At 34.6% G+C, this 57671-nt stretch carries 36 protein-coding genes, 1 tRNA gene, 1 other RNA gene and 6 pseudogenes; 19 read left to right on the top strand and 25 right to left on the bottom strand.

Annotated elements, in window-relative coordinates:
• Positions 1–97 precede the first annotated feature (97 nt).
• From BU804_RS04160 to BU804_RS04135, 6 genes are all read left to right on the top strand, one after another.
• Positions 98–751: a MazG family protein gene (locus BU804_RS04160; protein ID WP_075883103.1), complete on the top strand. Its 654-nt coding sequence runs from the start codon at positions 98–100 to the stop codon at positions 749–751.
• 61 nt (positions 752–812) lie between these two features.
• Positions 813–912, top strand: an RNA gene (ffs, locus tag BU804_RS04155) — signal recognition particle sRNA small type.
• Between the two features lie 1016 nt (positions 913–1928).
• Entirely contained in the window at positions 1929–2804 is an 876-nt protein-coding gene (locus tag BU804_RS04150) for a CPBP family intramembrane glutamic endopeptidase (RefSeq protein ID WP_075883102.1), read from the top strand.
• Positions 2805–2816: 12 nt separating this feature from the next.
• Complete coding sequence (locus BU804_RS04145) at positions 2817–4049, top strand: serpin family protein (protein ID WP_075883101.1); 1233 nt, start codon at positions 2817–2819, stop codon at positions 4047–4049.
• Between the two features lie 250 nt (positions 4050–4299).
• Positions 4300–5079 carry a Stp1/IreP family PP2C-type Ser/Thr phosphatase gene (locus BU804_RS04140; RefSeq protein WP_079988597.1) on the top strand — a complete coding sequence of 260 codons (780 nt, stop codon included), beginning with the start codon at positions 4300–4302 and terminating at the stop codon, positions 5077–5079.
• Positions 5057–6199, top strand: coding sequence for a cysteine desulfurase family protein (locus BU804_RS04135; RefSeq protein WP_075883100.1), 1143 nt, complete (start codon positions 5057–5059; stop codon positions 6197–6199). Before BU804_RS04140 ends, BU804_RS04135 begins: the two co-directional genes overlap by 23 nt.
• 26 nt (positions 6200–6225) lie before the next feature.
• Here the strand turns inward: BU804_RS04135 and BU804_RS04130 are convergent, their stop codons facing one another.
• Positions 6226–6537 carry a hypothetical protein gene (locus BU804_RS04130; protein WP_075883099.1) on the bottom strand — a complete coding sequence of 104 codons (312 nt, stop codon included), beginning with the start codon at positions 6535–6537 and terminating at the stop codon, positions 6226–6228.
• An 87-nt stretch (positions 6538–6624) separates the two neighbouring features.
• Entirely contained in the window at positions 6625–7125 is a 501-nt protein-coding gene (locus BU804_RS04125) for an NUDIX hydrolase (RefSeq protein ID WP_075883098.1), read from the bottom strand.
• 211 nt (positions 7126–7336) lie between these two features.
• On the opposite strand from BU804_RS04125, the gene BU804_RS04120 reads away from it, so the two are divergent.
• The 6 genes from BU804_RS04120 (at position 7337) to BU804_RS04095 (ending at position 13180) form a co-directional block, all read left to right on the top strand.
• Positions 7337–7418 (top strand) — tRNA-Leu (locus tag BU804_RS04120).
• 514 nt (positions 7419–7932) lie between these two features.
• Complete coding sequence (locus BU804_RS04115) at positions 7933–8121, top strand: hypothetical protein (protein ID WP_075883097.1); 189 nt, start codon at positions 7933–7935, stop codon at positions 8119–8121.
• Complete coding sequence (locus tag BU804_RS04110; protein ID WP_075883096.1) at positions 8103–9488, top strand: hypothetical protein; 1386 nt, start codon at positions 8103–8105, stop codon at positions 9486–9488. The genes BU804_RS04115 and BU804_RS04110 overlap by 19 nt, the downstream gene beginning before the upstream one ends.
• 143 nt (positions 9489–9631) lie before the next feature.
• Positions 9632–11029, top strand: a complete 1398-nt coding sequence (sthA, locus tag BU804_RS04105; RefSeq protein WP_075883095.1) for a Si-specific NAD(P)(+) transhydrogenase — start codon at positions 9632–9634, stop codon at positions 11027–11029.
• 164 nt (positions 11030–11193) lie between these two features.
• Entirely contained in the window at positions 11194–11688 is a 495-nt protein-coding gene (locus tag BU804_RS04100) for a hypothetical protein (RefSeq protein ID WP_075883094.1), read from the top strand.
• Positions 11689–11971: 283 nt separating this feature from the next.
• Entirely contained in the window at positions 11972–13180 is a 1209-nt protein-coding gene (locus tag BU804_RS04095) for a hypothetical protein (RefSeq protein WP_075883093.1), read from the top strand.
• Positions 13181–13234: 54 nt separating this feature from the next.
• On the opposite strand, the gene BU804_RS04090 is transcribed toward BU804_RS04095, so the two are convergent.
• Positions 13235–15841, bottom strand: a complete 2607-nt coding sequence (locus tag BU804_RS04090) for an ATP-dependent Clp protease ATP-binding subunit (protein WP_075883092.1) — start codon at positions 15839–15841, stop codon at positions 13235–13237.
• Between the two features lie 372 nt (positions 15842–16213).
• On the opposite strand from BU804_RS04090, the pseudogene BU804_RS11195 reads away from it, so the two are divergent.
• Positions 16214–17041 (top strand): annotated as a pseudogene (locus BU804_RS11195) (IS982 family transposase).
• A gap of 31 nt (positions 17042–17072) precedes the next feature.
• Here the strand turns inward: BU804_RS11195 and BU804_RS11190 are convergent.
• From BU804_RS11190 to BU804_RS04065, 5 genes and pseudogenes are all read right to left on the bottom strand, one after another.
• Positions 17073–17532 (bottom strand): annotated as a pseudogene (locus BU804_RS11190) (IS1/IS1595 family N-terminal zinc-binding domain-containing protein); the annotation flags it as partial.
• Between the two features lie 99 nt (positions 17533–17631).
• Positions 17632–19959 carry a pentapeptide repeat-containing protein gene (locus tag BU804_RS04075; RefSeq protein ID WP_255371569.1) on the bottom strand — a complete coding sequence of 776 codons (2328 nt, stop codon included), beginning with the start codon at positions 19957–19959 and terminating at the stop codon, positions 17632–17634.
• Positions 19890–20372: an F-box protein gene (locus tag BU804_RS14590; RefSeq protein ID WP_226996127.1), complete on the bottom strand. Its 483-nt coding sequence runs from the start codon at positions 20370–20372 to the stop codon at positions 19890–19892. Before BU804_RS14590 ends, BU804_RS04075 begins: the two co-directional genes overlap by 70 nt.
• A gap of 415 nt (positions 20373–20787) precedes the next feature.
• A complete protein-coding gene (locus BU804_RS04070; RefSeq protein WP_075883089.1) occupies positions 20788–23526 on the bottom strand; it encodes a pentapeptide repeat-containing protein in 2739 nt (912 codons plus the stop codon).
• Positions 23527–23876: 350 nt separating this feature from the next.
• Positions 23877–26723, bottom strand: a complete 2847-nt coding sequence (locus BU804_RS04065) for a pentapeptide repeat-containing protein (RefSeq protein ID WP_075883088.1) — start codon at positions 26721–26723, stop codon at positions 23877–23879.
• A 290-nt stretch (positions 26724–27013) separates the two neighbouring features.
• On the opposite strand from BU804_RS04065, the pseudogene BU804_RS11185 reads away from it, so the two are divergent.
• Both BU804_RS11185 and BU804_RS04050 read left to right on the top strand, forming a co-directional pair.
• A pseudogene (locus tag BU804_RS11185) lies at positions 27014–27790 on the top strand (IS5 family transposase).
• A gap of 233 nt (positions 27791–28023) precedes the next feature.
• The gene (locus BU804_RS04050; protein WP_075883086.1) at positions 28024–31254 is read left to right on the top strand and encodes an NACHT domain-containing protein; all 3231 of its coding nucleotides are present in this window, start codon (positions 28024–28026) and stop codon (positions 31252–31254) included.
• Positions 31255–31462: 208 nt separating this feature from the next.
• Here BU804_RS04050 and BU804_RS14585 read toward each other — a convergent pair whose 3' ends face one another.
• The 8 genes and pseudogenes from BU804_RS14585 to BU804_RS04035 all read right to left on the bottom strand — a co-directional run bounded on the left by BU804_RS14585 (position 31463) and on the right by BU804_RS04035 (position 40770).
• On the bottom strand, positions 31463–32152 hold the full coding sequence (locus tag BU804_RS14585; protein ID WP_226996126.1) for a WD40 repeat domain-containing protein: 690 nt from the start codon (positions 32150–32152) through the stop codon (positions 31463–31465).
• 171 nt (positions 32153–32323) lie between these two features.
• Complete coding sequence (locus BU804_RS14580) at positions 32324–32641, bottom strand: hypothetical protein (protein ID WP_226996125.1); 318 nt, start codon at positions 32639–32641, stop codon at positions 32324–32326.
• A gap of 263 nt (positions 32642–32904) precedes the next feature.
• Positions 32905–33429, bottom strand: coding sequence for a hypothetical protein (locus tag BU804_RS14575; protein ID WP_226996124.1), 525 nt, complete (start codon positions 33427–33429; stop codon positions 32905–32907).
• Between the two features lie 2 nt (positions 33430–33431).
• Positions 33432–33809 (bottom strand): pentapeptide repeat-containing protein, encoded by a 378-nt coding sequence (locus BU804_RS14570; protein WP_255371568.1) that lies wholly within the window; start codon positions 33807–33809, stop codon positions 33432–33434.
• Positions 33810–33932 (bottom strand): annotated as a pseudogene (locus BU804_RS15215) (hypothetical protein); the annotation flags it as partial. It lies immediately after the preceding gene.
• Entirely contained in the window at positions 33887–34258 is a 372-nt protein-coding gene (locus tag BU804_RS14565; protein WP_226996122.1) for an F-box protein, read from the bottom strand. The pseudogene BU804_RS15215 and the gene BU804_RS14565, both read right to left, overlap by 46 nt.
• 481 nt (positions 34259–34739) lie before the next feature.
• Positions 34740–35210, bottom strand: a complete 471-nt coding sequence (locus BU804_RS04040) for a hypothetical protein (RefSeq protein WP_158025014.1) — start codon at positions 35208–35210, stop codon at positions 34740–34742.
• Between the two features lie 52 nt (positions 35211–35262).
• The gene (locus BU804_RS04035) at positions 35263–40770 is read right to left on the bottom strand and encodes an RHS repeat-associated core domain-containing protein (protein WP_075883084.1); all 5508 of its coding nucleotides are present in this window, start codon (positions 40768–40770) and stop codon (positions 35263–35265) included.
• A 363-nt stretch (positions 40771–41133) separates the two neighbouring features.
• On the opposite strand from BU804_RS04035, the gene ispG reads away from it, so the two are divergent.
• Complete coding sequence (ispG, locus tag BU804_RS04030; RefSeq protein WP_075883083.1) at positions 41134–43098, top strand: (E)-4-hydroxy-3-methylbut-2-enyl-diphosphate synthase; 1965 nt, start codon at positions 41134–41136, stop codon at positions 43096–43098.
• A gap of 15 nt (positions 43099–43113) precedes the next feature.
• Here the strand turns inward: ispG and BU804_RS04025 are convergent, their stop codons facing one another.
• From BU804_RS04025 to BU804_RS11915, 3 genes and pseudogenes are all read right to left on the bottom strand, one after another.
• Positions 43114–43698 carry a cob(I)yrinic acid a,c-diamide adenosyltransferase gene (locus tag BU804_RS04025; RefSeq protein ID WP_075883082.1) on the bottom strand — a complete coding sequence of 195 codons (585 nt, stop codon included), beginning with the start codon at positions 43696–43698 and terminating at the stop codon, positions 43114–43116.
• Positions 43699–43739: 41 nt separating this feature from the next.
• Positions 43740–45275, bottom strand: a complete 1536-nt coding sequence (locus BU804_RS04020; protein WP_079988595.1) for a transglutaminase family protein — start codon at positions 45273–45275, stop codon at positions 43740–43742.
• Positions 45276–45450: 175 nt separating this feature from the next.
• Positions 45451–45575, bottom strand: a pseudogene (locus BU804_RS11915) (IS1 family transposase); the annotation flags it as partial.
• A gap of 721 nt (positions 45576–46296) precedes the next feature.
• Here BU804_RS11915 and BU804_RS04015 point away from each other — a divergent pair.
• The 3 genes and pseudogenes from BU804_RS04015 to BU804_RS14560 all read left to right on the top strand — a co-directional run bounded on the left by BU804_RS04015 (position 46297) and on the right by BU804_RS14560 (position 49377).
• Positions 46297–48597 carry a BTB/POZ domain-containing protein gene (locus BU804_RS04015; RefSeq protein ID WP_075883081.1) on the top strand — a complete coding sequence of 767 codons (2301 nt, stop codon included), beginning with the start codon at positions 46297–46299 and terminating at the stop codon, positions 48595–48597.
• Between the two features lie 338 nt (positions 48598–48935).
• Positions 48936–49022 (top strand): annotated as a pseudogene (locus BU804_RS17385) (IS1 family transposase); the annotation flags it as partial.
• 175 nt (positions 49023–49197) lie between these two features.
• A complete protein-coding gene (locus BU804_RS14560; RefSeq protein WP_226996121.1) occupies positions 49198–49377 on the top strand; it encodes an IS630 transposase-related protein in 180 nt (59 codons plus the stop codon).
• Positions 49378–49683: 306 nt separating this feature from the next.
• Here the strand turns inward: BU804_RS14560 and BU804_RS04005 are convergent, their stop codons facing one another.
• The 6 genes from BU804_RS04005 to sctU all read right to left on the bottom strand — a co-directional run bounded on the left by BU804_RS04005 (position 49684) and on the right by sctU (position 56641).
• A complete protein-coding gene (locus tag BU804_RS04005; protein ID WP_075883080.1) occupies positions 49684–51267 on the bottom strand; it encodes a 4-alpha-glucanotransferase in 1584 nt (527 codons plus the stop codon).
• Positions 51264–51722, bottom strand: a complete 459-nt coding sequence (locus tag BU804_RS04000; protein ID WP_039357671.1) for a CesT family type III secretion system chaperone — start codon at positions 51720–51722, stop codon at positions 51264–51266. Before BU804_RS04000 ends, BU804_RS04005 begins: the two co-directional genes overlap by 4 nt.
• Positions 51723–51736: 14 nt before the next feature.
• A complete protein-coding gene (locus BU804_RS03995) occupies positions 51737–52087 on the bottom strand; it encodes a hypothetical protein (protein WP_011175297.1) in 351 nt (116 codons plus the stop codon).
• A gap of 150 nt (positions 52088–52237) precedes the next feature.
• Positions 52238–53323: a hypothetical protein gene (locus tag BU804_RS03990; protein WP_075883079.1), complete on the bottom strand. Its 1086-nt coding sequence runs from the start codon at positions 53321–53323 to the stop codon at positions 52238–52240.
• Between the two features lie 32 nt (positions 53324–53355).
• On the bottom strand, positions 53356–55527 hold the full coding sequence (sctV, locus tag BU804_RS03985) for a type III secretion system export apparatus subunit SctV (protein WP_039357725.1): 2172 nt from the start codon (positions 55525–55527) through the stop codon (positions 53356–53358).
• Between the two features lie 40 nt (positions 55528–55567).
• Positions 55568–56641, bottom strand: coding sequence for a type III secretion system export apparatus subunit SctU (sctU, locus tag BU804_RS03980; protein ID WP_075883078.1), 1074 nt, complete (start codon positions 56639–56641; stop codon positions 55568–55570).
• Between the last annotated feature and the right edge of the window lie 1030 nt (positions 56642–57671).

The raw sequence follows: 57671 nt of genomic DNA, 5'->3' as shown, positions 1-57671 counted from the left end.
CAAATTCAAATGACTCTAATTTTAAAAAAAAATATTTCTGCAATTGATGTTAACGAATTGTTGATTTTTTCGTCCCATTATTTAAAGGAGAAACCAAATGGATGATTTTAAAGCTCTTATTATCACCATTGAACGTTTGTTAGCCCCAAATGGTTGCCCATGGGATCGAGAGCAAACGCTTCAATCGATGCGAAGTTCAGTTATTGAAGAAGTCTATGAACTAGTAGAAGCCATCGATCTTGAAAACAATGAAAAAATTAAAGAGGAGCTTGGCGATCTTTGTTTCAATGTGATTTTTTTAGGAAAACTGGCTGAACGAGACAAAAAATTTTCTTTGCATGATATGTTGAAAGAGATTAATGAAAAACTGATTAGGCGGCATCCTCATATTTTTGAAGAAGTTCAGCTTGATTCAGTTGCACAAGTGAAGCATCAATGGGAAATAATTAAGAAAAATGAAAAAGGTAATCGGTGGAGACAGAGTGTATTGGACGGGATTCCTAAAGATTTCCCTTCACTGGCGCGGGCAGAGAAAATGATTAAAGAATTTGAAAAAACCGATTTTGCATGGCAAAATCGAGGACATTTTTCTTCCCAAGAGAACCTATTTGCGCAAGACTTATTAAATTTAATCAAAAAGGCCTCTCAAAATGGAATAGAGGTAGAAACAACACTTCGTAAAATGCTATCTCAATTAGAACAACAATTTCGTCAGTGGGAAAGTGCTCAAAAACGTGCAGAATCTGCTTGATAGAAAACCCAATTCGTTATAAAATAAAGTTTTCTTAGAGTTTACCGATAAATAAAGTTTAACCGGGGACCTCATGGAATAAATTAGTTCGAACCAGGTCAGGACAGGAATGTAGCAGCCTTAAGAATCATACTTTATGCCTTGAGATAATCTCCGGTTTTTTTATTTTAATCTCAAACTTCCTTTCTTCTGATTTCTTCAACCAGGTTTTCCTTTTCAGCTATCGCTACGAATGCTTTTCGCTTAGGAAGAAAATTGTAATGACTAGTTCTTTGTTACTCCAAATAAATTCGCATATAGATTCCTCTGTATGTAAAAAAGAAAGGTTATTTTGGGATGATTTAAGAAGTAATTGGCTAAATAGTTTGAGAATAGACTAGAAATAGATCACTGGAAATTTTGTTTGAAGAGCAAACTAAGTTTTTTAAGCCGGGTTCATTTTTGAATTTAGTTTGTTTAAAGTGAGGGATCTTGCGATGCTTAGGCGCATTTTAGGGGATATTGTAAAGCTTTTCGAGTTTAAGAAAAAAAGCATGGTAGCTTATTTTTTTGAGTCAACGATCTCAAATTCTGTATAAATTTCATAGGAAAAAAGAAGGGTAGTGCCCATAAGGATTAAGCAATCCTAGCTAACTTATGCAAAGAATAATCGTTAATCTTTTTTATTTGGTTCCGCAATCAATTCTGCACAAATAACAAAATCATAAGCATAGTCGCCCAGATGTGTTTTAGGCATAATCCTTACTTAGATTAATGTGATGCATAGAATATGTTTGAAGTCTTTTTAGATAGTTTTCTGTGATAGTTCAAGCAATTGATTTTTAAACCTCATCTCAGCCAATTTCGCAATTTTCCACCATTTAATTCGACATAATTAGTGAGTCATGTCCAAATTATCTTTAAGCACTCTTTTTGCGTTCGGTTTCTAAGAGAAGTAAATTGTTCAAGATTAATTAACCAAATTCTTTCAAAGATTGCTCGCATTCTTTTTCGTGAGATAGATGTAGAAGGGAATGGTTAGGAGCTACTAATATGGAATTAGTTTTAATGATTTTTAAAATACATGTAAAACTAGTCAACATTCACAGAATAATTTATATAAAAGAGTTTTTTGATAAAGGTCAACCCGCACTATAATTAAATGCGATGAACCCATAACTACAAACGAGTTTGACAGATGTTAGGTGATGTAGAACTTCAAGAACATATTCAACAACACGTGAATACATTAGCTTTTGGATTAATTTTAGCTATTATCACAGGATATTTTGCATGGCATAAAGGGTTTTTTCGCCCTTTTCCCTTTACTTGTGTTCCTGTGATTAGCGGGAAAAGTGTTTTAAAAGGTTTCATGGCTTTTATTTTAGCAGAATTGATTGTATTTCCAGCCTTGCTTGAGGTGATAACTCAAATTTTTTTTGATATTAGCTTACAACATTTATCTAGTATAGCGAAAGGATGGGTTAATGTTCTGATTATATTCGGAGGTTTTTTAGCTGTCTTAATGGTTTATTTTGACTTGAATCTTAATGTAAGATTGCAGATTTTTAAACAAACTCCCCTTGTTTGGTACAAGCAATTGAGTATTGGGATACAGGCTTGGCTAATTAGTTATCCTTTTGTGATGGTGTTAAGCCAACTGCTTGCAATTTTGATGTTAGTGATTTTTAAACAACCGGCTACAGAACAAATTGTTGTAGAAAATTTTAAACGCATTCTCTCAAGTCCTCTTTTAGTTTCAGTAACAGCTCTGGAAATTATTGTCCTTGTGCCTATTACAGAGGAATTTCTTTTTAGGGGACTTTTACAAAATTGGTTGAAAAGTCAATTCAAACATACTTCTTTAGCAATTGGAGTAACCTCTTTGATTTTCGCCCTATTTCATTTTTCTACTAAACAAGGAATTACAAATATTGAATTGTTATTTTCTCTGTTTATTCTTTCTAGTTTTTTGGGATTCATCTACGAAAAACAAGGTTCGTTATGGGCATCTATTGGACTTCACGGATTTTTTAATATGATGAGCGTCATTTTTATTTTAATGTCGAAATAAAAAGGTAAACAAATGAAATATATGCGAGCGAGTGTGTTTTTGTTGATTTCTATGATGAGTCATCTTTTTTCTCAAGAACAAGAGACTTTAACAAATGCAAAAGTTTCTACGGAAGACCAACATTTTAATATTGTCGTCGATGGCAATAATCGTTTTGCTTTTGCGTTATTACAACATTTAAACAAGCAATATAAAGGAAATATTGTTTGCTCTTCTTATAGTATTGCGTCTGGTTTATCTCGATTAGCTCTTGGGGCAAAAGGGACAACCTTAAATCAAATTCGGCAGATTTTAAATTATCCTATGAGTTTCAATCCTCTTATTGGTAGCTTAGATCAATTTTTTGTTACCATCCCTAAAGAAAAAAATGGATCTCAAGTCTTTTTAGCAAATTCGGTTTGGTTACAAAAAGATGTATCAGTCATCCCTGCTTATCAATATGCCTATAAAAAAAATTTTTTTTCAGAACTTCAAAAAATTAATTTTAAAGAAAACTTTGTTAATAGTTTAAAAGAGATTAATGATTGGACTCTAAAACAGACAGATAATCGTATTCATAATATCGTCAACCCCCAAGCATTTTCAGAAAATAACCAATTTATTTTGACGACAAGTTTTTATTTAAAAGGGACCTGGAGAAAAATGTTTCCGGTAGGACAAACAACACATAAACCTTTTTATATTAACTCCAGCCAAGTCAGACAAGTAGATATGATGCATACGCTGGGTCAGTATCTAATTTTGATAACGGAAAAATTAACGATGATTGAAATTCCTTATTTAACGCAAGAAGGTACTACCCCTGATTTTTCCCTTGTTATTTTACTTCCTAAAGAGAAGATGGGATGGCAAACAATTCTTGAAGAATTAAACTTAGAAAACTGGAAAAATTGGACTAAAAATTTGGCTTCTCAGTGTATCAAGCTTAGTTTGCCTCGTTTTAGAATAGAGCAAAAATTGCAATTAAACTCTGTTTTACAAGCGATGGGAGCCAAAGAATTATTTACTCCACAAGCTGATTTAACGGGAATCACTAGAGAAAAATTGCAACTTAATCACGCCATCCACAAAACGTTAATTCATATTGCAGAAGAAGGAAGTGATTCAAAAGCTTGGGGGGTAAATATGGAAGAACCAGAAGATTCTTCACTGCAAGAATTACTGATTGATCATCCTTTCTTTTTTTTGATTATCGAACGATCGACGCATTCTGTTTTGAGCATAGGACGTGTTTTGCAGCCATAATTTTTTTAAAAAAGGTATCACTATCCTTAAAAAGTTTTATTTATTATGATGAAAGAGATTTACGGTTGGTATAGGTAAGTCAACGATTGCATCCAATGATAATAAAAAGTTGTAAAGCTCATTGACTTTTTTGAAAATGAGAAGAAATTTGATTAATTTCGAATCACTCTTAAAAGTATCTCAACGGTATTTTTTTGTTAATAGAGATATTAATGATTTTACGACCCCATTTTAGGTTTTACCTTTTATTATGGCTCTTCAAGGAATGTTCTATAAAACCTTAGTTTATGGCATCTCAGATGTTGGTCTTGTTAGGCAAAATAATGAAGATTCTTGGGGACAAATTCTAGAAGATCATTTTTTTGTTTTAGCAGATGGAATGGGCGGACACCGTGCCGGCGAAGTTGCTTCAAAGGAAGCTGTCAGCCAACTTTGCGCAAAGTTTAAAGAAAAATTCAGTCTTTGCTCAAAAGATATCAGATCTTCTTTCGAAATGATCAAAGAATCCATTCAGGAAGTCAACTACAACATTTATAAAATGGGCCGCGAACAAGAGATACTTCGTGGAATGGGGACAACATTGTGCTGTGTTTGCCTACATTCAGAAGGGGTGATTTTTGGACACGTAGGAGATAGTCGAATTTATCGATTGAGAGATAACAATTTAAAGCAAATTACTCAAGATCATTCTCTGCTTCGAGAACTTATTGAATTAGGTCAGTTAAGCGAACATCAAGCGTGCGAATTTGCTTATAAAAATATCATTACTAAAGCAATTGGTACAGGACCTTTTGTCGAACCTTCCCTCAAAATAGATTCCATTGAAGTAGGTGATGTTATTTTGATGTGTACAGATGGATTAAGTGATTTATTAAGTATTCAAGACATTCAACAAATTTTATCAGATACTCCTGATGATGAAGTTACCAAAAAATTGGTAAAAGTGGCGAAATCGAGAGGAGGACACGATAACATCACAGTTGTGGTTATTAAAGTTCAGGGAAAATATGAATCGGCGAGTCTATCTTGATTGCAATTCTAGCACCGCGATCGATCCTCGCGTTTTGAAAGTTTTGATCCAAGAACTTCAAGAAGAAGAGGGAAATCCTTCAAGCGTTCATTATCACGGGCAGTTCTGTCGTAAAAAATTAGAAGAAAGTCGCCAAATAATTGCTCGCTTTCTAAAAGTCAAACCACAAGAAATTATTTTCACTTCAGGCGGAACAGAAGGAGCTAATCTTCTTATTAAGGGGGTTCTTCAACGTTTTTCTTTGGGACAGATCATTTCATCAAATGTCGAACATGCCTGCGTTGATGAAGTTTTGAAAGAAATGGAAAAACAAGGATATTCTGTCACGTTTCTTAAAACAGGTTCATGGGGCGCTGTAGATCCACAAAAACTAAAAGAAGCTATTGGATCTCAAACGCGACTCATTACTTTAATGGCTGCTAATAACGAAACAGGCGTAAAAACAGATATAGAAGCTTGTGCCGCGATTGCTCAAGAGGCTCAAATCCCTTTTATTGTGGATGGGGTTGCCTTACTCGGAAAAGAAATGTTTAATATTCCTAAAGGGGTATCAGCTATGTTTTTTAGTGGCCACAAAGTGCATGTCCCTAAAGGAATTGGTTTTTGTTTTGTTCGACAAGGGTTAAAATTAATGCCTCAGATAATAGGAGGGGGTCAAGAGCAAAATCGTCGATCAGGAACAGAGAATTTAGCAGGCATTGTTGCTTTAGCAGAAGGCATTTCTATTTTATCGGAAAGTCAAGAAAAGATTACTAATCAATTACGCTTAAGACGAGATCAATTAGAAAAGGGATTGATCAATCAATTAGATCACGTGACCATTAATGGCGATGCTCCCCGTATCGCCAACACTTCTAACTTATCATTTGTTGGTATCGATGGAGAAACACTCTTGATGCAGTTAGACATGCAAGGGATTTCTGTGAGTCATGGATCTGCCTGCTCATCAGGAGCTCTTGAACCTTCCCGTGTCTTGTTGAATATGGGTTTTTCTAATAAACGTGCGGGATCTGCGATTCGCTTTTCTGTGGGTCGTATGACAACAGAGGAGGATATTAAACAAACGATTCAAGTTCTTGTTAAAACTATCACGAAATTTAAATCCAAATCTTTTACTTAGACATGCTGAGGCATGGAAACAGGAACTTAGTGTGTTTGATTATCGGGAGGATAAAAAAAAACTTTTTTCTTTCCTTCAGGAACAAGACCTAACCCCTTCATTAGAGTAAGCTCTATCCAAGCTAGGTCGCTCTGACTATTAATTTGCCATTTTAAATCTTGTTGTTTTTGAAGAGCGTTCTGTTTTTCGTTTTGCAAATTGATTAGTTGTTTATTTAGAAGTAAAAAATCATGATTTTTCTTTTTCAAGCCACTTTCGTACAAAATTGCGCACAAAAGCAAAAAAGCGATGACCCACCAAGAACGAATAAAAATTTCTCTATAAAAGAAAGATCGCATCAATGCCTTCAAGAATGATAGTTAATGAACAGAGTTTATTTCTTTTGGAAGGGGTTTGTCAAATGATAAAACTCGCGTTGAGTCATTTTAGTTTCGCTCATGTCTATTTTTAACCCATCTAGTCCAAGCATATTTAAGTAAAAAAAACGGGTGTTGAAAAAAATACTTAAAGGTTGCCCAATACGTAATTTGAGTGAGAGGTTTTTTAACTAAAGATTTTGTTTTTAAACCCTCGTCTATCCAATCTCGATGAGGATTAAATAAGCTAGAAGGAAGTGCATCAATGGAGAAAAAGGCAATATCACTCGTTTCATTTGATAGCTGAGGGGTTCCTTCTCTCAATTTGCAAAGGAAAACAAAAGTCAAGGTTGCTAAACGATTAATTGGTGTATATTCAGCAACCTGCCTCATGACTTTGACTTTCAGATTGGTTTCTTCCCAAATTTCTCTCAAGACAGCATCAAAAGGCTTTTCTCCTATTTCAATTCCGCCACCTGGAAGCACCCAAACTGGCACATCTTTTCTTTTAACCAATAAAATCTTTTTTTCAGTTTGATCTAAAACTATTCCTATTGCAGCAGGGAGCATGGGCATACCCTTATTTTAGGTAAATAAAAAATGTATATTTTATACTTTTGTTGAAAATATTACTAATTTGAATTGTTGTATTGACAATTTTCCTCGTGGAATCAGGGAGAAAAGATAGCAAGTAAATTTTCCTCTAGCAATATTGCGGGAAGGAGAACTAACGATAGTATTGACAAAAAGTATTGTTTTTTATAGTCTTTATCATTCATCTGCCCAGATGGTGAAATTGGTAGACACGCCAGATTTAGGTTCTGGTGCCGTAAGGTGTGTAGGTTCGAGTCCTATTCTGGGCATATTCCAGGACACTTTTTTAATTAGAAAGTGTCCTTTTTTATTTTAAGCTACTTAAGTAGAATTAAAAATAGCTTTTTGCCTTTAAATTCTCAGTTTTAAAATATAAGATTTAGAAACTGACGTTTTCTACCCACTTTAGAACTATTAAAGTTTTCCTTTATCTGACGAGCAAGCCTAACCCCATGAAAAAATCTTAGTATAATTTGTATAAACAAAAAATTTTACATGGCTGAAGCGACAATTTTAGCTTTAGTGTTAAAACTCTATGTCTTGCAAGCATAAAATTTTTATCGTCAACATTTCTTTAAATTTTTCTTTGCCAATAAAATTTTTTTGTATATGTGTATGTTTTATACACCTCTAAAATTTAGTTTGATTCTAGGCTGAAAAATCATTTGGGCTAAGAATTTTAATCCTTCTAAAAGTTCTAAATCAATTACTCAACCTTTTGTTATTTTCAATTGCGCCATTTTAATAAATTTGTTCCAAAATTCGTTGAATTTAGGAGATAGTATGCCAGATTTATTTCCATTAGACTCTTACACTCCGTATCCCTTGATATTTTCTCCTCAAAATCATGCCAAATCGATGAAATTGCATTCGTTTCCACGCGTCAAACGTAGTGCGGCACAAAAATGTGTGACGGGGCAGAATGGTTACAAAAGGGGAGTCGCTGCTCATTTTTGCACAATGGGGAAATAGGGGAAGTTTTAAATAGAAAAGAGGCGCTTTCTGTTAAAGAAAAAAACTTATATTCAACAGGTCCCGGAATTGTACAGCTGAACAAAAAGGGAATTTCGCTTGCGATTGATCGCAGAGCAGCTCTCTTTTTTCAACAAATTATTTCTTGTTACAAGATGTCAGATTTCATTTTTTCGGCAAGAGGGGCGGATGATCAAATAGGAAGTTCTCCTAAATTGAAATTCTCTAGCAAAAAAGGGAAAAGCATTATTCACAAACGAGAAGCTGCACACTCGAGCACGATTCCTACTTTAATTGCGCATGCTAAGGATGGATCGACTCCTAGTGGCTTTGTGTATTTAAAAGGCGGATCTTGTTATGACCAACATAATGCGACAGTGGGTATGCATGAATGTGTCAATGGCGCCGATGAGCTCATTGATGGGAATGGTCAGGATAAAAAACTTCGTGAAACTGCTGTTAAAATACTTAATTTAGTTGCTGGTGGTTTAGACCCTATGTTAGCAATGAGGCAATTCTTTGAAGCTTTTGAAAGCCAAATTGCAGAAACAATGAAAACTTTAGACGCCGATGATTTTAGAAAACACGTTTTGGAAAAATACCAGCAAAAAATTGTTAAAATTAAGACAGCCGCTAAGCATAAAGAATTTTATGATCGATTATTAGGTGTGATCATTGATTCTAATGATAATAGAGAAAGAAAAATACGTGAAGTAACATATAAAAAAAGGTGTGAAGTAATTTTATTACAAGATGTTGTTGAAAGCCGCATTGGAAAAAGAATTGATGAGGTACGTAAAAATTTCGAAGTAAGAGAAAGGAAATTTTTGGAGTATGCTTTACTAAAAGAATTTTCTAATACCGACCAGCGTCAAATATTGGAAAAATTGTTTGGTAAAACAGCAGCGATTTTTGAAGAAGAATTTAAAAAAAACAATGATGGGACACAACGGATTCAGGGTAAAAACCTTAGTGATTTGAAACGTTTTCACATAAGTGTAGATAAGTTAAAAGTAAAATATAAAGTTCAAATTCAATCTCTTACAAGGAGCTTGCGAGCAGATTTCCGGGAATTATCCTGTGCTGAAATGAGCTATCGATCTAGTTTATTTAAAGATTTGCGTAAAAGAGTTAACAATTGGACGCAAGTTAAATTTTGTGAGGAATATCACAAAAAGATAGGTCACACAATTAGCCAAGCTTGGGTTTCACGTAGAGAGCAACTTTCTCGGCTTAATTTAAAAATTCAATATAAAACGAGTTTATCACAACGTAGGCATTTGATTACACTAGGTGAAGCGATAAATTGTGCCAAAACTTTCAATGTCGAGGCCGGCCTATTTCTTCCTGGCTTAATTACATCTTAAAGGTAAATTTATTTTTTGTTCCCTTCTATCGATGTTGAAGAGAGGTTTTTCAACATCGATAGTTATATTAATTATTTGATGGATTTTTTCATTTGAACGCGTTATATCAAAGTTTTTTAGAGATTAATTGCTTATAAGGGATTATGGAAGAAATTAAAACAGACGTCGTTATTATAGGATCAGGGCCTGCAGGACAAAAAGCTGCGATTCAAGCCGCTAAGTTAGGAAAAAATGTCATTGTAATTGAAAAAGAGCCTGAATTAGGGGGTGCTTGTTTATACTCGGGAACTATTCCCTCTAAAACTTTTAGAGAAGCTGTTGTCGATTTAACCCGGTTCCATGATCGTCATTTTGCAGGAAAAGACTATATTCTTCCGAATGTCACGATCGATGAACTCAACGTTCGCCTTCATACTGTCATTAATGAAGAACGGAACATTATCACGAGGCAATTTAAAAAAAATAGTATTCGTGTTATTCAAGGATCAGCAAGATTTGAAAATCAACACACCTTAATTGTTGTCGATAATGATTTTCGGCTTAAATATCAAATCAAAGCAACAAGTTTTATTATCGCAACAGGCTCTAATCCTCGCAATCCTCCTGATGTTCCATTTGATCAACAAGTAATTTTAGATTCTACTACCTTGCTTGGCATCGGCCGAGTTCCTAAAAGCATGATTGTCTTGGGAGGAGGGATTATTGGATCAGAGTATGCAAGCTTTTTTGCAGCCCTTGGAACAGAAGTCACAGTAATCGATCGAAAAGACCATATGCTTCCTTTGTTAGACGCAGAAATCGGCATTCATTTACAAACAGCTTTGACAGATATCGGATTAAAATTCTTAGGAAAAAAAGAACCTGTAGAAATTTCAAGAGTAGAAGATCACGCCTATGTCAAATTCAAAGATGGTTCTTCTCTAGAAGCAGATGTTTTACTTTATGCATTGGGGCGACTTGCCAACATTGAAGCTTTACACGTCGAAAATACAGGAATTATCGTTGATGCGAAAGGCTATATTCCTGTGAATGCCTTATTCCAAACGGTAATTCCCCATATTTATGCGGTAGGAGATGTCATTGGAGGCCCATGTTTAGCCTCGACAAGTATGGAACAAGGACGTTTGGCTGCTCGCCACGCTTGTGGCGTTCAAACTCATCATTTTCCGACTTTTTATCCTGTGGGAATTTATACTATCCCTGAGATTTCGAGCTGCGGTTATACAGAAGAAGAATTAAAAGCGTGGGGATTTCATTATGAAGTGGGAAGAGCTCATTATTATGAAATTGCCCGCAGTCATATCGCTGGTAGCAATACAGGACTTTTTAAAATTCTTTTTCATGCCGAAACCTTAGAAATTCTAGGGGTTCATGTCATTGGTCGAAATGCCACAGAGGTGATTCACATTGGTCAGATGGGAATCAGTTTTCGAGCCCATATCGATTATTTTATTGACCATGTTTTTAACTATCCGACTTATGCTGAAGGGTATAGAGTAGCTGCGTTAAACGGATTAAATAAAATTAAATTTAAAAAATAATTGAATTTAACTCTTTGATAAACTCATTTGGTTTTTTTATATTTGTTTTTTCCCCTTGAAATTCCTCCTATTTACTGGCATCTTAAAACCTTAACGAAAATTAAACTGAACTTCGAATAAAAACTTCAGATTTTGAAGATTAACGTCTATGAAGGTAGGCCTAAATGAACGATGCAGATAAAACTTCTCAAGAATCCAATCAAAACGATTCAAAAGAAAACATTGTTTATAAAAAGCCAGAATTTATCCTTATTGATGATAGAAAAGGTGGACAAAGTCAAACTCATTATGATTCTGAAGGTAATCCTACCAATGATACAGAATCTTTAACATCGCAACGCCCTTTTCCATTACGATTCCTTTGCTTTTTAGGTGTTGTTTTTTGCCTTGTATTTGGTTTAGGGCTATTAGTAATTGCCAGTTTGGCTACTTTAGGCGCATTGGTTTTTCTTTTACAAAATCAAGAATTGAACCAAAGCGTAGCGACGCTATGGAAATTGTATGTCAATGTTGTCATAGCTGGATTAGGCTGTGTCATTGGCGTGTTTAATCCAGCGATAGGAATTGGATTAATGGCTGTTTATTTCTCTCTTTCTGGCGAGCATTCAAGTAGTGATTTCTTAAAGAATATCCTTAAACGTTTTTTTAAATTAAATTAATATTATCTTAAAAAATTAATTTTTGGGCTTTCCTTTCCCTTTTACATTTAAACCAACTTCCTCTCCAAGCTTGCTGACTCATTTGGTTTGCCAGATCTTTTTTAGCCTGTTTGGCATTCTATTTGCAATCCCAGGTTAAAAAACATTTATCTGCTACAACAAACTGTATGAAAAATTATTAGTTTAAATTTAAAAATTATTAATTAATAATTTAAATATAATAAATAATTATTACTTAATATTAATTATAGTAAATTTTATAATTAATTTGTTAAGGGGGATTATGTTAACAGGAGATTATAATCATAGGCCAATTTCTATTCGTTTGCCTGAACTTTCTTCTAATTCAGCAAATCCTAACGCATTTCAAGAATCACAGAACGTTGAAAAAGATGCTGAGCAGTTGGGAAAAGAAGAGGATAAAGAAAAAAAACTAGGAGAAGTGTCGCAGTTTGTTGACACGCATAAAATGCGGCAAAATATTATCAATTTTCAAACAACTTTAGGTGAAATTCTTGTCACTGATATGGAAAATGCTCCTTTATTACCAAAAGAAATGGCTTTAAATCCCACACAATTTAACACTTTTATCAACACAGCAATTGTTGATATTCCTCTTAGTGAGGCTGCCGCTAAATCTCCCATTAATTATAAAAGTATGCTCAATTCAATCGATTCCTATAAAGAAAAATTGGGAGCGAAAAGCGATGAAGCAAGGCCTGATTTAAAATTAAATGAAACGTTCTTGTTTTTTTCTATGAACATTATTCGCAATTTTGTTAGCAAAGCTCTAAGAAACAACTGGGCTCCTCCTACTTTATGGAATTTGGTGGGAAAAAAAATTGGTTTAAAGGCCGAAGGGATGAGCAAATACGAGTATATTTCACTAATGGTACAAGGATGTGCAAAAGTAAAAGATAATTTGGATGAAATTAAGCGTCGTTTAATCGATGATGATAATCCTCATGAATTTGTGCAAGAAATCAGCGGTTTATATATCCATACCGGATTGAACTCTGCTCAAACTTTGATAGAAAGCATAGAAGGGACTTTGAAAATCTTAGAAGAGCAGTTTGCTTACCATGAATCACAAGGGACTCTAGAAAAATTTTTTAATGAAGCTTTTGATGATGGTAATATTTGTTTTGAAGCGCGTGCTAGGCATCTGCAAGAATATGTCAGTATACAACCCACAGAAAAAGGGGGTGAAATTGCAGATGTTAAGTTGATTTTAGATTATACAAAAGAAAGTTCATTCGAAAAAATTTTTGAAGAAGAGATAAAGGTCTTTAGAGAAAAGAAAATCCGTGAGGGGAGTTTAAGCAGCATAGACACTCCAAAAGCAGATGAATTTGAAGTTTATTTGATAGAGGAAAGAAAGATTTATGAAATCGAAGGAAAAGCTAGTATGGAAGAAATCCGTCCATTTAGACAAGCAGATGTAGAACGATTAATCGCTTACTTTAGAGACGAAATCATGATTTTAGAATAAAAAAAGATTGTCTACAAACTTCTTAATCGAGGCTTGTAGACAATAGGGAAATATTTAATTTTTTCCTCCAGCAAATGATTTAAATCGAATTGTGTTTCCTTCCAATTCAAGTTTGATATGGCTATGAGGAGGAATTTTACCTTCTAAGATTGCAGTTGATAACTGATTAATAACTTCTTGCTGAATATACCTTTTTAATGGGCGTGCTCCAAAATGAGGATCATATCCTTCTTTGGCTAAGTGTGCTAATACTTGAGGTGTCCACGTTAATTCGACATCTCGATCTTTTAAACGCTTAGCAAGTAAATTCAGTTGAATAACGACAATTTTTTCCATATCATGTTCACGTAGAGGAACAAAAGGAAGAATATCGTCTAAGCGGTTAATAAATTCTGGGCGGAAATGTTTTTTGATTACAGGATCTAAGACCAACATAATTTCGTCTTTAGCAAGGCCTTGTTTGTTTTGCTCCATCTTTTCTAACAAGAGGTCAGATCCAATATTTGATGTCATGATAAAGAGGGCATTTTTACAATTGACTACACGCCCTTTACTATCTGTTAAGCGTCCATCATCGAACACCTGAAGTAAAATATTAAATACATCAGGGTGAGCTTTTTCAATCTCATCAAATAGAACAACGGCATAAGGCCTTCTTCGCAGCGCCTCTGTTAATTGCCCTCCTTCCTCATACCCAATATATCCGGGAGGGGAGCCAATTAATTTAGAAACGGTGTGTTTTTCCATGTATTCGGACATGTCTAGCCGGATCAACGCTTCATCTTGGTTAAACAATTGAAAAGCTAACGCTTTAGCAAGCTCTGTTTTGCCAACGCCTGTCGGACCCAGGAAAAGAAAAACACCCATTGGCCGATTAGGATCACTTAGTCCAGATCTTGAACGACGAATCGCTTCACTCACAGCTGAGACAGCTATCTCTTGACCAACAACTCTTTTTTCAAGTTCGTTTTCAAGATGCAAGAGACGCTCAGCTTCACCCTCTAACATTTTATGAACGGGGATACCCGTCCATTTAGAAACGATTTGAGCGATGAGGGACTCGTCTACTTCTTCCTGCAAAAGTCTATTAGGTTTGTTATTAAGCTGAGTCTGTGCCTCTTCAATCTCTTTTTGTAGCTGAGGGATCAAATTATAGCGCAGCTCTGCTACACGGTTATAGTCGGCTTTGCGTTCTGCAGCTTCTTCTTCAAAACGCAATTTCTCAAGTTTGTCTTTTTTCTCTTTTAAAGATTCGATAATTTTTTTCTCTTGATCCCATTGCTCACGTAAAATTTTCAGTTCTTCCTTGATTTGAGCAATGCGCCCTTCTAATTTTTCTACTTCATTTTTAGCAAGGGGAGTGCTTTCTCGTTTCATCGCTTCTTGTTCCACAATTAGGCCCGCCAGCTCTCGTTCTTTATTGTCGATGGGAAGAGGGCGGCTTCCGAGTTGCATGCGAATTAAGCTAGCTGATTCGTCGATCAAATCGATTGCTTTGTCGGGCAGACGACGATCTGTAATGTAGCGAGAAGACAATAACACGGCAGCATGGATCGCAGACTCTGTGATATGCACCCCATGGTAAATTTCATATCTTTCTCTTAAACCTCTCAAAATTGCAATTGAGTCTTCTATGGTTGGTTCATTAACTAAGACAAGTTGAAAGCGTCTTTCAAGGGCAGCATCCTTTTCAATGTATTTTTGATATTCATTAAGAGTAGTCGCTCCGATGCAATGTAAAATACCTCTCGCAAGTGCGGGTTTCAATAAATTGGCGGCATCCATTGCTCCATCGGTCGCGCCAGCTCCAATTAAAGTATGCACTTCATCAATAAAAAGAATGATCTGTCCTTCGCTTTTCTCAATGTCTTGTAAAATACCTTTCAGCCTCTCTTCAAATTCTCCTCGGTATTTTGTACCGGCAATTAAACTTCCCATATCTAGCGCAAGTAGCTGTTTATTTTTTAAAGAATCGGGGATATCTTGCTGGACTATGCGTTGAGCTAATCCTTCAGCAATCGCTGTTTTACCAACTCCCGGATCTCCAATAAGCATAGGATTATTTTTGGTTCGTCTACACAAAATTTGCATCGTTCGTCTAATTTCTTCATCTCGTCCAATCACAGGATCGAGCTTTCCTTGACGAGCCAGATCTGTGAGATTTTTGCAATATTTTTCTAGAGCTTGTAAATTTGATTCGGAGCTAGGAGAGTCCATATGACGATCACCTCGAATTTTTTTTATTTGTTCTTCAAGCTTTTCTAAAGAGATAGTAGTTTTCTTTTTCCAAGAAGCAAAAGGATCTCCTCCATTTTTCCAATAGGAGATTAAAAAATGATCGCTGCTCGTATAAGTATCTTTCCAGCTTTGAGCGATATTTTGAGCATCGACAATGCGACTTTGTAGGTTTCTGGAAGGATTTGGAGCTTGTCCTCCACCCGAGTAAGTTGGTAAATGGTGAATATTGTCTTCTGTCTCTTGAAATAATTTTTGCGGATTTGTCCCCAGCCCATTTAAAACCGAGTAAAAATATCCCTCTTTATCTTTGAGAAAAGCCCATAGTAGGTGATTTTCAGTAACTTCTGTGTGATTTAAACGTTGTGCTTCTGCAAAAGCGGCTTGAATAGCTTCCGCAACATGATCTGTGAAATTTTGATTCATCTTTCACTCCAATGATAATGTTAATTTGAGAAGATAAGAAAAAAGTTTGATCGCAATCTCCTTGTCCAAAAATTAAAGTAAGCAAACAATCACTTGTTCATCTATCTTCGACTATTAAGTAAATAACTTTACTTAAAAAAAATCCACTCAAAATCGCAAAGCCAGTTTTTTTGTTTATGAGCTTCCTTTTCTTTAAAAACTTGTATCATAAAACAAGCTTAAGCAAGTTCATGTTACTAAGGATTGTTTTATTTTAGAATTTAAAGATAATGTAAGTTGCAAATAACTAAGTTAAAATAAAATTTAGATGTAAATAAAAAGGCCTCAGATCCTTAAATTGTTTTTGTGGAACAAATAACAAGGATTGAAGCCATGGAAGAACAAATTATAGCACTTTATTGCCTTTTAGACGACTACATCCTTTCGATTGGATATAAAGATTGGCCAAATACAAAACTGTCTACTGCGGAAGTTATGTTGATAAATTTAGTCGGAATGAGATTTTTTTACGGAAATATTGAAACGTCCCGAAAATTTCTTATTGAGCATAGATATATCATGAATAAACTGAGTAAGAGCGCATTAAATAGAAGAATTCATCAAATACCCATGAAATAGTGGGAGGAAATTCTTGAGTTTATTCAAAAGTTAAAAAACTTTGGAAAATTACCTTTTGAATATATTGTTGATGCATTTCCTGTTTCTGTTTGTAGAAATATAAGAATTCAAAATTGTAGAATTTATCGAGGAGAGGAGTTTAGAGGGTATAATGTTAGTAAACGAGAATATTTTTATGGATTGAAAGTAACAGTCTTAGCTTCTCAAGATGGGTGCCCTTTTAGAGTTATCCTTTGTCCAGGCAGAGAGCATGATGCAGTTCCTTTTAAATATATGGAACGAAACTTACCCGCAGGCAGTAAGATTTATGGAGATTCTGCCTATGTAGATTATAAGCATCAAGAGATGCTTGAAAAGATAGAAAACATCAAACTCATAGTGAAGCCAAAATCTAATTCTCTTCGCTCAATCGATTTACATGATTTTGTAAATTTGAAGCACATTAGAAAATTTATTGAGGGGGTATTTGGCGTGATATCAAGACTGATGCCTAGAAAAATTCATGCAACGACGTCTAATGGATTTGAAATAAAAGTTTTAGGATTTTTAGTAGCAGTTGCAACAAATTTTTTAATAAATTAGTTATTTGCAACTTACATTAAAGATATTAGATAAAATAGACATTAAATTTATCGTTGAAATAGAGAGCTTTATTTAGAGATTCAGGTAATTTTACAAAAAAAAGCTCAGCAGTTTTTATCTGGAGGACCACTTACCTAGCAAGTACTCGGTGACTTTTTATGGAAGACGAGCCATAACCACTGGTTATTTTCCAACTCATCGTTCTCATAGTAAGTAACTTGTGTATTTAAATACTCTGGTAAAACTTTGTTAATGAAATCTATAAACGCAGCAGCTATGGCATCCTTACATCAAAGATTCTACAAATTCTATTGAGGCACCTTTTCTCAAAAAGCTTTTTTAACAAATTTCTTTGTTTGTTCATTAATGATTTTAGCTTCATTGTTTTCGCTCCATTGTTTGCCACACTTTAAACAGCAAAAATTTTGCTTTTCCTTTCCTGTATCGCCCTTCTTCTTTACCAAATCGGATCCGCAGTGTGTACATTTCACTGCTCTTCTTCGCTTGAATTAGGACGATTAATCTATTCAATTAAATTAGTTTATTAAAATAGCCTTACTTATTTAGCACTACCTATTTTCATCAAATACTTATTCATTTTGTAATTGAGAAAGCAATAAAGCGTTTATTTTATCCAAGTTTTGTGTATTCTCTAAACTCAATTTTTTTACGTTTAAATAATGGGGAGTTTTCCATAAAAGATGAAACTTTCCTTTCTTTACTTTCCGTACACTTAATTCTGCAAAATCAATCATATGATTAACAATCAAAAACTTACCGTCTGGTGAAAGTTGGATCATTGAATGACCAAAAGGAAGAATGAACTGATCAAGCTTTTTCTTCTGATCTAAATTCCATAAGCAAAACTTGGATTTATTTTTGGAAAAAACGCTTTCGTTCATCGAACTTACTAGTTTTTCAATAGTCACCATCCAAAGGCCATTCTGGGATATAACAAAATCAATTAACTTATTTTTAAACTTAATGGTTTGCTTTCTACGCGTTTTTTTGTTCCATATACCAAGGGTTTTTTTATTCTTTTTAAAATAGAAGTTCGATTGTTGAAAATAAAACTTCGATTGACCTAACCAGTTAAAATTAGTGGAGGGTAATTCCGTTGACCACTGAATTAGCTCTTGTATTTGTTGAGTTTCCCAATTAATCTCCCATAAGCTAATTTGTCCTGTTTCAACACTTCTTAAGGCAAGAGTTGTGATGGGAAATAAAGGATCAGAAAAAGTATGTTCAATTTTTTCTTTGCTCAAAAGAAAGGGACAAAAAACAGTAGGTTTTTGTTCTGTGGAATCGACGTCTACTAATTGATCGTGTTTTTTGAAATCTATTTCAATTAATTTAAGTTGGTTTTGATAAATAAAGACGAGGTAACGATTATTTTTTGATAAAAAATAACTTAAAAAAGATCCTGTATATGAAGCCTGTATTTCTTCATTTTCAACTTGGGAAATAGTAATTTTGTTTTCGCCATTGCTATTAGAAGGATACGTTCGAATACAGTATTGAGCATCAGAAGAAAGCTGACAATTCCAATTCAAAATTGGTTTAGAAAAATGTATAGGTAAGTTTTTATACCCAAGATTTTTTCCATTAAAAATTTGGTAACTATATAGTTTATTTTCAATAATTTTAAAAAAGAAGTCTTCTGAAGAATAATGTAAATCATAAGCAGAATGCCAAACAGAGATTGTTTGTTCATTTGTAAAAAAACACATATCGTGAATAGACAGAGGTAATTCTTTTTTACCCACAAAAGTTTTTAAGGGGGTAATGGAAATTTGTTTGATTTTAGGTCGGAAGATAAATTGACTATTGGAAATAAAACCTAAAATTTTACTTCCAAGTACATCATTTGAGTTAAATCGTTCTCTAAACTTTAGTTTAAAATTTTTGTCGCGAATGTGAAAAAAGGTTGCATTATGGTTGTAAACTGTAAAGTAGGCAATTTGTAAGCTATCTGGCAAAAAATGGAGATTTTTTATAGGATGTTCTTCAAAAAACAAAAAATTTTTTTGCTTATTTTTTATATTCCAAAAATATACTTTGCTTTTAACTTTACTATCAATTTTATCAATTCCAGTAAGGATATTTATAATAAGCTGGTTCTCTTGGGGAGTAAATATCATATTGCTTATGAATTCTCCCTTTTCCCCTAATAGCCGCCTTAATGTCTTTTTCTGCTTAATTTCTAAGTTAGAAAGGGAATAAAATTTGATGCATTCTCTTACATATATAGCAATAATAGAGGTTTTGGGGGCATAGCTACACTCCTGTGCTAAACCTTTTGTTATTTTTTTTCTAACTAGTGTAAGTTGAGGAAGATTTTGTTCACTAAAGTCTATTTGCCAAAGGCAAATTTCTGTTTTCCCATTAGAAAATTCTTCATCATCTTTTACGGCTACACTAATAAGTGTTCTTTCATCTTGAGTAAGGGCCAATAACAAAAAAGAGTCATTATCTCCAATAATCGATTGGCTAATCATTTCTAAGGGTGTTATTTTCCATATTTCAATTCTTGCTTTGTGTGGTGTTTTCCCTCCTTTCCTACTAGTTGCTTTAAAGAGAAATTGACCATTTTGAAAAAACTGGAGGAAATTTTGCTGAGGACTTTCTATTTTCAATAGTTGCTTTTCAACTTCAAAAGTTTCCAGGTTCCAGACATAGAAATTATTTTGATCAACGGAAGCCAAATGTTTGCCATTAGGAGACACAGCCATAGCGAGTACATTTTTTTGATGGTTTAAATAAGGGAGTTGCCCAAACTGGACGTCTTTAAGCTCCGCGCCATCAAGTATAGCGTCCTCCAAGGAGCAAGCGGTAAAATCCGCTCCTTCTAGATTCGCTCCTGAGAAATTAGCTTTATCCAAAATTGCCCGGGTAAGCCTAACACCAGGGGCTTGAATCCCTCTAAAATCAGAGCCAATAAAAAAAAATTGGTTTTTTTTAAAATCATCAAGGCATTTGCAGCTGCGACCTTTATTTTTATGCAATCCTTCGAAAGTTTGACAATTGTTAAAAGAAAGCGCTGCTCGGCTTTTAATTTTTCAGAGTTTCGCAAATAATGAGTAGCTTCTTGTCTCACCTCGGCCGCATTCATGAGCCTTATATTATACCTTTCAATAATATGTATTTTATCGATCAGCTGTTTCCATTTTCTGCACACTAGCTTAGCTTGCCCTCGATCTAGCGATTCCAAATATTTAAATATTTCTAACCCAATTTTTATAGCTAAAGGAGAAGGGAATAAGGGATTTTGTTCGTTATCTCCAAAAATCGCAGAATTTATGTCAGAATCTATGTTAAAGGGAAGCAGCATCGTATAATTCTCCTAAAAAGAGGTGAGCAAGGATCTATTCAACTGTTTGTGCGGTATGTAAACTATACTAAAATAGAATAATGAATTTTTTCATTGCTTATTCGTATGACTTAAAAAATTTCTTGTCAAATCCTAATAAGATTTATTTAGGGAAACGAAATCCCTAAAAGTCTTAATTAAAATTAATTTTTCATATTCGAAAGGGCAAAGCTCTAATTTCTTTTTTTAGTGATGCTTATAACTTTTAAGTTACTTTCAAAAAAAATTTAATGTTTTTAAATTTAATGCAATTTGAATAACTGTCTTAAAAAAAGTAAAAATCATAATAGATGGAAAGTCTCTTATTAGATTTGTGTTTAAGAAAAATAACGATTCAAAATCTTTAGCATTGCCTTAAAAATAATTTTATATGTTTTCATGAAAAAGCCTTTTCATTTTGTAATTGTGAAAGCAATAATGTATTTATCTTATCCAAGTTTTGTGTATTCTTTAAACTTAATCTATTTACGTTTAAAGAATGGGGAAGTTTCCATAAAAGTTGAAATTTTCCTTTCTTTACTTTCCGTATACTTAATTCTGCAAAATCACTAGTACTGTGATTAACAATCAAAAACTTACCGTGTGTTGACAGTCGGAACTTTGAATCATCAAAAGGAAGAGTAAAGTGATCGAGCTCTTTCATCTGATCTAAATTCCATAAGCAAAACTTGGATTTAACGCTTTCGCTCATTGAATTTAATGGTTTTTCAATAGTCACCATCCAAGAGCCATCGTCGGAAATATCAAAGTCGGTTAACTCATTTTCCAAGTGGATGATTTCCTCACTAAATATCTCTTTATTCCATATAGCAAAGGTTTGCTTATTCTTTTGAAAACAGAACTTTGATTCTTGAAAACAGAACTTCGATTGATCTAACAAGCAAAAATTAGTGGAGGGTAATTTCGTTGACCATAAAACCATCTCTTGTACTTGTTGGATTTCCCAATTAATCTCCCATAAGCTAATATCTCCTGTTTCAACATTCCTTAAGGCTAGAGTTGCAATAGGAAATAAAGTATCAGAGAAATCATATTGAATTTTTTTTTTGCCCAAAAGACAGGAATGAAAAACAGTAGGTTTTTGTTTTGTGGAATCGACGTTTACTAATTGATCGTGTTTTTTTAAATCTATTTCAATTAATTTAAGTTGGTTTTGATAAATAAAGACGAAGTACCGATTGTCTTTTGATAAAAAATAACTTAAAAAAGATCCTGCATATGAAACCTGTATTTTTTCATTTTCAACTTGGGAAATAGTAATTTTGTTTTTGCCATTGCTTTCAGGAAAATACTTTCGAATACAGTATTGAGCATCAAAAGAGAGCTGACAATCCTGCCCCCATTTTTCTTCCAAAAAAAATGTCGGTAATTCTTTATACCCAAGATTTTTCCCATTAAAAGTTTGATAGGTATAGAGCATATTTTCAATATTGGTAAAAAAGCTGTTAGTTAAAGTAAAAGAAAAGTTACTACCATAACTCCAAAAAATGATTGTTTTCTCATCCGGGGAGAAATGCATATCACGAATAGATAGAGGGAATACTTTTTTGCCTACAAAAGTTTTTAAAGGAGTAATAAAAATTTGTTTGATTTTAGGTCGGAAGATAAATTGGCCATTGGAAATAAAATTTTGAGTTATAATTCCATATTTATAATTGGATTTAGAAAATCGTTCGCTGAAAATTAATTTAAAATCTTTGTCACGTATGCGAAAAAAATTTTCATTACGTTTGTCTGCAAAGTAAGCTATTTGTGAGCTATCTGGCAAAAAATGGAGATAGGTTATAAAAAATTCTTCAGAAAACAAGCTCTTTATTTGTTTATTTTTTATATTCCAACTATATATTTTATTTTTACCTGTTGTTTTAAAGAGACTTATAATAAGTTGGTTCCCTTGGGGAGTAAATATCATACTGTTTAGAAATTTTCCCTTTTTTAATGTCAACTTCTGTTTAATTTCTAAGTTAGGAAGGGTATAAAGTTTAACAGATTTTGTAAAAAGAGGATTAAAAAGTTTAGCAATAGCGATAATAGAGGTTTTGGGAGCATAGCTACACTTACAGATATCATTAGATAATGTACCTGTTAAAGTTTTTGTCTTAACAGGGGTTATTTGAGGAAGATTTTGGTCATTAAAGTCTATTTGCCAAAGGCAAATTTCTATTTTTCCATTTTTTCCATTAAAAAATTTTTCGGCTACACTAATAAGCATGTTTCCATCTTGAGTAAGGGCTAATAATGAAAAAAGTTCAATATCATCAATAACTAATGAATTGGTCATTTCTAGGGGCGCGGTTTTCCATATTTCAATTCTTGCTTTCTGGGGCGTCTTTCCTTTTTTCTTACTAGTTGCTTTAAAAAGAAACTGGCCATTTTGAAAAAACTGTATAAAAGTGCGTTCAGTATTTTCTATTTCCAATGGTTGCATTTGAACTTCAAAAGTTTCTAAATTCCAAATATAGAAATTTCCCCAATCAACGGAAGCCAAATACTTGCCATCAGGAGACATAGTCATAGCGATTACATCGTCTTGATGGTTTAAATAAGGGAGCTGGCCAAACTGGACGTCTCTAAGCTCCGAGCCATCGAGAATAACGTCCTCCAAGGAGCAACTAGTAAAATTCGCTCCTTCTAGATTTGCTTCTGAGAAATTAACCTTGTCCAAAATTGTCCGGGCAAGCCTAACACCAGGAGCTTGAATCCCTCTAAAATCAGAGCCAACAAAAGAAAAATTGGTTTTTTTTAAAATCATCAACGCATTTGCAGCTGCGGCCTTTATTTTTATGCAATCTTTCGAAAGCCTGACAATTGTTAAAAGAAAGCGCTGCTCTGCTTTTAATTTTTCAGGGTTTCGCAAATAATGAGTAGCTTCCTGTCTTATCTCGGTCGCATTCATGAGTCTTATATTATACCTTTCAATAATATGTATTTTATCGATCAGCTGTTTCCATTTTCTGCACACTAGCTTAGCTTGCCCTCGATCTAGCGATTCTAAATATTTAAATATTTCTAACCCAATTTTTATAGCTAAAGAAGAAGGGAATGAGTGAATTTGTTCGTTATCTATAAAAATCGTAGAATCTATGTTAGAAACTATGTTAGAGGGGAGCAGCATCGTATAATTCTCCTAAAAAGAGGATGAGAAAAAGATCTATTTAACTGTTGTGGTGTATGTAAACTATACTAAAATAGAACGATTAATTTTTTCATTTGTTTATCCGTATGATTTAAAGAATTCTTTTTCAAATCTTAATAAGAGTTTTCTGGGTAAAGGGAATCTAAAAATTTTATTTAAAATTAATTTTTTGTATTTGAAAGAATAAAGCACTAATTCCTTTATTTTTTTAGAGATGCTTATAATTTTTAACTTATTTTCAAAAAATTTAATGTTTTTAAATTTAATGTTAATCACAGAAAAAAACAGGTCTCTAAGAGGAATTAACTGATGATGTGCTTTATTAGAGTTCAGCTGAAAACAGATTTTTTAAGCTCATAAAGCAATAAAGCATTTTTTACATCCAAATTTTGTGTATTCTTTAAACTCAATCCCTTTACGTTTAAATAATGAGGAAATTTCCATAAAAGTTGAAATTTTCCTTCCTTTATTTTCCATATACTTAATTCTTCAAAATCACTTTTGTGATTAACAATCAAAAATTTATTGTTTGGTGACAATCGCATTATTGAATCACCAAAAGGAAGGGTGAAGTGATCAAGTCTTTTCCTTTGATCTAAATCTACTAAGCAAAACCTGGATTTATATATAGGAAATTTCTCCTTATCCATTGAAATTACTATTTTTTCAATAGTGACTATCCAATCTCCATTCTGGGATGGAATAAAATCAATGAATTGATTTTTTGTCTTGATGGTTTGCTTAACGTGCGTTTTTTTGTCCCATACAATAAGAGCTTGTTCATTTTCTTGAAAATAGAACTTGGATTGTTGAAAATAAAAATTGGATTGTTGAGAATAAAAGCCGGATTGACTATATAAGCAAAATTCAGTGGAAAACAATTTCGTTAAATACTGAAACACCTCTTGCACTTGTTTGGCTTCCCAATTAATCTCCCATATGCTGATTTGCCCTGTTTCAATATTGCTTAAAGCAAGAGTTGTGACGGGAAAAACATGATCAGAAAGAGTATACTTAATTTTTTCTTTGCCCAAAAGACAAGGAAGAGAAACAGTAAGTTTTTGTTTCGTGGAATCCATGTCCACTAATTGATTATGTTTTTCGAAATCTATTTCAATTAGCTTGAATTGATTTTGATAAATAAAGACAAGATAACGATTATCTTTTGATAATGAATAAGATAAAAAAGATCCTGTATATGAAGCTTGTACTTTTTCATTTTCAACTTGAGAAATAGTAATTTTGTTTTTGCCATTGCTTTCGGAGGGGCATGTTCGAATATAATATTGGGCATTAGAAGAGAGACGGCAACCCCAATCCTCGAACCATCTCGGTGCAGAAAAAGGCTTCGGTAATTTTTTGTTTCTAAATTTCTTCCCATTAAAAGTTTGATAGGTATAAAGTTTATTTTCAACGTTATGAAGAATATAGGTGTTTTCTGGGTTAGACAAGTAAGTTTCTTGGTGTTCATAACTCCAAAGAAAGACTTTTTGCTCATCTGGGGAAAAATACATATCACGAAGAGATAGAGGAAATTCTTTTTTGCCCACAAAAGCTTTTAAAGAAGCAATAGAAATTTGTTTTATTTTAGACTGGAAGACAAACTGATCATTAGAAATAAAGTTTAGTGTATCTTTGAAACTTTCGCGATCATCAGAATTCTTTAAGCTTAACCGTTCGCTGAACTTTAATTTGCAATCTTTGTCACGTATGCGAAAAAAGACTATACCATGACGCCCGCTAGTAAAGTAAGCCATTTGTGAGTTATCTGACAAAAAATGGAGGTGGGTTATAGTCCCTTCTTCAAAAAATAAAATTTTTTTTTGCTTGTTTTTTATATTCCAACTATGTACTTCACTTTTGTTTTCCCCAGCTATAGCCCTATTTATTATGACAAAATGGCTTTCTTGGGGGGTAAATATCATATCATAAAACATTATATTGCCTGGCGATATTTTCTTCTTTTCAGATAGCTGAAATACCAAACCTTGTTTTACTTCTTCTAAATCAGGGAGGGTATAAAATTTGACACATTCTCCTCTTAAGCATTCGCTCGCATGTTCTAGTACAAGAATAGCGATAATAGAATTTTTAGGGGCATAGCGGCTAGCAATTACCGAGAAACCCATTATTATTTTTTTTTTGACTGGATTTGGTTGAAGTTGAGGAGTATGGAGGGTATTAAAATTTATTTGCCAAAGGCAAATTTCTATTTTTGGCATAGGAGAAAATAGGTCTTTTATGCCTAAAGTAATAAGCATTTTTTCATCTTGAGTAAGAGCCAATAAGGAAAAAAATTCAATATTTTCAATAAGCAGTGAATTGATCATTTTTAGAGGATTAGTTTTCCATATTTCAATTTTCCCATCCCTTTTACGAAGCAATTTATCTTTTTCCATGCACGATGCTCTGAAAAGAAATTGGCCATTCTGAAAAAACTGGAGAAAATTGTACTTAGGGAACGTCGACTTTGGATTAACTCTTGTCGCCAATATTTGCGTTTGAGCTTCAAAAGTTTCCAAATTCCAAATATAGAAACTGTCCCAATCAACGGAAGCCAAATGCTTGCCATCAGGAGACACAGCCATAGCGAGTATATTACTTTGATGGTTTAAATAAGGGAGCTGGCCAAACTGGACATCTCTAAGCTCCGCGCCATCAAGAATAGCGTTTTCTAAGGAGCAGCCAGTAAAATCCGCCCCTTCTAGATTCGCTCCCGAGAAATTAGCTTTATTCAAAATTGCCCGGGCAAGCCTAACACCGGGAGCTTGAATTCCTTTCAAATCACATCCAATAAAAGAAAAATTGGTTTTTTTTAAAATCATCAAGGCATTTGCAGCTGCGACCTTTATTTTTATGCAATCTTTCGAAAGTCTGACAATTGTTAAAAGAAAGCGTTGCTCGGCTTTTAATTTTTCAGGGTTTCGCAAATAATGAGTAGCTTCCTGTCTCACATCGGCCGGACTTTTAAGACTTATATTATAGTTTTCAATAATATCTATTTTATCAATCAGCTGCTTCCATTTTCTGCACACTAGCCTAGCTTGCTTTCGATCTAGCAATTCCAAATTTTTAAATATTTCTAACCCAATTTTTATAGCTAAAGAAGAAGGGAATGAGGGATTTTGTTTGTTATCTAAAAAAATCTTAGAATTTATGTCAGAGGAAATTAGCACCTTATAATTCTCCTAAAAAGAGGGTGAGGAAAGATCTATTTAAACTTTGCAAACAATAATAAAATAAAGCAATTCATTTTTATTTGATTATTTGTATAATTTAAATAATTTCTTGTCAAATATTAACAAGGGCTGCACAGGCAGGGACAATATGAAAAGAGCTACTTTTAAAATGAGTTCTTATGTTTTGAGGATATTAAAGTATATTCGTTTACTAGATAGTCTAGTCACGAGAAATAAAATAAATGCTTGAATGTGCTACTCTTCTATGCTCATCAATGGAGCATCTTATGGAAGCACACAGAAGACATGATAGATCCAACAGAGTTTGGAATTTACTAGAACCTCATTTGCCAGGAAGAAGAGGGGCTTGGGGTGGGATAGCAAGAGATAATAGGACTTTTATCAATGCAGTATTTTGGATATTAAAGAACGGGAGCTCCATGGAGGGATTTGCCTCCAGATTACGGTTGTTGGAGCAATACTCATCGGCAATTTATCCGATGGCGCAATCAGAGAGTCTGGGAAAGGTTGCTTGAGGTGCTGATTGACGATCCAGATGATGAATGGCTTGTGATAGATGCTTCACATTGTCAAGTGCATCCTCATGCAGTGGGAGCTAAAGGCGGTAATCAGAGCATGAGTCGTACAAAAGGGGGCTCAATACAAAATTGCAACTTGCCGTGGATGCGCGTGGTCTGCCGATCAGAGTCATGATTACAGAAGATACAACAGCAGATTGTACTCAAGCAAGGAATTTGATCGCTGGTCTTACAGCTGAGTGGTTACTGGCAGGCAAAGGATCTGATAGCGACGCAATCGTTGAGCAAGCTATAAGGCAGGGGATGCTAGTGGTGATTCCTCCACGAAAGAATCGCATAACTGGTCGAGAATACGATAAAGATCTCTATAAGTTAAGACATTTGGTGGAAAATGCATTTTTACATTTGAAGCGCTGGAGAGGAATAGCGACCCGTTATGCAAAGAACACAGCCTCATTCTTGGCTGCAGTCCATATTAGATGTATTGCTCTATATGGGCAGAAGTCTCGTGACTACACTATCTAACCCTCTCTGTCAAATTTAAAAGGTTATTTTATGCTAAAGTTTTTAAAATTATTTTACCTTGACCCTAACTTATGCCGTGCCCTTTCTCTTCATAAAATTCAAAAAAAAGATTGACAATTATTAGAAAAAGAGAAGAAGATGAAATTTAAAAATTTTTATCTATAAATCAAGCGTAAAAAATCCTTGTTCAAAGGCTTATACGTACGTATTATTCTAACCTAAGGAAAAGCACGATGGAACCTAGCATACCTTTTACATCTTCTATTACAACACCATTGATTACTTTTCATCTAGATGGCAAGGTATCCAGCCATTCCGACAAATACAAATATCGATTACATCTACTTTTAAAACAAACAATCACGGCAAAAGTAGAGGTGAGTAAAGTTAAGAAAGAAGAATGGAAGGAGTGGGAAGTGACTTTTCAAACTCATTCGACTGACTGGCTTTTAGCAAACATTTCTCGTTTAATGCTGCAACAACATCCTCAACTCAACCTAACAAAACAAAAGAGTGTTAAGCAGTTAAATCTAGAGTTTGAACAAGTTAACTCAAAAGAACCTGTTCACATAATGGTAGAGATCAAGGGTAAGACTTCGCGAGGGGAAAATTATATTTTACACTTATGCCCAAGCAAACTTAAAGAAAGCCGGGCAACTCTCCAAGATAAAAAAGGAAAAACAAAGCCTATTGCTCTTGATTTGGGTTTTTTGGAAGCATTTTCTTTAGAAGATCTTCGGCATCTTTTTTTAGCAGACTTTGAAGCATTTGTTCGAATTAAGATAAAACAAAAAGACGGAGAAAAATGTTTATGTTTGTCTGCTTTAAACTCATCGTCTCTTTCTTTGTCATCACTTAAGCATACGAAAGACTTAGTAAAATATCTCAAGCAGGGGAATTCCCAAGATCCAATTATAGCTATATTGCTTAAGAAGATGGTAGACGCCTTTGTTAACATGCTACAGCCTCGCTCAGAGGCAGTCGAGGAGATGATTGAAATCTTTGATAAATTGCAGCAAAACGACCAAATGCGCGTTTTTAGGAGCGTTACCAAACATTTTGTAGAAAATCCTTTAACCGATCAAAATATTTTAAAAATTTTAAAGAAGATTCTGGTCTATTTTCAAAAAACAATTTACCAGCAGCAGGTGGATGCAGAAGAAGATAATGTTTTTCTTTCCTCAAAAATTTTAGACGAATTTGATGCGAACGATTTAGTAAAACTACTAGTGATTTTGACAGAAAATTTGGTTCCACAGGCTGGTTCTAAAAACATCCCTTCCATCCAAAATCGCCTAAGAGCGCTCGTTGCTTTGCTAGAAACCATGATCATACAAAAAGTGCAAGGAGTTAACAAAGATGTTTATCTCAGTGCTTATAAAGCCATTAATGAAATAGCAAAGAGCAAAGACTTAAAAAATAACTTAGAGATGGACTATCTTGCTCATTACGGCAAAAATTCCTTTCTTCAAATTTCCGATGACACCACAGTTGGAGATACAGCTAAATCTACTTTGTCCCGTACTTTTTATCTTCTGCGCGGTTTTGCCAAAATTGCCGATAGCGTCAGCATCTTTGAGCCTTGGCACATAGTTTCTTTATTTGATTCGGTAGAGGATTTTAAAAAAGTTTTATCCTACCGAGATTATCGCTTTAAAAAGTGGTTTTCCAAAAAACAATGGTTTACTAGTTTACTTGCCTTGCGTTTTACCCTTTTTAAAAAACCGGAAAAGTTTTTTAGTGAATTAGATAAATTAAATACACAGGAAGTAAGTTTTAGCAAAAAAGCAATAAGGGTCTTTCACCACCCCTTATTTCTTATCGGATTTGTTAATTTACTCAAAGAAGTGCTTCACATTCCTACACATGTTCCAAAAGACCTTGCTTTAAAAAAAGTCATTATCCAGCTCTTGCAGCGCATTTACCAAGATAATGTGAGTAAAGAAAAACCTAATTCTCCCATTTCTTTTAAGTTAGAGTCAGATGAACATCGAAATCAAATTTTAGAAATTGTCAGAAATTGTTTATTAGCTTGTAAGACCCATGACGACCCAGCAGTGAGCCGCGTGACTGAAGAATCCCTCAAAGAGTTGAACCTGCAAGATGTGGTCTTTTCCCCAGTTTCTAGACCACAAAATGAACTTTTTGATCAAGCAGTGAAACAGATACCTATCCTCGATGCCTTAAAGCAAATCTCAAAGCAATTAGAAAAAGATGATCAACTTAAAAAAGAAAGTGTGTATTACATTTCTCCAAATGTCCAGGAAGACGAAGGCTTTTCTGCTGACTCATTTCCTTTAAAAAAGGCCTTAAAAAACTTTTTCGAAACTGAAAATACACCCGTTCTTTATCTAGAAGGAGACGGGGGAGCGGGGAAAACGCTTACCATGAAAGTTCTAACCAACGAGCTATTAAGAAATTATTCTAGCACCAGTTATTTTCCCTTTTATACCTATTTAGGAAGTTTAAACAATCCTCTTGAAAAAATTATAGAAGAGACATTTGCTTTGCGTGGAATGACTCCAGATCAGTTAAATGAATTAAAAGAGCGTAAAGTAGTTTTTATTTGCGATGCTGTGGATGAAATCAATCCTCTTAAGCTTCCTAGTGAAACCAAAAACATGAACATGTATGAAGCTAATAACTTTGCAGAGAAAGACATAGCCAAAGTTATCTTTGTCAGTAAGAAAGGACTGAATGATGCAAAACGCTTTGAACCTGTGGGAAAAACGATTCAAAAATTAATTTTAACACCTTTTAACGAACAACAAATTTTTGACTATCTAGAAAAATTTGCACAAGAGCGTCAAAAAGAAGAAAATAATCTTTTTCCTACGTGGACTGCAGAAAAATACCGGGAAACTTTCAAAAAGCTGCAAGATAGCGAACTATGGAAACTTATTACCAACCCTTTTAGATTGCATGTCATCGTCGAAGTTTTGCCTTTGATTGTGGAAAGTAGATCAGATATAAAAATAGAAGAGATTTTTCGACAACAAACAAAGGGGGAGATCGAGCAACATTTCTTTGACATTTTTGCCTGTGTTCAAGCTTATCGATCTAGCCTTAAAGAAAAACTCCTCCCTATTGGGCCTGAAAAATTTTTAATGTATTCTGCTCAGTTAGCTGCAGCTATGCAAACGCATGAAATTTTCTCCATTCCACTTCAAGCTATTGCTGAGCAACAAGAAGATGTCAAAGATCTTTCAAACTCTTCAACAAGCACGAAAGAGGATATCGCTTTACAAGGAATTATTCAAAAATTCTTTAAGAAATCTCATGAAAAATTTTATAAAGAATGTTTAATTTTAAAAAACCAAGGAGAATGGGCTTTTATGCACGGAGATTACCAGCTCTACTTTTCTCAGTTTGGTAATTATTTCGGTCGCGCTAAAAGATTTGATGAAATTTATAACAAGTATAACTTAACTAAGTGGATTAGACGGGATAACGACAGAAGTTAGCGTAATTAAGCAAATTTAAAAAATTACTTCAACTTTGTGTCAAAAAATTAGGGGTAATTTTTTAAATTTTAGTTATCTGCTTTTAATACTTAACTATTCATCTATTCTTAGATTTCACTTCATTAATAATGTTTTCCAAGTAATTTTGCTCCTAAAAAATTTGCTTATTAAAAAAATACTTTTAAATTAGCAAATAAGTTTAGATTTTTTATTGAAATCTTTTTTCATTTTGTAATTGAGTAAGCAATAAAGTATTTTTTGCATCCAAATTTTGTGTATTCTTTAAACTCAACCTAGTTACATTTAAATAAATTGGAATTTTCCATAAAAAATTAAATTTCCCCTTCTTTATTTTCCATACTCTCAATTTTACAAAACTATAAATGTCTTGAACAATCAAAAATTTACCTCTGGGTGAAAGTTTAATTATCGAATGATGAAAAGGAAGCGTAAAACGATCGAGCTTTTTCATTTGATCTAAATTCCATAAGCAAAACTTGGATTTATCTTCGGAAAAAACGCTTTCGCTCATTGAGTTTACTAGTTTTTCAACAGTCACCATCAAAGAGCCATCTTTGAACAGATCAAAACAGTCTAATTCATTTTTAAACTTGATGGTTTTTTCATTACGCGTCTCTTTATCCCATACAGCAAGGGTTTGTTTATTTTTTTGAAAACAGAACTTTGATTGACCTAATAAGCAAAAATTAGTGGGGGGTAATGCGAAGTGTAATGTGAAGGGTAATTCCGTTGACCACTGAATCAGCTTTTGTATTTGTTGGGTTTTCCAATTAATCTCCCATATATGGATTTGCCCTGTTGTAATATTGCTTAAAGCAAAAGTTGTGATGGGAAAAACATGATCAGAAAGAGTAGGTTCAATTTTTTCTTTGTCCAAAAGACAGGAATGAGGAACAGTAAGTTTTTGTTCCTTGGAATTGATGTCAATTAATTGATTTTGTTGTTTGAAATCTATTTCTACTAATTTAAATTGGTTTTGATAAACAAAAAAGAGATAACGATTGTCTTTTGACAGAGCCCAATTTAAAAAAGATCCTACATATGAAATCTACACTTCTTCATTTTCAATTTGAGAAATAATAATCTGGTTTTTGTCAGGGCTTTCATGAAAAATTGTTTTGATGCAATATTGAACATCAAAAGAGAGACGATAATCCAACATTTGTTCAAAAAAAGTTTTCCTTAAATTTTTATGACCAAGTTTTTTCCCCTTGAAAATTTGATAGGTATAAAGCTTATTTTCAACATTTTGAAAATAATATGTTTGCTTATTTAAAGAAAAAAAAGGGAAATCATTTTCAAAAGAATGGAGCTCATTTTCAAAACTCCAAAGACAAATTGTTTGCTCATCCAGAGAAAAATACATATTATGAGGTAAAGGGAAGTCTTTTTTTCCTACAAAAGCTTTTAATGGAGCAATAGAAATTTGTTTTATTTTAGAGCGAAAAACAAACTGATCATTGGAAATAAAATTTTTAGCTTTACTACTATTACCACTGAATTTAGCGGAAAATTGTTCGCTGAACTTTAATTTAAAATCTTTGCCACGGATGCGAAAAAAGCTTTCATCACATTTGTAATATATAAAATAGGCTATCTGTAAGCTACCCGGTAAAAATTGGAGTTTTCTTATAAGGTGCTCTTCAAAAAATAAGATTTTTTTTGCTTATTTTTTATATCCCAACTATATACTTTACTTTTAAATTCGATTGGGATTTTACCAGAAAAAAGTCTGCTAATTTTTTCGGGAAGGATATTTACAATAAGTTGGCTTTCTTGAGGAGTAAACACCATATTGCTAACTTTATATTCCTTTTTCCCTTTCAATAGCTGTAATGTCCAATTTTGTTTAAGTTCCAAGTCGGGAAGAAGATAAAATTCAACGCAGCTTCTCTCTAAAACATATAGGGCGATAATAGAGGTTTGGGGAGCATAGCTAGCCTTTTTCGCTAAACCTGTTATTATTTTTTTCTTTTCTAATGTAATTTGAAGAAGGATTTGATCCTTAAAGTCTATTTGCCAAAGGCAAATATTTGTTGTTTTGCTAGAAAGCATTTCTTTTTTTAAGGATACACTAATAAGTGTTTTTTCATCTTGAGTAAGGGCCAATAACGAAAAAGAGTTAATATCGTCAATAGCCAATGAGCTAATCATTTTTAGGGGCACAGCTTTCCATATTTCAATTCTTGCTTTTTGAGGCGTTTTCCCTTCTTATTAGATGCTCTAAAAAGAAATTGACCATTTTGAAAAAACTGGAGAAAAGATTGCTGAAGACTTCTTATCTCCAAGGGTTGCTTTTCAGCTTCAAAAGTTTCTAGATTCCAGATATAAAAATTTTCGCAATCAACGGAAGCTAAATATTTGCTATTAGGAGACAAAGCCATAGTGAGTACTTTATCTTGATGGTTTAAATAGGGGAGCTGGCCAAACTGAACATCTCTAAGCTCCGCGTTATCAAGAATAGCGTCCTCCAAGGAGCAGCCAGTAAAATCCGCCCCTTCTAGATTTGCTCTTGAGAAATTGGCTTTATCCAAAATTGTCCGGGCAAGCCTAACACCAGGCGCTTGAACCCCTCTAAAATCAGAGCCTATAAAAGAAAAATTGGTTTTTTTTAAATCATCAAGGCATTTGCAGTTGCGAACTTTATTTTTATGCAATCTTTCGAAAGTCTGACAATTGTTAAAAGAAAGCGCTGCTCGGCTTTTAATTTTTCAGGGTTTCGCAAATAATGAGTAGCTTTCTGTCTCACCTCGGCCGGACTTTTAAGACTTATATTATAGTTTTCAATAATATCTATTTTATCAATCAACTGCTTCCATTTTCTACACACTAGCCTAGCTTGCCCTCGGTCTAGCGATTCCAAATATTTAAATATTTCTAACCCAATTTTTATAGTTAAAGGAGAAGGAAATAAGGGATTTTGTTCGTTAACCACAAAAATCTTAGAATTTATGTTAGAATCTATGTTAGAGGGAAGCTGCATCTTATAATTCTCCTAAAAAGAGGATGAGAAAAAGATCTATTTAACTGTTGCGGTGTATATAAACTATTTTTGGTAATTTTGCGAAGTCTATCTTTTGCATCATAAACTCAGAGATATATCAGACGGCATTGACAAAGTAACATGAATGGAGGGATGATAAGTTTGATTTTCATTAAATCAATTGGTATATAAATAGATTTCTAAATACGAAATAAGGCCCTTTTTGTTGAAATCTTGCTGAGGTTGCAGCGATTACATAGGAAAAGTAGCGCTTCTGTTAACTCTATTGCTGGATAGATAACATAACTACTTTATCTCTGTCGGCTGCGACAAGATTTATAAAAAGAGGATGAATAAATTTACCATTAAACGCATAATTATATATGAACATATTAACATCAGCTATTGGGAATAAACTAATTTTTCAGATACGATGAAGTATTTCATTTTTATTCACTTCATAGAAAATACTTCTATAATATTACTGATTAATTTTTTTTAATGCTTCTTCGTAACTTTCGCGCTCATCTTTATAATCATAGATGCCTTTAGGTCCTTTATAAAAATAAACAATTTTATCTTTGTGAGTACAAACGGTCGCTACATTTGGCGTTTCAATTACGTTACCTTCAAAATCGTAATTACCTATACTTAGCTCTACGTTCGTATTAGATATAGGATAATCTCTGAGATAAGGACGAATCATTTCATTATTATTTACTTCTGAGATAAATTCTTCTGTAATCAAAATGATCAGTGCTTCTGATTCTTTTTTATTTAGAGATCCCTCTCTTCTGAATCCTAAGCTAAAATTATATATGCCGTTTTCAACGCCTCCTCCAATAGTTTCTAGTTGCAAATGTTTCTCATGTTTCATGCGTTTTGCAAAATCTTTGATAACTGCATACATCAAATTACCTTCTTGGGACATTTTAGAGTGATGTGATGGCATAGCAACCACTTCGAAGATAATTAAACAAATTAACAATAGGGAAAAAGGTAGTTTATTCATTTAAAAAATTATTTGTAATTGTTGCTATTTCACGAGCATAAGTTGGGCTTTGGAATGAATGATCCATAATGAAATATTCTGGATGAGCTTTCAAATTCACTACTGTGTCTCCACATCTCGAAATTTTATGATAATCTAACCAAGGAATAAGATCTTTATCACTCGTTAGATGCTTTACTTTGCCACATAAGCCATCCGCTATGTATCCTCCTGGAGCAACAGCAAGGACTTGAATCTGTTTTCTCAATTCTGGCGGATAGTCCATTAAAGCATTTCGAACATAAACAGCAGCTCGGCTATGGCAAACCATTAAAATCTTTCCTTCAGGAGTATCTTTGAAAAATTCATTCCAAGATCTATGTAGTATTCGCACAGATTCATAAGCAACGTTGTTTATTAAAGCTTGTTTATAGTGGTAAAAATCACTAAACATCCCTTGGGAAGCAGAGTATACCCCAAGTACATTATGGTTAGCAAGTAAACCAAGATGGCCAAGGCTACTAAGGTGATCTTGACGGCTATTATTCACACCATTCATAAACATTAAGAGTTTCCCTTGAGTCGTCTTTAAGTTATAGGGCATATTGGTTAAAGGATTTTTAAAGTCATTTAAATTATATACTGCGGATCGATTATAATAAATAGCATCAGGAATTTCAGAGTCTGAATGGAAAAATTCATAATCTTCTTCAGATTCACAAAATTTATGATTCACAACACTGTTTAATGGCTCGTTAGTCAGGTACTGATACACATTACTTGCAACAAAGCCAGGAATCCCAAATGCACCATAGTCGCACAAAGCCATTGTATAATCAAACGTGGTATCTAATAAACCTGAAAAAGTGAATAGCCCAAATTGATCAAAGTAGATAAGAGGGCTATGATGCACATAGGCGTAGAGGTTAGGACCGTCTTCAAAGCCGGAAGGATCAGCTGTAATCCAGCGACCGAGGTTAGGATCATAATACCGAAGACCAAATGCGACAAATCCTGTCTCGGGATCAAATCGTTTGTTAGCATAACGCCAAGGATTTCCAACCTGAGATTCTTTAATTTCTTTTCCTTTCGCATTAAGGATTTGAATTTCTCCAAAAGCAGAATAGCGATAAGTTTCAATCAGTTGCCCTTGTAAAGTCTGTAACCCGCTAATTTGACCGAATAGATCACGAATGGGGACATAGACTTGATCATTTAGTTCAATGGCAACAGGAGGATACTTTTCACCTTTCCCAAGAACTTTTAATTCAGTGATTTTTCCTTTAACGATAGCTCCAATTTCTTCCTGTCCCTGATGAAAGTACATTTCTTCTTTAAGGCCTTTTTTACTCAGGCGTCGATTAAAAGGATCATAAGAGTAAGAAATCGTTTGCCGTTTGGATGTCACTGATCGGAGACGGTCAAGGGCATCGTAGGTATAAATGGTTTTTTCTGAACCTCTTTGTTTCTCAATTAAATTTCCATTGGGATCATAGAGATAGGTTTCATCTCCTCTTTTTAAAAGTTGATTGAGAGAATTGTATGTGTGTTCTTGATCATCTTTAAGTAAGCGATTCGAGAGGGAATCACATTGGTATTTATGATTAGCATGTCCTTTTTCACTTTGTAATTGATAGAAATCATCATAAGTATAAGAAGAAACTTTGCCATCCGTTTCATAGCTGAGCAGATTGCCGACCTCATCATACCCCTCGCTTGAAATTGTTTGTTTGAAAAAAGGGGAGGCAACACCGACACATCGATCTAAAGAATCATATTGATAATGAACAAGACCATTTTCTCCTGGCGGTTGGGATTTAATTGGTGCACCTTGTAGATTGTGTTCTAAATCTTTATGCGTATAAGAGTACTTTTCGTTCACTAAACGATGAACAGCTTTTAAATCGACTGCGCTGAACTGATATTCAATTGCTGTTTGATCGGGTAGTGTGATAAGAATAGCTCTGCCAAGGCGATCGTATTGATAAGAAAGAATTAATCCATTTCCGAGTTTTTCTTGGATCATTCGTCCCATTTGATCATACAAACGCTCAGTAGAGCTTTCTGTAACATGGTCGACGACTTTTTTTATCAGTCCATTTAATGTATATTCATAATCGTAATCAATAGATCCATCAGAAGATTTTAACGTTTTTAAATAGCCAAATGAATCGTAGGTGTGAGATAAAATGGCTCCATCGGGTTTTGTGGTAGAAATTTTTTGACCTCGTTGATTATAGAGGTAATGAGTGATTTTTTGTTCGGGTGTATAAGCCGCTTCCGCAAGCGTTATTAATTGATTATTTTCGTTGTAGCTGAAAATTGTTTCAATGGAATGCGTTGTTTTTCCATCCACCATCACATGGTCAATGCGTTTTGCTTGATTGCCATTCAAATCGTAATAAAATTGTTGATGAGAAATCTCTATTCCAAAAGGAGTTTTTCGCTTCTCACTAACTAATCGATTCGCGTTGTCATAGGTAAGAATTGTCTGATAACCTAGGGCATCTGTTGTGGTAGCTTGCAAGACGCGTTGATTATAATGATTTAAGAAATAAGGATTATAAGCTGTGTGCGTCGTTTGACCAAGTGCATTGGTAATTTCTATCACATTTTGATGAGCATCATAAGTTGTTTTTGTGACTTGTTCACCCGCCTTAACAACAGTTTTATTCCCTTTCGCATTGTAAGTATATTGATTGCATTGATAGAGCTGATTTTGAGCATCTTCTAACCTATCTTCAATAATACGATTGAGCCAATCATAGACTTTAATAGTACGTCGATAATTTGATTCATCAATCCATTCTTTAGTTTCAATTTCTCGTCCCAAATTATCGTAAAAGTACTCTGTCATTTGATCTTCTTTAATTTGAGAGACCAAGCGACCCGCAAAATTATAATGATAATGGGTGACGATTCCTTCTTTATCTATGTAAGTTAAGGGGTGGAAAGCATTATACGACCAATGCTGTGTACAAAGAAGATTTCCTTCTGCAGCATAAGTGGATTCTGTTAGAATTCTTCCTTGATAATCTTTTTTATAGTGAGTGCGTATGCCATTTCGCTCAGTTTTTTGAATGAGAGTTCCATCTAGCAAATAAAGATATTGTTCGAAAGATCCATCGGGATAGTGGGCAAGAAGAGGTTGGCCACGAATGTTATATTGAATTTTGGTTTGCAACCCTTTAGCATCTGTTACACAAGTTGGAAGACCGATAAGATTATATTCTCTATGAATAACAAGAGAAACAATTTCTCCAGCTTCATTTTCTATCTCGGGTAAATGTGTGGCAATTTGACGACCAAGATCGTCAAATTCAAATGTGGTTTCTTGTCCATAAGGATCGGTTGTGGCGATACATTGGTTTAAATAGTTATAGCGGTGCTTAGTCGCAAAATAGTTACCATCCGTATGCTTCTCTTCTTGCAAAACGAGACGATTGGAATAGTCGTAAGTATTATGTAAAGAAAATTGGGAACCCGGCTCTTCTTGAAAGATAAGATTATTATAGTCATCATATTTTTTAGAAGTGACTTCCCCCAAAGGATTAATCTCTTTGGTACAGTTTCCATGGCCGTCATATTCCCAACTTTTTGAATAACAAAAATCGCCTTGGTTATCATAAGTGTCTTCTTTTGCAAGATAACCTTCCAGGGTATAATGATAAATAACTCTGTTAAGCAACACTTCTTGTTTGGATTGCAAATCCAAATACATATGATCCACTCGTTCTGGCAAATGTACAAGCGTATGCTGCCTTGGGTAAAGGTGGGTAATAAAGCGTTTTGTTAAACCTGTTAAATCGTATTCTAATAATCCTTTCCCATCATCGATAACTTTTTTAATGATGACATGATTTTGATCATAAGTATAAAACTCTCTTTTTTGTACGATTTGATCAACGACAATGAGCTTAGCGGCTAAAAGATCACTTTTTGGATAATAATGATAGACGGTAACAACGCCATTACTATCTGTTTCTGTCAAAAGATGATTTAACCCGTCTTCTGAATACGTACAAACTTTTTTTTCTTTTTCACAACCATTATTAATAGGAATATGATGCCCATCAAGCTGAAGTTGAGGGGATGGCATTCCTGTCAAACATCCCCACAATTCCTTTTTTTTAATGTTTCCGCGTTCATCGTATTTAAAATATCTCGCTTGATGCATATTCCCTTGGCCATCTTTTAGATATTTACAAATGAGATTTCCTTCATTCGAGGAACCTTCTTTACCCCATACAAAACCTTCTTTACTAAATAAGTGATAATCAGAAGTACCTTGATATTTTCGAATTTGTTCTAAGCGGTGTTCTTTTGTGAAGCAATAAGTTGTTTTATGCGAGTAGGCATCATAAACATCTGTTTTCCCACTTTGAAGCTCTTTATTATCCTCTTTGATATCGTAAACAAAGCGGTGAGTTGTAATAGCTTTATCATCTGGCCCAACGGGTGCTTTTAATTGTCGCACACGGTCAATGCGATAATCGTTTTTATCTTCAATATAAATGGTGGGAAGACCGTTATTAAATTGATAGAGATACTTGTTTTTGTAATAACTAATATCTAAAAACTGCTTATCAGCAATTTTCTTTTTTGACATTAGAAGAAAATCAGATGAATCTCTTTTGACATATTCATAGCTTTCGAGAGGAAATCTAGGTTTTTCAACGTCCTTTACATACAAAACAGTGTTATCAGAATAATTTTTAATTGTTTGTCGAGTAAAACTATATTTGACCACTTGGTTGTCGCTGGTTTGAAGATGAAGACGCTTACCAACTTGGTCAAATCGAATCGTACTAAATATTCGTTGTGTTTTAGCGTTTAAACACTTAATGATATGGAGTCTTCCGAATACATCTTTGGAATGGACATATTCTAAACGAATGCCATTCGGTTTGGTTTCACTCGACTGAAGGTAATTAATGTCTCCTAACGGAGACTTATAGTGCTGAATATGTTTAACAACTCCCGCTCCTGTTTTGATTGAAAATTGTTCATCAGCAGGATAAGTTGTCACTTGGTAATTATTAACATTTGTTCGTCCACTAATTTCATTCCCTGCTCCGTTAGTCAGCCCTTTAGGACGAATCATTTTAAATTGGCATTTCTTTTTGTCGCCTTCTAGGATGGGAGAATGATGATAAGTTAAAGCGGACCCACTCGTTGAAAAAAGTTGGCAATAACTTACCTCTTTTTGCTGGTATACTCCATGCGAATAATGAAGCATATCACGATGATTGGACCACCAACTTATGCCAAATCTTTCTTGGGTACTTAAACTACAGTAAGAACGACTGAAAATTAAGGGTTCAGGTCCTGGAACCACAACATCCACACTTTGGTCGACCAACTGTCCACTAATGGCGCAAACCATTCCACCTACAAGACTTGAAGGGAGCCCTTCTGTCGTTGCAACTGATTCAATGGCTGGAATAGGATCATTGTTGTTTGCTGTCAGCGTTTGCAGGCAAAGAATAAAGTTCAACAGTATATATATTATCCAACACATAAAGATGCCTTAAAAAAATTTCTGATTTGAATTTAAAAATAGGCACCTACATTAAAGAGATTAGTGAAGATTTGTCAAATTATTTTTTTATTAAACTCATTTTAGACGATGCATTAAGTTCTGCTATTTCAAAATGAATTAGTAGCTTTCATAAAATTTTTTCACTAGCAGCAACAAAATTTTGAAAGTTTTTTGGATAGTTAAAGTGGCAAAAAAATTTCAGGTATTTTTTAAATCTCATTAAGCTTGCTTAGCTTATGCTGTAAGTTTCCCTTGGGATAAAGTCATTGGCATTTTGGTTAACTTCTGTTATATTTTTTTTCTTAGAGAACCAAAAGTTTTAATCTTGAAAGGTTGTTCGTCATGGTCCAAAAAAAATATTGCGAGGCGATTCATCAAACAGAGAGGCGCCCGACGCGCGTTGTTAATGTGGGGAATGTTGGCATTGGAGGCAACCATCCTATTCGTATCCAATCCATGACAACATCCAGTACACGAGATGTGGAAGCGACAATTGAACAAGTCATCCGTTTGGCTGATCAGGGATGCGAAATTGTTCGCGTGACAGTTCAGGGAATTAAAGAAGCGGATGCGTGTGAACATATCAAAAAGGGGTTGATTAAACGTGGTTATCAAACTCCACTTGTTGCAGATATCCATTTTTATCCTCCTGCAGCCATGCGTGTTGTGGATTTCGTGGACAAAGTACGCATTAATCCAGGAAATTTTGTCGATAAACGTGCAAGCTTTAAGCAAATTGATTATGATGATAAGTCTTATGCCAGAGAAATTGAGAGGATTGAAGAAAAATTTACTCCCTTAGTGGAAAAGTGTAAACGGTTAAACCGTGCTATGAGAATTGGAACTAATCATGGCTCATTATCCGATCGAATCATGAACCGCTATGGAGACACACCTTTTGGAATGGTCGAGTCAGCTCTGGAATTTGCTCGCATTTGTCGAAAAAATGATTATCATAACTTTCTTTTTTCTATGAAAGCTTCGAATCCACAAGTCATGATTCAAGCTTATCGTTTATTGACGCAAGCCATGTATGCATTAGAATGGGATTATCCCTTACACTTAGGTGTGACAGAAGCGGGGGAGGGGGAAGATGGGCGAATCAAATCTGCGATGGGGATTGGATCTCTTTTAATTGATGGAATTGGGGATACCATTCGCGTTTCGTTAACAGAAGATCCTTGGCACGAGATAAATCCTTGCCAACGATTGATTAAACTGGCTTCTGCTTATCAACGTCAAGGTGTGGCTCCTTTTATAGAAAATTATCGTCAGATAGAAGCAATCGAACGACGTCAAGTGCACTTATCTTCAAACGTTCCCATGCATCGTGACGGAACAGTTTTTATTTCGTTACCGATTAACATGCTTAAAGAGGCTTCTCTCTATCAGCAAATTGGTTGTGAAGGTCCTTTTGGGAAACCTAAATTAAAGACTGCCACAGCAGATAATTTAGTTTTAAAAAATCCAAGTTCTGGCTCTGAAGAAAAACGGCAGCTTCAAATTTTAAAAGATTTAGGAATAGGCCTTTTTTCAAAAGATCCTTTTGAAATGAGTTTGGCTATTCACCCGTTAAAAGGATGGCTCCAGTCCCGTGCGGTGGATTCTTTTGCTTCCCGTTTTTCTTCATCACGGGCTAAATCCGCTGATCAGCCCTTGATCATTCAAATAACTGATGAAACTGAAAAAGAATGGAAAGAAGTTATTTCTTTAAAACCACAATTAATTATTTTATCTCCTTCAACTAATCGTTTACACTATTCAAGACAATTTTTTGAGTGGCTACAGCAAAATCAATTAAATTATCCAGTCATTTTAAACTTCACTTATCAAGGAGAAAATGAAGATACCATTCTTTTAGCTAGTATGGAATGTGGATCCCTTTTATGTGATGGACTTGGAGAAGGAGTTTGGTTAGAAGGTCCTTATGATATCCTCTTTCTTCGCCAATTGAGTTTTTCCATTTTACAGGCGGCTCGCCTTCGCATGTCTAAAACTGATTTTATTTCTTGCCCAAGCTGTGGGCGGACATTATTTAATCTTCAAGATGTCACTAAACGGATTCAGTCTCGTACCTCTCATTTACCGGGCGTTAAGATTGCGATTATGGGATGCATTGTTAACGGGCCGGGTGAAATGGCCGATGCAGATTTTGGGTATGTTGGATCTAAGCCTGGTAAAATCGACCTTTACGTTGGGAAAGAATGCGTGGAAAAAGATATCGATTTTGCAGATGCAGATGATCGTCTTGTCAATTTAATCAGAGCACATGGCCGTTGGATAGAACCTCAAACGATCAATGCATAACATTCATCATCGATGTTAATTTAACGATGATCCTTTATGGGGTTCCCAGGCAGTTTCAGACAAATTTAAGTGAAAATTGACAAATCTTGACACAACAAATAGATAATCCGATAAACGGTTCAAATAAATTAAAATATCTTCTACAACGTCGGCCTGTTCATATAGAGGTATGACTAAGCGTTCCGCTCGTCGAATGATACTTCTTGAAAGGTGTAGAGCGGCTCCTGCTGAATGACCTCCAGGTAAGATAAAATTTTTAAGAGGAGGTAGTTCAGTTTCCATTTGATCGATCCATTTTTCTATTAACTGAATTTCTTCTTGATCAAATCGTGTTTTTTCTAATTTTTTTGCATGTTGACTTGTTCTTGGAGTTGCAAGAGCGGCTCCTACGTCAAATAACGCATGTTGAATCACTTCGAGTTGTTCTTTGATTTGTTGATAAACAGGCTCTTTAGGAAGAAAAGAAATGGCCATACCGATCGAAGAATTTCCCTCATCGACAGTACCGAGGGCCTCTATGAAGACATCATTTTTACTAACGCGTTTACCTGTAAATAATGACGTTGTTCCTTTGTCACCTGTACGTGTATAAATTTTCACTACTGCTACCTCTTATAATAAATGCTCGTTGACGTAGATTATTATTCTGGACATTCTTTGACAAGAGCTTGTCTTAGTTCTTTTAATTGTTTGCAGTCATAAGTTCGTGCTAAAGTGAGTTTCTCTGCTTGCTTTAAATGAATCCATGCTTGCGGATAATCTAAACGTTGTGCATGAAGAATGGCTAAATAATAATTGACTTCTGGATCGTGAGGATAAAAAGCATTAAGCTCTTTAAGCTTCTCTAAGGCTTTTTCTGCTCGATGTAGCTGTGTCCATGTCATAGCTAATTGTAATAAACCTGCTCGGAATCGAGGAAATTTATTGATTATTTTTTCTAAGGAGTCTTTTTTTGCTAATAAAGCTGTTCGATTTTCATCCGTTCTTGAAAACAAAATAGCAATGCTTTTGGCGTCTGTCATTCCATTTAAATAATCTTCTGCCACGGTAGACTTGACAACAGCATAATCAGGAATATAATCTTTAATACTCTTAATCAGTTCTAAACCTAATGTTTCGCGGTTTGTCAATAAGCATGTATATCCCATTAACTCTTTCAATAAAGGATCATCTTTGAGATAAGGTTCTGCTTTTTGATAAGCTAAAAAAGCCTGTTCAAATTGTTCTTGCTGCCAATAGACAGAAGCTTGGTTAAAATGAGCCATTCCAATCACTTCTTTATGAGGCCGGTGTTTTAAAGAATGGTTATTGATGCTTAAATATTCCTCGCAATCTAGATGAACTCCTCTTGCCGTTGTTTCAATATTGATCATTTTATCTTTAGAGCGATGACGAATATAGATATGACCAGGAGGAGTGACCATTTCAAGTTGGAGATTTAATCGCTGAGCGAGGCAAAGATACAAGATAGAGACACCCAAACAGACTCCTCGATGAGAATCTAAAACAGAAGGTAAAAATGTATAGACATCAATGTGATTGGCATACAAGGATTGCGGAGGAAATCGAAATCTCATCTCGTCAAAGACCATTTGGTTGATTGCCTTGATCACTAATTCAGGTGAGGCTTTAGGGGGTAATCGTGCAAGGATTTGAAGCGCGATTAAATCAATCATCGCTTCATATGTGCGAATACGCAGGGAATCATTTCCAAATTGACTCAAAAATAATCCGCGTGCCAAATCAACCTCTTCAGTTGGTAAAGGCCAGATGTCTTTTTCATTCCAAACAGAATGCCCTTGAAGGTGATAGTGACTTAAACGTTTGGATAGCTTTTCTATTTCATCAAGCTCTTGAGAAGTGAGAGGAACTAGCTCAGTATTTGGTTGTTTATTGACAATATTAATTAGGGTCTGGATAACGGGGTCAGAAAGAGGAATGCCATTCAAGCATACATTTTTTTCTTGTTTCCCCGTTAAAAGGTTCCAAGCATCTTGGAGTGCTTTTTGCCCTAAAGGGTGAGAGGGATACAATTCATAAAAAGCCAAATGTTGCGAAACAGAGGTGGGGTTTAGGCTTGTATAAAGAGTTTTAAGTTTTTGATCTGAGGTAGAAGAAACACCTTCTAAATGAAAAAAAATGATTATCAGTAGGCATTGCACATAGAACTTGATCATGATACCCTCCATTAAATCTGCATTCAGAATATCTGGAGTAAAGAGATTTGTTCAAGTTCATAACTGTGCTCAAAGATAACTTTTTGAATCATACACTTTCTATAAAAAAGAGTTTTGGATAAACAATACATTTTAAGACCTATCTAAAACTCTTTTTTTCAAAAGCTAAGTAGTCTTAAACGTGTAATGTTCGACGCCGATTGTAGTCGCAAATGAAATAGTTGATCATACCAATAGGGTTAGTTAACTTTTTCGAGAAAGAGAGGGGGGCTTTACAAGTCGAGAGCAACTTTGTTTAAGGATATTAGTATATTGTTTTAAAATTAGATTTTATAGTTTTCACAAAATAGCTAAAAAAGAAATTCAATAGCTTTAGCTAATGTTTTGAGTTTCTCAAGATTGTTTGTCTAGATGCACTAAACTCACTGATGCTGGATAGCGCATTTAATATCCTTAAGTCACTTTACAGTATTTAGATTTAAATGGATGTGATAATCTCATTGACGCTGGATTAGCAAATTTTAAATTCTTATTAGCTAAACCACATTTGGGTCTGCGTTGATACAAAAAATCTCAATAATGCTGCATCCAGAAATATTATTCGGTCTGAAAAAACTAATAAAATTTTAAAAATTCTAGTACTGAGTGATGAGTAAAACGCGCAATCGTGGTGAACAAAGTGTATTCCTATTTTGCTAGATTAGAAACAGCTATTTGCGTATTTTAAATGCTTAAAATACCATATTTAATCTATTTTATTATTTAAGAAGCAATAGTTTATATTGATCTAAAAATGCAACGAAATCGCTGTTCAACAAACTGAAGACTGTTCATTTAAGTGATGAAATTGGAATCAATTTCTTAGCGGATTTTTTCATATTACAATACAATCTCTTTAACTATCGATCGATAAAACCAATTTTCACTTTAAATTTAATTACATATTTTGTTATATTAATATTGCTATTATTTTATTCATCTAATAAAAGTAAAAATTATTTAATTAAATTAAAGAATAATTATGCATATTTATAATCCAAGATTTAATCCTAGCTATTTCATTGTCAATACAGATGCTCATACTTACTATCGATCGAACAATCGTTTAAATTTTTCTGAACGAATAAATTTATTATGCAAAAAAATTTTTCAGTCTTCCCTGAACCCATTCTTTAGCTATATCAATAGAGATCAACTTCAATCTCAATGGAGAGAGATTTTTTGGGGGCGAAAAGAGATTGCCACAAATCGTCCAGGATCTGGTTTATCTTTACCAAGTCCGAGTCAAACTTCATGTTTTGTCCCTCCTTCTTACAAACTGAGCTTTCATGATAAATCTTCTCTAATTATCTCTAGTTCTCACATATCTTTGTTAATGGAGAAATCGCCCTATTTTAAGAGCCTTTGGTCGGGAAATTTTCGAGAAACTCTTCAAGATCCTCTCGCTTTGACACAAAAAGAGTTTACTTATCTACTCAATTGCCTCGTAGATGCTAGCTTTAAAGTTCCTGTGGAAGATCTCCCTTCTTTCATTCAATTAGCCGATTATTATCAACTGGCAGAAGTTGTAAAAAATTTAGAAGAGCAGTTGCTTGACACATATAAATCAGAAGAAGGTGAGCTATTTAATTCCACCGAAGACAGCCTAGTAAAATTAAAAGAAGTTTTAAATTTCGCGCATCAATATCAATTAAACACTTTAAAAAGCTATTTAGAGCTTACAGTTGTGAGTTCATTATTAAACCAGACTTCTCATTTAATGGAATTTGAAAAAATTTTAAAGCACTTCTTAAATGAGATAGAAGAGCTTAATTTTTCAAAGTATGCCCATTTGACCGATGCCCATCTCTTAGCGTTAAAAAATTGTGAAAATTTGAAAGTACTTAATCTCCAAGCGTGCCACAATCTCACGGATGCTGGATTAGCACATTTGACATCTTTAATGGCTTTACAGCATTTAGATCTGAGTGAATGCAATAATCTCACGGATGCTGGATTAGCACATTTAACACCTTTAATAGCTTTAAAGCATTTAGATCTGAGTGAATGCCATAATCTCACGGATGCTGGATTAGCACATTTGACACCTTTAATGGCTTTACAGCATTTAGATCTAAGTGAATGCCATAATCTCACGGATGCTGGATTAGCGCATTTAACACCTTTAATAGCTTTGCAGCAGTTGAATTTGCACTATTGTAGAAAGCTCACTGACGATGGATTAGCGCATTTGACACCTTTAATAGCTTTACAGCATTTAGATCTGAATGGGTGCCATAATCTCACCGATGCTGGATTGGCGCATTTGACACCTTTAATAGCTTTACAGCATTTAGATCTGAATGGGTGCCATAATCTCACCGACGCTGGATTGGCGCATTTAACACCCTTAGTAGCTTTACAGTATTTAAATCTGAGTTGGAACAATAACTTCACGGACGCTGGATTAGCGCGTTTAACACCCTTAATGGCTTTACAGCATTTGAACTTGAGCTATTGTGGAAATTTCACAGATGCTGGATTAGCGCATTTAACACCCTTAGCCGCTTTACAGCATTTAGGTCTGAGTGCATGCGATAAGCTCACTAGTGCTGGATTAGCGCATTTGAAACTTTTAATGGCTTTACAGCATTTAAACTTGAGCTATTGTGAAAATCTCACGGACGATGGATTGGCGCATTTAACACCCTTAGCTGCTTTACGTTATTTAGATCTGAGTGGATGCGATAAGCTCACTGGTGCTGGATTAGCGCATTTGAAACTTTTAGTGGCTTTACAGCATTTAAACTTGAGCCATTGTGGAAAGCTTACTGACGATGGATTAGTGCATTTGAAACTTTTAGTGGCTTTACAGCATTTAAATCTGAGCCATTGTGGAAAGCTTACTGACGATGGATTAGTGAATTTGACACCCTTAGCGGCTTTACGGCATTTAGATCTGAGCCATTGTGGAAAGTTTACTGACGATGGATTAGTGAATTTGACACCCTTAGTGGCTTTACAGCATTTAAATCTGAGCCATTGTGGAAAGCTTACTGACGATGGATTAGCGCATTTAACACCCTTAGCGGCTTTACGGCACTTAGATCTGAGTCATTGTGGAAAGCTCACTGACGATGGATTAGCGCATTTAACACCCTTAATGGCTTTACAGTATTTAATTCTGAACCATTGTGGAAAGATCACTAATGATGGATTAGCGCATTTGACACCTTTAATAGCTTTACAGCATTTAGATCGGAGTAAATACAATAATCTCACCGACGCTGGATTGGCGCATTTAGCGTTCTTAGTGGATTTGCAACACTTAGACCTAGGTTGATGCGATAAACTCACTGACGTTGGATTAATGAATTTGACATTCTTAGCGGCTTTAACGCATTTAGTTCGGGATGAATGCGAACTGATCTTGCTTGAAGTGTAATAACAAAGAAAGTCAAATGTGAAATTACCAAAAAAGATAAAAATTTTTTTAAAATATTTATGCTCATAAAATTTGGTAATTCTAAAAATGTCATGCTAACTAAAAATTTTCATTTGACTTTTCTAATGTAAATGGCTTTCTTATAGGATCTTCCTCATACGGAGACCTAAAATGACATTAACATGCCCAAGTTGTAGCTAGACAACTATAAAAAAAATGGTCATTTTCATAACGGAAAGCAGAATCATCCATGTCTTAACTGTGGACGTCAGCTTGTCATAGATTCTCAAAATAAAAGGATTAATGAAGAGAGGCACTCCTGAATTTGCCAATCTCTCTTCGAACAATTTTCACTAAAAGTTGTCTGCCGCATTTTAATGTTAGCATGCCATGGCTTCTACAATTCATTCATGAAATCATTAAGGAATTACCAGAAAGCCTGAATATATAGTTAACCAAATTTAATCGTGCCTATAGATATAGTTTAAGTTAAAATTTATGGCATATTCCAAAGATTTAAGGCAAAAAGCACTCAATTATTTAGAAATTGGACATTCTGCAGAAGAAGTCAGACAAGCTTTCTGGGCAAATTTTAAACAATTAGTCCGATTAAGTTTAAACAAATTTTCAAGTCTTGCAAAAGCCATTGATTATTCTTTTTGTCAAATATGTACATAAGTGTACAATTAAATTCAATCAACTATAGTTGGAAAGAAATTGGGAAAAACAAGTTCTATTAAAAAATTAATAACAACTTGGACAAAGATACTCTCGCCTTGTGAGAAAAACCTTCTTCTTCTTGAAGAAATTAACTAACCCTATTGGTATGATGAACTATTTCATTTGCAACTACAATCGGCATCGAGCATTACACGTTTAGGACTACCTAAGCTAAAAAAAGCACCTTTATTGATTATTATTAATATTCAAATATATTTATAAACACATAAGTTTTAAGATTAAAGAAATCAACTTAACAACTTATTAAATAATAAGTTGTTGCATAAGATGGGTTAATGCCGGGTGAGAGGTGAGTTCTTCTAAACTTGGTTTGAATCGATAGCTCCAATTTCTTTCAGAAATAATTCCTGGGATATTAATCCGTTCATCTTCTAGGTGAGGCCAAGTCAGACCAGGAATAAGAGCCAAATATTCTTGTAAAAGATTAATATGAAATAAACTGCTTGTGTGATGACTGTCCCATAAAATTTCTTTTTGGTATTCACGATTTAAATAAGGGTGGTAAGACCAGCCCTTAAGTTGAGCGAAGACTTGAGCTTCTAAAGGAAAAGATTGCCACCACTGTTGTAAGGTTTCGCTGTCATGAGTTGAAACAGTTGTCATGCTATGTTCTGGATATTCTTGTGGGAGAAGAAAACGACCATTATCTTTCCAAAGCCGTTCCCAACGCATTACACGGGTTCCACAAATGCCAAGTGCGCTTAAACATTCTCTGACTTGATCAGGGACCGCACCAAGGTCTTCTCCGATCGGAAGCATTTCACATTCTCTAAGCATAACACACATAATGCGTTGTCCATGATCGACCCAAGTTGCTTCATCAGAAGGAATAAACTCTCCTTGTCGACTCGTTAGACTGCGACGAATAGACCAAATGCGGAAAAAACCAATAATATGATCGATACGATAAATATGATAATAGCGACAAGACCAATTTAAACGATCTATCCACCAACGGTAATTTTCCTGAGTGAGGGCTTCCCAATTGTAAATTGGGAAACCCCAATTTTGTCCTTCACTACTATACATATCAGGAGGAGCTCCAGCCGAAAATTCTAAATCGAATAAAGGTCTATGTAACCAAACATCAGCACTATCTCGATCAATCAAAATAGGAATATCGCCCATGAGATAAACGCCATGTCGATCGGCATATTCCTTCACAGATTTAAGCTGTTGATCACAAAGATATTGAATGAGGCAGTGAAAATTGACTTCGGATTGATGTTTGGCATATACTTTTTCTAACAATTCTGGCGTGGGAGATTGATCAACAATGGGCCAACTTTCCCAATTTGACCATTGATATTGAGACTTTAAAGTTTTAAAAACAGCATATCCCTTTAACCAGGCATTGTTTTGAACAAATGCTTGGTAAGCTTGGCTATTTAAAATCAAAGAACCGGCTTGTTCATAATAATGGTGTAAAAAACGTTCTTTATTTTCACGCACAAGCTTATAGTCAACGCGTTGATGGTTGGATAATTTAGGAACAGCTTTTAATTCATCATGCAAAGAGGAAAATTCTTCTAAATGTGGTAAAGCATGTAACCCTAAATAGAGGGGACTTAAAGCAAAGGCTGATAGGGCACTGTAGGGACTGGTTCCAAGACCGCTATCATTCAAAGGGAGGAGCTGAATTAAATCAAAATTGATCGACTTACACCAATCGATTAAAAGAAAAAGGTCTGTAAATTCCCCAATTCCGCATGATTGAGAGGAATGAACACTAAATAAAGGAACATTGATTCCATGATGGTGCTTGATACCGATTCGCTCCCACTGTTTAGCCGCAAGAGAGTGAAGTAAGAAAGTAGGATCGATCATCTTTGATAACCAAATGGAGGTGCAGGAGGAGTATTGGTAATTTCTGTAATATACGGAACATTTCCTTGATTGAGGGCATCGGACCAAATTTTCGCTTTAGCAACAAAAGGTGAAAGAATGCTTTCAATTTTGTTTTGGTCTAACTGATAAGGATCAATTAAAGTATATAAAATTAAATTACTGGATTTATGGCTAAAGCCAAAAATTCCGCTCGAAGGGGGATAAAAATCATTCGCTTTTAAAGCTTCTTTGATCACTTCGTGAAGGAATCTCCCTAATGGGAGTGTGGCTATACGGCAGCCAATTAATAATTTTCCTTCTCGATTAAGCTCAATTTGGATGTTCACTCCAATTCCCATTTGAATCAGACAAGATTCATTTTCATCTGCTTTTAATGAACAATTGAAAAAAAGTTCGAATTCTTTCAAAATGGATTCAAACTGACTACTAACCATAGGGATAAAGCTCCTCAACTTTCTTTATCAACGCTTTCTTCAGCTTCTAATGCTTGCTCTTCTAATTCTTCTAATTCATCTTCAAGGTCTTCTAAGGCTTCAATAACGGCTAGATATAAATCATCGCGATGTTGCATAGAACGATAAAGCCTAGGCGACACGGCTTTGATCATATTGCGGATAGAATTTAAAAGCGTAATTTTGGCAAAAACATTTTCGACAGGATCCAAAATGACCGGATCTGTTAAACGAGAAACCAATTGATTCATTTTTTCAGCTGTGGGATAACGCTCTTCTGCAGCATCAAAAAAAAGCTTTCCGATAGATTCAAAGTTGAAGTGAGCTCGAAAGGAATCTCTTTTCATTCGTTATCCGTATGCGTTTCAATTAACCTGAGTTTTAAGTTTACTTAATTTGAAAATCAATTAATTTGTTATATTTTTTTTATTTTTTTCCTTTTTTTGGAAAGAATCATAAAATCTAACAAAATTAAAACTCAGGTTTTCGATATAGTCTTAGGCTGCTGCTCGATTGATAAAGCCTGCTTGGTTCATTGTTTTTTCAGCAATCTTGCTTTCTGTTTTGGCACTTATATAGACAAAGGCAACGGCTCTTCTACTTTGTGTAGCGTCAGTATATTGTTGTAGTTGGCTTGGCTCTAGGGTTGGCATATTAGTTGGGTTAAGATTTCCACCATCCACCGTTTGCACATTGACACGTTTTAATTGATTGCCTAAATGGTGATAAAATGTTTTAAGATCGTTAAATAAACGGGTAGCACCCCCATTTTTTTCATACTCTTTACGAATATTTTGGACATCTTGCGGATTATCTAAAATATCTCGAAGTTCATCTAAAGCCTCTTTTGTAGAACGATCTGAAGCATCAACAACACCACTAGCCAGCCCAATAATTTTTTTTGCCTGCTCAATGGCTTTACTATTTGGTTTGCCATCTGCACCTGGCATATCATAGTAGTCTTTTTTAGCGACTTTAATATGAGCCGCAACTTCTGTCAAGCGTTTGCTATCTTCGCTATCTTTAGGAAGTTTTTCTAATTTTTTTTCAGTCACAAACAACAGAAATTCAAAGGTTTTATCGATCTGTGAACTGTCAGGATCTTTGATTTTTCCACTTTTTGGATCGAAAGTGCGAAGGCGGTCGGTGATATGCTCGATAATTTCTTTAGAAGACATTTTAGGAGTAATACCAGCACCTAAATCTTGAGCAAGAGAACTCAAAATCGCCATTTCTAGGTGATAATTTTTATTATTTCCTTTTCCTAAAAAATCCCCAGCAAATTGGTCAGCTTCTTCTTTACGAACTAAAACAGATTCTTGGACTTCTTTCGCTTTCTCAATTTTTTCTGAACGAGGGGGAGCAGCAAGTTTTTTGGTTTGTGCTGTCATCCCTGTGCTCGCATTTTCTTCTGCTTCACGAGCAAGTTTTTCTTGAGAAGCTTCTGCCGAATTTTCTTGCAGAGCCAAACTATTTTTTGCAGAGACTTGCTGAGTTGCCTCAAGACTTTCGTCAAAAGCGGCATCTTTTGCAGCAAAGGCAGCATTTGCAGCAGCTGCATTAAAAGATGAAGGAATACTCATGATCCCACCTCCCATCAGAGAGTTTTAAGAATTTAAGAAATCTGGATACGCCCTAAAGGCTGTATGCGGATTTCAGGAACAATCTCTTGGTAAGAAACCACAGAAATATCAGTAAATTCCATTTCAATGAGTTTTCGAACGAATCGCCTCACGTCGATTGCAGTCAAAATAACGGGCGGTTGTCCACCGGGAGGAGGAGGAGATACCGTATTGCGTACACCTTGTAAAATAAGTTGAACAGAATCAGGATCTAGGGCTAAATAAGACCCGGCTGATGTCTGTTTAATGGCACCTCTTACCATATCTTCAATTTCAGGGTCTAAAATATAGACCGATAGAACGGATTGACCCTGAGAATATTTATAACTAATAAACCTTTTGAGCGATGAGCGGACGTATTCTGTCAAAAGAACGGTATCTTTTTCAGTTTGGGCCCATTCACCAAGAGCTTCTAAAATTGTTCTTAAATCTTTGATCGAAATTTGCTCTTGGATCAAACGTTTGAAAATATCTGTCATTTTTTGAAGCGGTATCAAACGTGTAACTTCTTTGACGAGATCGGGAAAAGATTTTTCAACAAACTCTAACATCGATTTAACTTCTTGAATTCCAACAAATTCATTCGCATAATGACGGAAGAAGTAAGATAAATGTAAGATCATTACTTCCAAAGAGCTCCAGTAACGGATTCCAGCTTTATCTAATAACTCTTTGTTTTTTGCATCTACCCAAAGAGAGGGAAGACCTAACGAATTTTTATAAGAAACGAAAGGAAGATTATAACGTTTAAGGTTTTCTTCCGATTCATTAGTAAGTAGATGATTTTCTAAAACTTTTCCCCGCACAATGGGAACTTCATTTAAGTGAATTGAGTATTCATCTTTATCTAAAATGGGTGAGTCAGTTCGCACATGTACACCGGGAAAACGAACTCCTAAATCGGCGTAGAGTGCTTGCCTCATTTTGGGAATCATTTGATCGATAAAGCTTGTCCCTTTATTTGCTTTTTGAATTTCTATAGACAACCCTCTGCCAACCTCTAATACTACAGGGAGTGTTAATGCATAGCTGTCAACTCCACCTCCAGAGATAACTTTATGACCTCTTACAGAGGTTTCTACTGAAGAATCGCTACCAGCGGCAGACTGAATTGTCCCTCCACCCATGGAGCCAACGCTTCCTCCACCTAATAAGGCTTTTTGTTCATTGCTCCATAAAGCATAACCAATCAAACCAAGTGCTGCAGCAGCAATTAGAAAAGGTGGCATCGGAAAACCGGGAACCAAGCTCATGCCCATCAAAAATGCGGCGGTAATCATGAGAGCTTTAGGTTGTTTTAAAATTTGACCAGAGATTTCAGTCCCTAAATTTTCAACTTTTTCGCTTCCAGAAACACGAGTTGTCACAATACCGGCAGTAATTGAAATTAAAAGAGCGGGAATTTGAGAGATCAAGCCATCTCCAATAGATAATAACGCATAAGTTTTGGCTGCATCACTTGCTTCCATTTCATTCATGGTCATTCCGATGATCATTCCACCAATAACATTAATTAAAGTAATGACGATACCTGCAATCGCATCTCCTTTAACGAACTTCATTGCCCCGTCCATTGCTCCATATAATTGACTCTCTCTTTGGATGGCTAATCTTTTTTCGCGAGCTTGATTGGAATCCAAAATTCCTGCACGCATGTCTGCGTCGATGCTCATTTGTTTACCGGGCATCGCATCCAATGTAAAACGAGCAGCAACTTCGGCAACTCTTTCAGCCCCTTTTGTGATCACTAAGAACTGAACTAAAGTGATAATTAAGAAGATAACGCCTCCAACGACGAAATTTCCTCCAACGACGAAGTTACCGAACTGGAAAATGATTTCTCCAGCATTAGCGTGTAAAAGAATTTGTCTAGTAGAGGCAATGTTTAATCCTAAGCGGTATAACGTGGTAATCAAAAGCAGAGAAGGAAAAATAGATAAATGAACAGCGCTTGGAATGTAAAGAGCAACCATTAAAAGGGCAATTGAAGAAGAAAGGTTAATAGCGATTAAATAGTCAATCACATGGGGATTGACAGGAAAAATAATCATAACAAGAATACCGATGATTAAAACGGCTAATGCAATGTCGCTGGATTTCGAAATTGCTTCGAGCGAGCGATCTCCGCCTAATCGAGCTGTAATTCCATCTAGGATTTTACGAATGGCATTCATGTCAGGTTTTTCTCCGATAATTTTTCAAAGCTTATAAGTTTAGAGGCTCGGGGATTTCAGTTCCATCTTTTAAAGAGGCAATCCAACGCATAATTTCTGCTAAGGCTTCATAAGTGTCTTCAGGTACATATTCATAAATTTCTCCTTGCTCCCAGAGAATATGCGCTAAAGTAATATTCCTTAAAACGGGGATGTCATTTTTTTCAGCAATTTTTACAATACGTTCAGCTAAAATGTCTTTACCCATTGCTAAAATATAAGGAGCTGCATCCATGTGTCTTTCATAGCCAATTGCGATTGCTAAGTGAGTAGGGTTAGTGACAACTGCTTGGGCACGTTTAACACCACCTGTCGGTCCTTCTTGATAAGCAATTTCTTGCGCAATTTGTCGTCGTTTTCCTTTAATATGCGGGTCACCTTCGCTGTTTTTATATTCTTGTTTGACTTCAAATTTTTCCATCATCATCTCTTTAGCGAATGTTTTCTTTTGGTAGATAAAGTCCGCAACTGCAACAACAATAAAAAATAATCCAACCTTTAATACAACCTCGACTAAAAAAGCATGAAAAACAATTAAAGCACCAGAAATGGGCATCGACACTGTTTGAATCAAAACCGGGATACTATTATACATCACTTTATAAATCAAATAAGACGCGATAGAAATTTTAATCACGGATTTCAGGAGCTCAACTAGTGTTTTTAATTTAAATTTTGCCTTTAAGTTATCGACGGGGTTGAATTTTTTAATATCAAATTTAAACACTTCAGGTGCAAAAACTGGGCCAACTGTTAAAAATGTAATGGTTACTCCAACCAATGCAACTAAGGCCATAGTGGGGATGCTCGCTAAAAAAATCACTTCGTTGGCTTTATAAAATAAATTAACAATGACGCCGCTTAGTTCCGGCGTATTTACGGAACGGAAAGTCCCAACTAAAAAATTAGTTAATTGATAATAGAGGCTAGGAGCCAGAGCAAGAATGATGGCGACTGAAGCTATAAACGTAAAGGCAGTAGGCAAATCTTGTGATTTCGCGATTTGTCCCTTTTTTTTTGCGTCTTTTAGCTTTTTCGGGGTCGCCTTCTCGGTTTTGTCGCCCATATGATTTTATCCTCCGAGAGAAATGGCAATGACAATAAAAACAAATACATATTCCTTCTTATAGTATTATATCTCTATTTTTAACCATTGTCAATGTTGTAAAAAACTAAGTTTAAAAAATAGATTTATTTTGTTTAATTTTATCATTCAATTAGTTATGTATTTGTTTTAAATTTATTTAAAATATATTTATTTTAATTTTAAATGAATAAAGTTATGCGAATAATTTATACAATCATTTTTACAAATTAGATCAAGTTATGCCGTCTATTTTAAAATTGCTTTCGTTCACAAGCCACATCAGAAGTTCAGAACTTAAGCAAAACAGCAAATCAACCTGTATTTCAAGAAAATTTCACGGATAAACAGCGGAAATTTTTAAATAATTATACAGCAGAACTGTCTAAAATTAAAGAAGATAAATTTAAATCTGGCGAGAAAATGCCCTTTGTTGCAAGTTCAAAGTTTTTTAGATGCTTAAGAGAAAATAAATGATTTAATTTTAAATTAGACAGCCCTGAAATTTGAAAATTTGATGCAGCAGTTTGAAGATAGACAAAGAGAAGCTTTCACAAAAACTTTGCATATTTAGAAGATCTTAGTAAATTTTAACTCTAATTTTTAAGGGGCGACCCAAAACATTCAATAATACCCATCTTTTTTATATAAATTCTCAATTAAGTGAAAAAGATGAATGGGATAATTCAAGTGCCTCTCAACGATTGCTTGTTTTTTAATTGTTTCATTCTGAAAATTCTTTAGTTGAGCTGATCTCTTAGCTTCATTCAAATAAAAAGCAAGTTTACAAATATTAATCCTGTTCCAGAATGATTAATTTATTAACAATTAAACAGCTTTCAAACCAATTTTGAAAAGGCAAGTGTGAGTGAATGAAGTTAAGCAAATAAAGAAATTTTCTATCTTATAAAAGCAAAACGTTTAAGAATTTTTTTTATTGAGTTTAATTAATGAGTTTTTTTAAAGGAGGAATATACTTTTAAGCTATCCGAGTGCACAAACTTATTTATAG

This window comes from Candidatus Protochlamydia sp. W-9 (genome assembly GCF_001950615.1).
In the GTDB taxonomy this organism is placed as follows: domain Bacteria; phylum Chlamydiota; class Chlamydiia; order Chlamydiales; family Parachlamydiaceae; genus Protochlamydia; species Protochlamydia amoebophila.
This window is presented reverse-complemented; position numbering and strand designations above follow the sequence as displayed.

What these genes read in the sequence shown, in the direction of transcription:
- BU804_RS04160 (WP_075883103.1), top strand. Translation starts at nt 98, where the DNA reads ATGGATGATTTTAAAGCTCTTATTATCACCATTGAACGTTTGTTAGCC.
- BU804_RS04150 (WP_075883102.1), top strand. Translation starts at nt 1,929, where the DNA reads ATGTTAGGTGATGTAGAACTTCAAGAACATATTCAACAACACGTGAAT.
- BU804_RS04145 (WP_075883101.1), top strand. Translation starts at nt 2,817, where the DNA reads ATGAAATATATGCGAGCGAGTGTGTTTTTGTTGATTTCTATGATGAGT.
- BU804_RS04140 (WP_079988597.1), top strand. Translation starts at nt 4,300, where the DNA reads ATGGCTCTTCAAGGAATGTTCTATAAAACCTTAGTTTATGGCATCTCA.
- BU804_RS04135 (WP_075883100.1), top strand. Translation starts at nt 5,057, where the DNA reads ATGAATCGGCGAGTCTATCTTGATTGCAATTCTAGCACCGCGATCGAT.
- BU804_RS04130 (WP_075883099.1), bottom strand. Translation starts at nt 6,537, where the DNA reads ATGCGATCTTTCTTTTATAGAGAAATTTTTATTCGTTCTTGGTGGGTC.
- BU804_RS04125 (WP_075883098.1), bottom strand. Translation starts at nt 7,125, where the DNA reads ATGCTCCCTGCTGCAATAGGAATAGTTTTAGATCAAACTGAAAAAAAG.
- BU804_RS04115 (WP_075883097.1), top strand. Translation starts at nt 7,933, where the DNA reads ATGCCAGATTTATTTCCATTAGACTCTTACACTCCGTATCCCTTGATA.
- sthA (WP_075883095.1), top strand. Translation starts at nt 9,632, where the DNA reads ATGGAAGAAATTAAAACAGACGTCGTTATTATAGGATCAGGGCCTGCA.
- BU804_RS04100 (WP_075883094.1), top strand. Translation starts at nt 11,194, where the DNA reads ATGAACGATGCAGATAAAACTTCTCAAGAATCCAATCAAAACGATTCA.
- BU804_RS04095 (WP_075883093.1), top strand. Translation starts at nt 11,972, where the DNA reads ATGTTAACAGGAGATTATAATCATAGGCCAATTTCTATTCGTTTGCCT.
- BU804_RS04090 (WP_075883092.1), bottom strand. Translation starts at nt 15,841, where the DNA reads ATGAATCAAAATTTCACAGATCATGTTGCGGAAGCTATTCAAGCCGCT.
- BU804_RS14590 (WP_226996127.1), bottom strand. Translation starts at nt 20,372, where the DNA reads ATGCTGCTTCCCTTTAACATAGATTCTGACATAAATTCTGCGATTTTT.
- BU804_RS04070 (WP_075883089.1), bottom strand. Translation starts at nt 23,526, where the DNA reads ATGCTGCTCCCCTCTAACATAGTTTCTAACATAGATTCTACGATTTTT.
- BU804_RS04050 (WP_075883086.1), top strand. Translation starts at nt 28,024, where the DNA reads ATGGAACCTAGCATACCTTTTACATCTTCTATTACAACACCATTGATT.
- BU804_RS14580 (WP_226996125.1), bottom strand. Translation starts at nt 32,641, where the DNA reads ATGTATTTTTCTCTGGATGAGCAAACAATTTGTCTTTGGAGTTTTGAA.
- BU804_RS14575 (WP_226996124.1), bottom strand. Translation starts at nt 33,429, where the DNA reads ATGATTAGCTCATTGGCTATTGACGATATTAACTCTTTTTCGTTATTG.
- BU804_RS14565 (WP_226996122.1), bottom strand. Translation starts at nt 34,258, where the DNA reads ATGCAGCTTCCCTCTAACATAGATTCTAACATAAATTCTAAGATTTTT.
- BU804_RS04040 (WP_158025014.1), bottom strand. Translation starts at nt 35,210, where the DNA reads ATGCCATCACATCACTCTAAAATGTCCCAAGAAGGTAATTTGATGTAT.
- BU804_RS04035 (WP_075883084.1), bottom strand. Translation starts at nt 40,770, where the DNA reads ATGTGTTGGATAATATATATACTGTTGAACTTTATTCTTTGCCTGCAA.
- ispG (WP_075883083.1), top strand. Translation starts at nt 41,134, where the DNA reads ATGGTCCAAAAAAAATATTGCGAGGCGATTCATCAAACAGAGAGGCGC.
- BU804_RS04020 (WP_079988595.1), bottom strand. Translation starts at nt 45,275, where the DNA reads ATGATCAAGTTCTATGTGCAATGCCTACTGATAATCATTTTTTTTCAT.
- BU804_RS04015 (WP_075883081.1), top strand. Translation starts at nt 46,297, where the DNA reads ATGCATATTTATAATCCAAGATTTAATCCTAGCTATTTCATTGTCAAT.
- BU804_RS14560 (WP_226996121.1), top strand. Translation starts at nt 49,198, where the DNA reads ATGGCATATTCCAAAGATTTAAGGCAAAAAGCACTCAATTATTTAGAA.
- BU804_RS04005 (WP_075883080.1), bottom strand. Translation starts at nt 51,267, where the DNA reads ATGATCGATCCTACTTTCTTACTTCACTCTCTTGCGGCTAAACAGTGG.
- BU804_RS04000 (WP_039357671.1), bottom strand. Translation starts at nt 51,722, where the DNA reads ATGGTTAGTAGTCAGTTTGAATCCATTTTGAAAGAATTCGAACTTTTT.
- BU804_RS03995 (WP_011175297.1), bottom strand. Translation starts at nt 52,087, where the DNA reads ATGAAAAGAGATTCCTTTCGAGCTCACTTCAACTTTGAATCTATCGGA.
- BU804_RS03990 (WP_075883079.1), bottom strand. Translation starts at nt 53,323, where the DNA reads ATGAGTATTCCTTCATCTTTTAATGCAGCTGCTGCAAATGCTGCCTTT.
- sctU (WP_075883078.1), bottom strand. Translation starts at nt 56,641, where the DNA reads ATGGGCGACAAAACCGAGAAGGCGACCCCGAAAAAGCTAAAAGACGCA.